Raw genomic sequence first — 43,301 nt, 5'->3', positions numbered from 1 at the left:
CGTCGCCCTTGGCTTTGCGGGCACGCTGGTGGTGATCCGCCCCGGCGCAGGCGTCTTTCACCCGGCGATTTTTCTGGTCCTCGTGACCAGCACCGCCTTTGCGCTGCGCCAGATTCTGTCCCGCCTGCTCAGCGGGGACGAACCGATCCTGACCACCATCGCCTATACCGGGCTGACCGCCAGCCTGCTGCTGACCATCCCCCTGCCCTTCATCTGGACCACGCCAGCCGACTGGCGGGTGGTTCTGCTGATGCTGGGAACCGCTGCCACCGCCGGCATAGCCGAGCTTGCGATCATCCGCGCATTAGAGCTGGCGCAGGCGGTCGTGCTGGCACCGGTCCAGTACACGCTGATGATCTGGAGCACGCTTTGGGGCTTTCTGGTCTTTGGCCAGCTTCCCGACCGCTGGACCGTCGCGGGCGCGGTGATCATTGCGGCATCGGGGGCCTATAGCCTGTGGCGCGAATACCGGCTGGGGCGGCGGTTGCCAGCGGCGCTGCCGGGTTAGCCCGCCATCCGCCATGCTGCACCGCAGCACTTGCATGACAGGGGGCAGTTCCGATAGTTTGCGGCGCAGCCAGCGTCAGGGAGGGCCAGATATGCAGATTTGCCGCGATACGCGGGCAATGCGAGGTTGTGTGGCCGCCTGGCGGGCCGAAGGGCAGCGAATCGCCCTGGTGCCTACCATGGGCGCGCTGCATGAAGGGCATCTGTCGCTGGTTGCCCATGCGCGCGACTGGTTGCAGGCGCGCGGCGGCGGGCGGATCGTGGCCTCGGTCTTTGTGAACCCGACGCAATTCGGCCCGAACGAAGATCTGGACAAATACCCCCGCGACGAGGGAAATGATCTGCGCCTGCTGCGTCAGGCGGGCTGCGACGGGGTGCTGCTGCCCCCGGTCAGCGAGATTTATCCCTCGGGCGCGCAAACCATCGTCGAGGTGACAGATCTGTCACGCATCCTGATGGGTCGGCTGCGCCCGGGTCATTTCCGGGGCGTGGCGACGGTCGTGACCAAACTGTTCAATATCGTCCAGCCCGACGCAGCCGCCTTTGGCGAAAAGGACTACCAGCAACTGACCCTGATCCGGCAGATGGTCGGCGACATGCTGATCCCGGTCGAGATCGTCGCCGTGCCCACCATGCGCGAGGCGGACGGGCTGGCCATGTCCTCGCGCAACCGCCGCCTGTCCCCCGAAGATCGCGCCGCCGCCCCGGTCCTGAACCGCGCGCTGGACCGCGCGCAGGCAATGATCGCCCAAGGGGAAACGGTTGCCGCCATCGGTCGCGCCATCCGCCAGACCCTTCAATCCGAACCGCGCGCCGAGATCCGGTCTATCGACATCCGCGACGCCGCCGATCTGTCGCGCGTCACCCGTATCAGTCACCCGGTCGCAATCCTGCTGGCCGTGCGCTTTGGCGACGTGCTGCTGATCGACCAGCGCGTTGCCCATCCCTGAAGGAACCCGCCATGTCCGCCCAAGCCCCGGTCAAACGCGTCACAGCCCCCCAGATCACCGCACGCAAGGGCGATGTGCCCATCGTCGCGCTGACCGCCTACAGCGCACCCATGGCCGCCGCCATCGACCCGCATGCCGAGGTGATCCTGGTCGGCGACAGCCTGGGCATGGTGGTCCACGGCCTGCCCTCGACCATCGGCGTCACGCTGGAGATGATGATCATGCACGGTCAGGCCGTCATGCGCGGCAGCCAGCGCGCCATGGTGGTGATCGACATGCCCTTTGGCAGTTATGAAGAAAGCCCGCAGCAGGCCTTTCGCAACGCCGCCCGGATCATGTCGGAAACCGGCTGCGGCGCCGTCAAGCTGGAGGGTGGCGCGCGCATGGCCGAAACGGTGGCGTTCCTGACCGAACGCGGTATCCCGGTGATGGGCCATGTTGGCCTGACTCCGCAGGCCACGCTGCGACTGGGGGGGTTCAGGACGCAGGGCCGCGATCAGGAAAGCTGGCCCGCCCATATCGCCGACGCGCAGGCGATCGAACAGGCCGGTGCGTTCAGCATCGTGGTCGAGGGCGTGATGGAGGCGCTGGCCGACCGGATCACCGAAGCGGTGGCGGTCCCCACCATCGGCATCGGCGCGTCGAACCGCTGCGACGGGCAGATCCTCGTCCTGGACGACATGCTGGGCCTGTCGGGCCGGGTGCCGCGCTTTGTGCGCAAATTCGGCGATCTCGGCCCCCGCGCCGATGAGGCCATCGCCGCCTATGCCGCCGCCGTCCGCGACCGCAGCTTTCCAGGCGAGGGCCAGACCTACCGCTGAGGCCGCGACAGCGGGTGCCGCACCGGGATGGCACGCCTGTGCCACACTGCCGGGCATTTAGGTTTGGCGGCACCGCCGCAGATTTGCGTCCCGCGATGGCCGGGGGAGTTGCACCCCCCGGACCCCCTGCAAGCGCCGACGGCGATCCGGGCGCCTGTCGGCGGGGTGCACCATGTTCCCAATGCTCACGTTGCAGACCCTGTCCGCACCGCACGATCAAAACGGCATGACGATAGCTGACGGAAGCCGATTCCTGATGACAAGCACGACAAAGGGCCGGTAAACCCCTGCGGGGGCCGCTGGTATCGGCTTGCAGGATTGGCGGGCCGCGACCAGCACCAGAGCGACCAGCCGCCGGGATCGTGGTAAAGGGGGGGGACGGGCCAGGCAAAGCCCGGCCCGTCGCTACCGCCCGGCCCAAGGCGCGCTTCGCACGCGGTCGCCCAATGAAGCAAGAACGTGTGGCCAAATCCTCGGGCCGCCGCAACGCCAGCAACGACAGGCCGCAATTTGCCAAAGCCGGCCTCGCTTGCGGGCAGCGGGGGGTCCGGGGGGCGCAGCGCCCCCGGCCGTCGCGGGACGCAATCTTGCGGCGGTGCCCTTGCGTAACGGCATCGGGAAATACGCGGCGGCGGGCAGTTGCGTTATAACTGACGGAAGCCAGCCCCCTGGAACCCGAGGGAGAGAGCCCGACCCATCAGTCAGGCCAGCCCTATTATCTATGCTTCGCCGGGGCCGCCGGTATCAAGCGTCACGCCGCTGCTCAATCGCCGGAACTTCAGGCATTGCGTTTGCAGGCAAGGGGGCGGGTCGGCCGAAGGCGCGCGCTTCGCGCACGGTTTGCGCTTTTGGCGATGAATCTGCCAGCATTCAGGGCCGATCATGTCATTTCACAGCGTAATACGCATAGCCCACGACATCCTGAAACCCCAGCGAACGATACAGTGCCACCGCACCTGTGTTCGCCCGGCTGACGGCAAGGGCCAGACGCCCGGCCCCCTGCCCCGCCGCCCAATTCGCGGCCCGGCGCACCAGCCAGCCTCCCATCCCCTTGCGTCGCCAGCCGGGCAGAACCTCAAGCCCGTGCAGCATGGCAACACCGTCATGAACCGCGACAAAGCCCGCGCCGACCGCGCGGTCCTCAAGCCGCCCCAGCAGAGAAACCTTGGGCTGGGGCGCATGCTCCATCACTGCTTGCCGGGCGACCGAGATGTTGCCCTCGGCCCAGATTTCGCGCTGGATCGCCATGGCAGGCCAGACGGTAAAGGCCGTCACCGGAGGAATGGGCCGGTCATCCAGCGCCGCGATCACCGCCGCCATGATCAACGTCGGGTTTTCACGCTGCAACCCACGCGCCAGCAGCGCTTCGGTCAGGCGGGTATCATCGTCCCGCGCGCGAAACAGCGGCCGCTGCCTCCAGCCGCGCTGAACCGCGATGGCCGCATCCATTCCGGCATCGGTCCAGTCCGCCAGCGCGCGGGCCGAACTGACCCGCCCTCCGCCGCCAAACCCGCGCCCCACACGGAACCCGCCCGTATCGGCATATTCAGCCGCAGGCCATGTCGCCTCGAAGGCATTTGCAAGTGGTTGATCCATCACAGTCCCAGCCTCTGCCGCAGTTCCATCATGGCAAGGCGGACTCGCCCCACATCCAGCCCCCGCACGACAAGATGCGTGCCAAAGCCGTCCTTGTCGTGGAACGGATAGGATCCCAGAGACAGATCGGGGAAATCGCCCGCCACGGCCCGTAGATCCTCGGCCACATCGCTTTCGCCGCGACGGACCTCGACCGATTGCGACTGAACGGGCCGCCCGCCCGGCAGGCGCGGCAACAGCCAGTCCACCATGGCGCGGAACACCTCGGGGACGCCGGCCATCACATGCGTGTTGCCTATGGAAAAGCCAGGTGCCGCAGATACGGCATTGTCGATCAGTGTGGCCCCGACCGGAATACGCGCCATGCGCAGGCGGTTGGGCGTCAGTTCCATCCCCATCCGGTCGCAGCGCGCCTGCAGGATGGCGCGGGCCTGCGGGTTGACCTCGACCGTGGTGCCATGCGCGGCGGCCACGGCATCGGCGGTGATGTCGTCATGGGTCGGCCCGATCCCGCCGCTGGTGAACAGCAGGTCAAAGGCCCCGCCAAGGCTGCTGTCCAGCGCCCTGATGGCGGCAACGATCTGGTCCTGATCGTCGGCCACCACGCGGATTTCGCGCAGGTCAAAGCCCGTCGCGGACAGCACCTGTGCCAGATGATGCGCATTTCCCTCGCGCGTGCGGCCCGACAGGATTTCGTCACCGATCACCAGAATGGCTGCTGTTGGGTTGTCTGACTGCATGAAACCGGCCCCTTTTTTGCCTGCTTGTGTTTTATGCCGTCCTGCGGCACTGGAACAAGGGCGCCTTCGGGTCTATCTAATGGCCCAGACGAAAGGATCAGCGATGGACGACGAAAGCCGCATCACCCGCGAGGGTATCCGCATTCATGTGCCGCAGGATTTCGCGGGCATGCGAAAGGCCGGGGCGGTCGCCGCGCAGATCCTGGACGAGGTCGGCCCGCTGGTCGAACCCGGCGCGACCACTGGTATGCTGGACGATTTCATTCGCAACCGGGTCGATGAACTGGGCGCCACCTCGGCCACCATCGGCTATCGCGGATATCAGCACGCAAGCTGCATCAGCGTGAACCATGTGGTCTGCCATGGTATTCCGGGTGACAAGGTTCTGGGCAATGGCGACATCCTGAATATCGACGTGACGGTGATCGTCGATGGCTGGTATGGCGATACCAGCCGGATGTATGTCGCGGGCAAACCCTCGATCAAGGCGCAGCGGCTGATTCAGGTCACACATGATTCGCTGATGAAAGGGATCGAGGTCGTCCGTCCCGGCGCCACCTTCGGCGATATCGCCGCCGCGATCCAGCAATATGCCGAAGGCCACCGCATGTCGGTGGTGCGTGATTTCTGCGGGCACGGTCTTGGCCGCGTGTTCCACGCCCCGCCGAATGTGCTGCATTTCGGTCGTGCGGGCAAAGGCCCCGTGCTGGAGGAAGGAATGTTCTTCACCATCGAGCCGATGATCAATCTTGGCCGCCCGGAAACCAAGGTGCTGGCCGATGACTGGACCGCCGTGACGCGCGACAAGTCGCTGTCGGCGCAGTTCGAACATTCCATCGGTGTCACCGCCGACGGGTTCGAGATCTTCACCCCCTCGAACAGTTTCTTCCCAAGCTTCGACTAAATCCCGGCCAGCGCCCTTGCAGCGCATCAGAGACCGACGGAAAGGCGGATATGCATCCGCTTTCCGGCGATCACTGATGCGTTGCCTTTGCGCCGGATTCCGGTTTATCTTTGCTGTACGGTTACCGCACGTCGCGGTTGTAACCATGGGACAGCGGAACCGGCATGATCAAGCATCTGACCATCCTGCCCGGTCCGCCTTTCCAGCCCCACCTCTTCCCATGAACGACTGACCCATATGCGCCTGAACACCTTCTATGCGGCTCTGCTGTTCGCCCTGTCCGTTCTGACCATGATCCTGCTGCGGCCGCTGTTGCCCATCGACGAGACGCGCTATGTCGCCGCCGCGTGGGAAATTTTCAACGGCTCGTCGCCTTTCGTGCCGCATCTGAACGGCGCGCTTTATACGCACAAGCCGCCCCTGCTGTTCTGGCTGATCGATCTGGTCTGGCTGGCCAATGGCGTCAGTACCTTGGCCGCGCGGCTGGTTGCGCCGGGTTTCGCGGTGGCCTCGGTCATCATGACGGGGATGCTGGCGCGGCGGCTGTGGCACGACGACCCGGACCGGGCGGGACGTGCGGCACTGATCCTAGCGGTGTCGCCGGTTTTTCTGCTGTTCGGATCGTCCACGATGTTCGATTCGATGCTGACGGCGGCGACGATGCTGGCCATGCTGGCCATGTGGTCGGCGATCCGCGATCACAGCAGGCGGCCATGGCTGCTGCTGGGTGCCGCGATGGCCCTTGGCGTTTATGGCAAGGGGCCGGTCATTCTGGTTCACATCATGCCGGTGGCGCTGCTGATGCCGCTTTGGGCGGACCCTGCGGGCCGCCCGGCCCTTGCGCGATGGTACAAGGGGTTGGGGCTGTCGGTTCTGGTGGCGCTGCTGCTGGTCGCGCTGTGGCTGGTTCCGGCGCTGATCCTTGGCGGCGAAGAATACCGGACCGAGGTTCTGTGGCGTCAAAGCGCGGGCCGCGTGGTGTCGTCCTTTGCGCATCAGAGGCCCGCGTGGTTCTTTCTGGCGCAGCTTCCGCTGTTGATCTGGCCCTTCGGCTGGACTTGGGGCGGGCTAAAATCCTTTTCGCCCCGCACCCTTCTGGGCAGCGCGCAATCGCGGATGGTGGCACTTTGGTTCCTGTCGGCGCTGCTGGCCTTTTCGATGATCAGCGGCAAGCAATCCCACTACCTTCTGCCCGAGCTTCCGGCCCTGGCCCTGCTGTTATCGGCTGCGGCACCGCGCAGGCAGGCGAAGCCGCTGGATCTGTGGATGTCGGTGCCCGCCATCGCCTGCGCGCTGGTCATTCTGGCCGCGCTGTTCGGGCAGATCCCGGAACTGGAAAGCATGGGCTTCAGTCAGCCGGTCCTGGCCTCGCTGCTGGGGCTGGCGGTCATCGCCATTGGCATCGCGGGGTTCCTGCGGCTGCGCTCGGGCCTGATCGGACTGGCCGCGCTGCCGCTGGCAATGATGCTGGGGCTGCATTTCGCCGCGCAGCCGCTGTTGTTCGCGCGCTATGACATGACTCCCATCGCCGCCGCCATCAGCCCCTATCGCGACAAGGGCATCGCGGTCGCCGACGGTTCCTATCACGCGCAGTTCAACTATACCGCCCGGCTGACAAACCCCGTCGCCCGGCTGCGCGACGCCGATCAGATCGCCGCCTGGCTGGCACAGCATCCCGGCGGTGTCCTGCTGTCCCAGAAGGACGACATCCCCGCAGGAATGCGCACGGCCGGGGTCTTGCCTTTCCGCAATGACAATTACACCATGTTCGTATCCAGCAAGGCCACTCAATGACTGTTCTGATTACCGGCGCCGCAGGTTTCATCGGTTTTCACCTTGCCAGCCTGCTGCTGGATCAGGGCAGGCAGGTTATCGGCGTGGACAGCCATAACGACTATTACGACCCGGCACTGAAAGCCGCGCGCGAGGCGAAACTGATCACGCGGCCCGGCTATGTCCCGGTGCGCGGCAAGGTCGAGGATCCGGGCCTGATGGCGGGTCTTTTCGCGACCCACCGGCCCCGGATCGTCGTGCATCTGGCCGCGCAGGCGGGCGTGCGCTATTCTATCCAGAACCCGCGCGCCTATATGGAAGCCAACATGATGGGCAGTTTCGAACTGCTGGAGGCCGCGCGCGCCCATCCCCCGCAGCATCTGCTGATGGCCTCCAGCAGTTCGGTCTATGGCGCGAATACGCAAATGCCCTATCGCGAGACGGACAAGGTCGATCTGCAACTGTCGGTCTATGCCTCGACCAAGAAATCGAACGAGGCCATCGCGCATTCCTATTCCCACCTGTTCGGCCTGCCGATCAGCATGTTCCGCTTTTTCACCGTCTACGGACCTTGGGGGCGGCCCGACATGGCCCCCTATCTGTTCACCTCGGCACTGTTCGAAGGCAGGCCGATCAAGGTGTTCAACCACGGCAATATGCGGCGCGATTTCACCTTTGTCGGCGATCTGGTCCGGGCGCTGCGCCTGCTGATGGACGTGGCCCCGCAGCGCCCTGCGGATGGCACCGTGCCCGATGGCGACAGCCTGTCCCCCGTCGCGCCGTGGCGAGTGGTCAATATCGGCAATGGCAATCCGGTCGAGCTGATGGATTTCATCCGCGCGCTGGAATCCGCGTCGGGGCACGAGGCGGTGCTGAACATGATGCCGATGCAGCCGGGCGACGTGCCCGCGACATGGGCCGACACCGCGCTGCTGCGCCGCCTGACGGCTTACGCGCCGCAAACCTCGGTCACGGACGGAACGCGGGCCTATGTGGAATGGTTTCGCGGCTACTATTCTGCTGGCTCGGGGGTGTGACACGGATCGACACAAGGGGCCGCATCGGTCCCGCATTGATCTGGATGAAAAAGCGCTTTACTTGACGGCATTTCTAACGCTGACTCAATGGAAATACGCATCTCAGGAGGTATATCCATGGAGCTTCACGTCTGGCTTGCATTCGCATCGGCTTCGATCGCCCTGCTTCTTGTTCCCGGACCGACCGTATTGCTGATCCTGAGTTATGCCATCAGTCAGGGACGACGGGTTGCATTGGCAACGGTCGCGGGCGTCGCTGCGGGCGATCTGATTGCCATGTCCGCGTCTCTGGCAGGGCTGGGGGCATTGGTGCTGACATCCTCCAAACTGTTCCTTCTGCTGAAATGGGTCGGAGCGGTCTATCTCGTCTATCTTGGTGTCAAACTGTTCCGCAGCGCCCCGGATGCTGCATTGGGAACGCTGGAAGATGCGCCACCCGCGTCACCCGGCAAGGTCTTTGCGCATTCAGCGGCGGTGACGGCGCTGAATCCCAAGTCTATCGTTTTCTTCATCGCTTTCGTGCCCCAGTTCATCAACCCGCACTCTGCATTGGCGCCGCAATTCGGACTGCTCATTGCGACCTTCGTTGGCTTCGCGGCGGTCAACGCGCTCGCCTATGCTTTTCTCGCCGATAAGCTGCGTCAGAAGATCACGCGTCCTTCGGTATTGCCGTTTCTGACCAGATTGGGCGGCGGAGCCCTTGTCGCAATGGGAGTTGCAACCGCCACAATCCGCCGTTCCTGAGATCGGCACCCGCGGCCAGTTGCCGGGCCGACTGTTCATCCGTCGCCCCGACGGGGCAATATCCGCGCCTCCGGCCCTGAGGAACGGTCATTCGTCAGCGTGGCCGGTGCAGGCCATCCGGATAATTTTCAGGACAGGCTTTTGCCGGCCTGCCAGAAAACTTCTGGCCGTCCTTCGGCACGGCAGACCGTGCGGGCGGCGATGAACAGCAGGTCGCTGAGGCGGTTCAGATAGGCCAGACCCGAGCTGCCGGGTTGCGTGTCCGTGGCAAGCGCCGACAGCAGGCGGCGTTCGGCGCGGCGGGCGACGGTCCGGGCGACATGCAGCGCGCCGACCGCCACTGATCCGCCAGGCAGGATAAATTCCCGCAGCGGCGGCAGGCTGGCGTTCATCTGTTCCGCGATGACGTCCAGCCGGTCCACATGGGCCTGACTCAGCAGGACGGCGCCGGGCCGGGACAGCGCGGCACCCAGATCGAACAGGTCGTGCTGTACCAGCGTCAGGGCCTCGCGCAGCGCATCGGTATCCTTACCGGCAGAAACAAGACTTTGCGCCAGCCCGATCTGGCTGCCAAGTTCGTCAAGCGTACCGATAGCCTCGATCCTTGGCGTGTCCTTGTCCACGCGCGAGCCGTCCGACAGCCCCGTCTTTCCCCCGTCGCCGGTGCGGGTCACGATTTTCGACAGCCGGTTTCCCATGTCAGACCTCCGATGGCTGGACCAGATCCTGGTGCAAGGCCGCCCGGAATCGCACTGCGTAATCCCGATAATGCGGCAGGGTGTTGCTGATGATGGCGCGTTTGCGGGCGTCCATGGGGCCAATCGGGCGGGCAGGTCGCCCGGCCCAGACCTGCCCGCCAGTCAGCCTCTGGCCCGGCTCGGTCTGGGTACCGGCGGCCACCAGAACGTCGCTTTCGACAAGCGTTCCGGCGGCGATCAGCGATCCGATCCCGACCAGGCTGCCGGTGCTGATCACGCAATCGGTCAGGGCGACATTGTGCCCGATGGTGACATCCGGCGCGATGATCACATCGGCGGCCTTGCAGGTGATGGTGCTGTTGTCCTGCACGTTCGACCCCTCGCCGATGACGATCCGGTGCGCGCCCGCGTTCAGGCGGCAGCCATACCAGATGCCCACCCCCTTACCCACCGAGACCGCGCCGCGCAGTTGCGCCGACGGGGCGACAAAGCAGTCCAGAGCCCCCCGCGCGCCACCGTCCTTGCGGTCCTTCCGGCTGCCGCCATTGCGGATTTTCTGGTGATAGCCCTCAAGTTCAGGGGCCGGAACCCGCGCGACCGGCTTGGCGGGGCTGCCGGAATACAGCCAGCCGCCCGGCAGGTCGCTGCGCGGATAGACCACGGATCCCGCTGCGATCACCGCCCCCGCTCCGATGCGAGAGCCGTCGAGGATGACGGCCTCGCGTTCGACCACGCATCCATCCTCGACCGTGCAGGCGTGGATGACAGCCCCCTGCCCGACCGTAACCCGGTCGCCGATATGCGTGGGATAAAGATCATGGGCGATATGCACGGTGGCATGGCTGCCCAGACGAAAATCCTCGCCGATATGGATATAGTGACCATCGGCCCGGATCACCGACCAGGGCCCAAGCCAGGCATCCCGGCCAAGGGTCACACGGCCCAGAACGGCCGCGCCCTCGCCGGCAAAGGCCGGATCGCCCTTGATGTCCGGAGAGGTGCCGCCGTAATCAGCGCGCAGGGGTTGAAGGTATTCCGCCATCCGATTTCCTTCTGTTCATATAGCGAAGGGCCTTTTCGGTTTCGTCCGTGGCCATCGCCTCGATTGCGTCGCGCGAAAGGTGATCAAGGATAGCAGCGCAATACAGCCTGTCCGCATCGGAAATCGCGGCACCCATCGCGCGGGCCAGCAAAAAGCGCCGCGCGGCAAGCTTGCCATGACCCAGCCGGACACTGTGCGCCAGCAAGGCCCCCGCCGCCCCGGAATCCCCTGCCCTCACCTGCGCCGACAGGGCCTGCGCCTGTTTGCGAAGCGCCCCCATCGGTCAGAAAACCGGCGTCTCGCGATAGACGCCCCAGATGCCTTTCAGCCTTTCGACGATGTCGCCCATCGTTGCACCTTCCCTGACCAGTTCGATGGTGACGGGCATCATGTTCTGCGTGTCGTCGCCGGCCACCTCGGCCAGCTTGTCCAGCAGCTTGGCGATCCGCGCCTCGTCGCGGTTTTCGCGGACCGAGCGGGTCCGGGCAATCTGACGGTGAGCGGTGGTTTCGTCATAGGGGTGAACCTCGATCTTGACGTTACTTTCGTCCAGAACATAGCGGTTCACCCCGATCACCGGCTTTTCGCCCGACTGCTTGCGCAGCGCAGTTTCATAGGCGAAATCGGCGATGTGTTTCTGGAACCAACCTTCCTCAATCAGCTTGATGGTACCGCCGCGCTGTTCGATCTCGTCCAGAATTTCAAAGATTTTCTTTTCGTAGTCATTGGTCAGGCTTTCGACGAAATAGGAACCGCCAAGCGGATCGACCACCTGCGTGACGCCGGTTTCATCGGCGATCACCTGCTGGGTGCGCAGGGCCAGTTGCATGGCGTGTTCGGTCGGAATGGCGAACGCCTCGTCATAGCCGTTGGTGTGCAGCGACTGCGCGCCGCCCAGAACAGCGGCCAGTGCCTGCGTGGTCGTCCGCATCACATTGACCATGTATTGCGGCTTGGTCAGCGAGGCCGCCGCCGTCTGGCAATGAAAGCGCAGGCGCATGGATTCCGGTTTCGTCGCGCCAAAGCGTTCCTTCATGATCTTGGCGTAACACCGGCGCAGGGCGCGGAACTTGGCGACTTCTTCAAAGAAATCCGCCTGACAGACAAAGAAAAACGCCAGACGCGGGGCGAAATCGTCCACATTGACGCCGGTTTTCAGCACCTCCTCGACATAGACGATCAGATTGGCCAGCGTGAAAGCCGCCTCGTGGATGGGCGAGGATCCCGCCTCGGAAATGTGATAGCCCGAGATGTTGATCGGGTTGTAACGCGCCATCGTCGCGGTGGTATGGCCGATGATGTCGCGCACGATCCGGACCGAGGGCGCGATGGGATAGATATATTCCTTCTGCGCCATATATTCCTTGAGAATATCGGCCTGAACGGTGCCCGACACCTTGTTCAGATCATAGCCGCGTTCCTCGCACAGGGCGATATACATCGCCAGCAGGATCCACGCCGTCGGGTTGATCGTCAGCGAGACCGAAATCTTTTCAAGGTCGATCCCGTCCAGCAGCGCGCGCATGTCGGCCAGCGTGTCGATGGCCACGCCCTCGCGGCCGACCTCGCCGTCGGACATGGGATGATCGCTGTCATAGCCCATCAGCGTCGGCATGTCGAAATCGGTCGAAATGCCGGTCTGGCCCTGTTCGATCAGGAATTTGAAACGTTTGTTCGTATCCTCGCCCGTGCCGAAACCCGCGATCTGGCGCATGGTCCAGTTGCGGCCCCGGTACATGGTCGGATAGGGGCCGCGTGTGAACGGGTACTTGCCCGGCAGGCCGATATCCTCGGCGGGGGTGTCGGCGATGTCGGCGGCGGTGTAGGTCCGTTTCACCGGGAAATCGCCAAGCGTGAAATACTGTTCCTTCGTCTCGGGCGCGCGGGCGACAAAGCTTGCGACCTCGTTTTCCTCCCATGCGCGGGCGCTGGCCGCGATGTCCTGGGGCGTGGATTGGCTGATCGTTCTAGGCATGGGTGCTCTCCGTCGAGAATTGTTGCACGATGGCGCTGGCCGCCGCATAGGGATCGGTCTGGCGCGACGCGACGCGCGCAGCCTGCGCGTTGAATGCGCCCTCGGCGCGCAACCGTTCAAGCATCAGGGTTTCTGCCGCCTTGTGCAGCCGAAAGGCCGAGATCTGCGCGTGGCGCAGAACCCCGGCCTCGCCTTCAAGGCTGGCAAGATGGCGTTCGAAGCTGGCAACCAGTTGTTCAAAGCCCTCATCCGCAACCGACGAGGTGCCGATGACCGGGGGCAGCCAGCCCCGGTTCAGCGCCCCGCCGATGCCATCCTTCAGCATCATCTTCAGATCGGTCAGCGTACGGTTCGCATCGGAACGGTCGCATTTCGAGACGACGTGAATATCGGCAATCTCAAGAATGCCGGCCTTGATGGCCTGAATCTCGTCGCCCAGACCGGGGGCCGAGACCACAACCGTCGTATGCGAGGATTTGGCGATCTCGACCTCGTCCTGACCGACGCCGACGGTCTCGATGATGATCTTGTCAAAGCCCGCAAGGTCAAGAATATCGACCACATCCAGCGCCGCATGCGCCATGCCGCCCACCGCGCCCCGTGTCGCCATCGAACGGATGAAAACATCCGGGTCCAGCACCAGTTCCGACATACGGATCCGGTCGCCAAGGATCGACCCGCCGGAATAGGGGCTAGAGGGGTCAATGGCCACGACCGCGACGCGCAGCCCGTCATCGCGCAGCCGGCGCACCAGCTTGCCGACCAGCGTGGATTTGCCCGATCCGGGTACGCCGGTAATGCCGATGACATGGGCCCGCCCCGCACGGCGATAGATCTGTCCGATCGCGTGGCGCATCTCGGGCAATCCGGCCTCGGCGCGGCTGATCAGCCGCGCGATGGCCCATGTCTCGCCATTGGCGGCAAGTTCGATCAGGTCGGATGACGGGATGTAGGCGCGGGTCATCAGGACGATGCCTCCAGATGGCGGGCCCGCATCTCGGCAAAGGCGCGCCGGTCATCGACCACGCGCTTTGCCTTGAAATCCGTGCGCGGATGGGTGTTCTGCGCGACGATCTCGATCCCCGCGCGCAGCCCCAGCAGGTTGTGCAACTGCGCGGCCACCGTGGCATGAAACGCCTTGCGCACATCCTCGCCGCGCGCCCAATGGTCCTGATCCAGTTCAACCGAGATCAGCATTTCGTCCATCGTGCCCTCGCGGGTGATGAAGATGCGATGCTCGCCGCCATAGCCCGCAAGCTGCGTCAGCGCCGCCTCGATTTCCGACGGATAGACATTCTCGCCCCGTATGGTGATCATGTCGTCGATCCGGCCGATAATCCCCATGGGAAGCTGCGGATAGGTCCGGCCACATGGCGCGGGATCGTCGGACCAGACTGTCAGATCGCCGGATTCCAGCCGGATCATCGGCTGCGAGCAGCGTTCGAGATGGGTATAGACGGGCGTTCCGCGCTGCCCATAGGGCACACGGCAATGCGTGATCGGATCGCAGACCTCGGTATAAACGATGTCCTGCCAACACATCATGCCGTGGGTCTGCCGGGAACCGGCGACGTTCATCCATGGCGTCATCTCGCCCATTGAGCCGCTGTCATAGACGCGCGCGCCATACAGATCCTGAATCCGGTCGCGGATCGAAGGGATCGATGCCCCCGGCTCGCCCGAGAAGAACATGTATTTCAGCCCGAACTTGCGCGGATCGCGCCCGTCCCTGATGGCGGTTTCCGCAAGGTGAATCGCATAGGTCGGCGTGCCGTAGAAGCCCGCCGGTTTCAGAATGTCCAGCCATTGCGCACAGCGCGACGACATGCCCGCAGCCCCCGCCCCGAACGGAAAGGCCTTGGCCCGCAACCGTTCGGCACCCGCCAGCGCCCCCCAGCTTCCCATGTAAAGGCTGAAGATCGCCGCGACGCAGATCGTGTCGCCGGGACGCATGCCCATTGCCCACATGATCCGGGCATGGGCGTTAGCGATGGCCTGCCAGTCCTGCTGCGAAATGCCAAAGGCGGTCGGGCGGCCGGTGGTGCCGCTGGTCCCGTGGACGCGAAAAACCTGATCTTCGGGAATGCACAGGTAATCCCCGAACGGAGGATGCGCCTCTTGCGCGGCCCGCAGTTCGGCCTTTTTCGTCACGGGCACGCGGGATTCGAAATCCTCAAGCGTTTTCAGTTGCGACGGATGAAACCCGGCCTCGTCCCATTTCCGGCGGTAAAAGGGCGCATGTTCATAGGCATAGGCACAGACATCCCGCAGCCGCTGAAGGATCGCCGCCTCGCGGTCGGCGACTGGCATGGTCTCGCGATGCGCAAACCAATAGGGGCTGTCCGCGTCGGGAAAATAGCTATCATCATAGCGCGGCGGCCAGGACCACTGTTCCATGCCAGCCGACATCACCGCGCCCCCCTGGCTTCTACCAGCGCGGTCAGCGTGTCGATAATCTGCTGCGGCGGAGTATCCTGAAGCAGAACCTCGGCCACGCCCATCTTTTTCAGTTCAACGACATCCTCGTCGGGCATCACACCGCCCGCGACAACGATCATGTCCTCGACGTTTCTGTCCTTGAGCAGCGAGAAAATCTTGGGAAAGACGGTCATCTGCACGCCCGACAGCAGGCTGACGCCAAGAATGTCCACGTCCTCCTGCACGGCGGCGGCGACGACCTCTTCGGGGGTGCGGTGAAGCCCGGTATAGACGACATCCATGCCGCCATCCCGCAGCGTTCGCGCCACCACTTTTACGCCGCGATCATGGCCATCAAGGCCAACCTTGGCAAGCAAAACCCGGATCGGTGCGGACATGTCATCCCCCTCCCAATTGACGTGTTCGAAATTTCGTATACGAAACACGAACGCTTGCCGAGTGTCAATCCTGATCTTATGTTAAACGCCGGGAGGGACCGGGGATGCATTGCCAGAGGGGCAGGAAATGGAAGCACTGACACAACGAAAAACGCTTGTCGAACAAGCCTATGATGCCCTGCTTGAGGCAATCTGCAACGGCGACATCCAGCCAGGAGAACGCCTGAATCAGGACGAACTGGCCGAGAAACTGAACGTCTCGCGACAGCCGGTAAACAGCGCGATTGCCATGCTCAAGGCACAGCGATTCGTGCAGGACACCGGCAAGCGCGGCGTCATCGTGGCCCCGATCGACCAGACCCTGTTCGATTCGATCTATCAGTTCCGCACCGCCGTGGAACCCTTGGCGGTGCAACTGGCGACGGTGCGCATGACCAAAGAGGCGGTATCCATGGGCCGCGACATCATCGCGCGCGGCAAAAGCCATGTCCAAAGCGGCGACCACGCCTCGGCCCTGCGCGCGGACATGGATTTCCACAACCTCATCTATATGCTCAGCGGCAATATCATCGTCGCCGACACGATGAACCTGAACTGGCGGCATCTGCAACGATCCATGAGCCAGGTTCTCAGCGTTCCGGGTGCCACGCTGCGCGTCTGGAAGGAACATGACCAGATCTTCATGGCCATGGTGCGCGGCGAGGCGGATCATGCCGCCACGCTGATGCGAGAGCATATGGAACATGCCGCGCCACGATCCCTGAAATTCGCAGCGCCAGAGGACGGGTAACGGGATGGCACGGTCTTTCACAAGCGCGGCGCTGATTGCCCGGATACTGAAGGCCCGAGGCACCGGCCGGGTCTTTGCGCTGTGCGGCGGGCATATCATGCCGATCTGGATGGCGCTGGATGACGAAGGGATCGAAATCGTCGGCGTCCGCGACGAACGCTCGGCGGTGATGATGGCCCATGCCCATGCGGCGGTGACGGGCGGGTTCGGGGTAGCGCTGGTAACGGCAGGACCGGGCGTGACCAATGCCATGACCGGGATCGCCAATGCGCATGTCAGCCGGATGCCCGTGCTTGTCCTGTCAGGCGTGCCGCCCGCTCCGCAGGAAAACCGGGGCGCGTTGCAGGACATGTCGCACACCGCGCTTGTCGCCCCGATCACCCGCCACGCCCGGACGGTTCGTCATGTGAATGCCGTCGCGCGCGAACTGGACGCGGCCATCGCGGCGGCGCTTGGGCATTTCGGCGAACCGGGTCCGGCCTTTGTCGATTTCCCCGTCGATCTGCAACGCGACACCGTGCCCCCCGCGCTATGCTGCGGCGAACATATCGCCGGGGTGGAACGGCCCCGCACCCGCCCGCTTGACCACGACATTGACAAGGCGGCGCGGATGATCGCGGCTGCCGCGCGGCCTCTGGTCATTTCGGGACGCGGGGCCAACGGGGCGGCTGAGCAACTGGCGGGCTTTCTGACCGCATCCGGCGCGGCCTATCTGGACACCGGCGAGACAAGGGGGATCGTTCCCGACGACCACCCCACGCATGTGGGCGCGCTGCGGGCCCGCGCGATGTCCGAGGCCGATCTGGTCGTGACCGTCGGACGCAAGCTGGATTTTCAACTTGCCTATGGATCGCCCGCGATCTTTGGCGCGGCGCGCTTTCTTCGCATCTCGGACCAGCCGCAAGAGCTGTTCGACAACCGGCTTGGCGATGCCGTTCTTGCCGGAGACCCTGGCGAAACCCTGACCGCACTGACCGCGCGGCTGACAACCGCCGCAACCCCGCCCCGTGACTGGGTCGCCACGCTGCATGCCGGGCATATGGCGCGGATCCAGCGGCTTGCATCGGCGCTTGGCTCTGCCCCCGACGATGAAAATGGCCACATGCACCCCAACCGGCTGCTGGGTGCCTTGCGGGAACGGCTTGATCCCGATGCGGTGGTCATCGCCGATGGCGGTGATTTCCTCAGCTTCGCCCGAGTTGCCCTGCCCTGCCGAACCTATCTGGACCCCGGACCGCTTGGCTGTATCGGGGTTGCCACGCCCTTTGCACTGGGTGCCGCCATGGCTGCGCCCGGTCGTCAGGTCGTCGCCGTCACCGGAGACGGCGCATTCGGGTTCACAGCGATGGAACTGGATACCATCGCCCGACACCCGGTTCCGCTGATGATCGTGGTCGGCAATAACGGATCATGGGGCATCGAGGTACGCGACCAGATGCAGCGCTTTGGCAAGGAGGTCGCAACGCGTCTGCAATTCGCCGATCATGCGGCAATGGCCCGCGCCTTCGGTCTGAAAGCCTGGAGGGTCGAAACCGGCGACATGCTTTCGCCCGCCCTTGACGCAGCCTTTGCAGCCATGTCGCTGGGTCAGCCGGTGCTGCTGGACGTGATCGTTTCCGACAAGGCCGCCTCGTCCGACAGCAAGTCTGGCCTGGCATGGGTGCCCGATCATCAGGCGCTGCAAGCCTGGGACAAGGCCGAGCGGAACTGGCTGGGATATTGACCCGGCCAGACCGGCACCGCGCCCGCCCCCATCCTGACATGACCGCAATCAGGCAACGGCAGCATTGACTCCCAATCAAATTTAGTATTTCGTATACGAAATTTGATTGGGGAGGGGAATCATGACAAAAACAAGCATTCTGACGGCGGCCGCAGCCGCCTCGCTGGCTTTTGCGGGAATGGCCAGCGCCGAAAACCTGCGCTGGAAGATGCCGGTCGCATTCGGCACGAACCTTCCCGGTCTTGGATCACCGGCACCATGGGTTGCGGACAAGCTGACCGAGGCCTCTGACGGTTCTATTCAGGTGCGCGTCTATGAGCCGGGCAAACTGGTTCCGGCTTTCGACATCCTGCAAGCCGTCTCGGACGGCAAGATCGAGACGGGCTATACATGGATCGGATATGATCAGGGCAAGGTTCCGGCGGTCCCGCTGTTTGCGGCTGTGCCCTTTGGCATGAAGCCCTGGGCCTTCACCGCATGGTATTATTACGGCGGCGGGCATGACATGCTGCAAGAGGTCTATGCGAATGCGGGCTTCAACGTGCATGCGCAGCTTTGCGGAATCATCGGGCCGGAAACTGCGGGCTGGTACAGAAATCCGATCACCAAACTGGACGATTACAAGGGCATGAAAATCCGCTTTGCCGGGCTGGGGGGCAAGGTGCTGGAAAAGCTGGGCGCGTCGGTGACAGTGCTGCCCTCAAGCGAACTGTTTCAGGCGCTGGAAAAGGGCACCATCGACGCAACCGAGTTTTCGATGCCCACGATTGATCAGGCACTTGGGTTCGATCAGGTTGTCAAATACAATCTGTTCCCCGGCTGGCACCAGACCTTCACGGCGCAATATCTGCTTGTCAGCAATGACGAATGGGCCAAGGCGACAACCGCACAAAAGGCGCTTGTCGAGGCCGTCTGCACCGGGGCCGTCACCCGTGCCCTGGCCGAAGGGGAATATCTGAATGGCGCGGTATTGGCCGGCTTTCAGGAAAAAGGCGTGCAGGCCGACCAGATCCCGGCTGACATCCTTGCGGAACTGAAGGCCGTCACCGACGAGGTTCTGGCCGAAGAGGCCGAAAAGAACGCCGACTTCAAACGCGTTTACGAAAGCCAGCAGGCATTCCTTGAATCCTATGCGATCTGGGACAGCCGGGCCTATCTGCCCGGCAATCCCGAATAAGGGCCGTCACGCCGGGGGCAGCACCCACCCATGCCCGCCCCCGGCGTCAGCGTCTTGTCTGTTCCTTCGGACGCGGATGAAAGGAAAGCTTCGATGACAATCGACAAGGACGGCGCGGGCACGGAAAGGCACCTGTCCCGCGACGATGCCGAGAAGCTGCTGCACCGCCGCACGGGGCTGCCACAAACCTTTGCCAGCCAAAGGATCGATGGCTTCGTCATTGCTTTCGGCAAAGCCGCTTCGTGGCTTTGGCTGGTCGTGATCGGCATCATCATGTGGGCCGTGATCGGCCGCTATGCCTTTGCACGGGGCTCGGTCACGCTTGAGGAATGGCAGTGGCATGTCGCCGGGGCGGCCTGGCTGATCGGCCTCGGCTATACTCTGGCTGCCGACGAGCATGTCCGGGTCGATGTCCTGCACGAACGTTTCAGGCCCGCAACGCAAGCCTGGATCGAGTTCCTGGGCATCACGCTGCTGCTGTTTCCCTTCCTTGCCTTCGCCCTGTACGAGGCGATCCCCATCGCCGTCAGTTCCTTCCATCAGGGCGAACGCAGCCCGGCCCCGGCGGGTCTGGCAAATCGCTGGATCCTCAAGGCCATCATGTCGCTTTCCTTCGCGCTGCTTCTAGCTGCCGGGCTGTCGCGGTTGTTGCGGGTAACGGCATTCCTGTTCGGCTTTCCCAAACCCATCGCCCGAACGGAGGCACGCTGATGCTTCTTGAGGAAATCTGTGTCATCGGGATCTTTGCGACCTTCGGCCTGCTGCTGATGACAGGTTTTCCGGTCGCCTGGGTTCTGGGCGGTACGGCTGTGATCTGGACGCTGATCGGGGTCGTTTCCGTCGAATGGTTCGGCGCGAACCTGTGGTTCGACTATTCCTCGTCGCTGGCGCTGGTACCCGAACGTGTCTGGGGAACCGTCGAAAACGAAACCCTTGTCGCGCTGCCGATGTTCATCTTCATGGGCATCATGCTGGACCAGTCAGGCATCGCCGAACGGCTGATGTCGAACATGGTCAAGCTGTTCGGTGCCCTGCGCGGCGGCTATGCGGTCACGGTGATCGTCATCGGCATGCTGCTGGCCGCGACCACCGGCATCATCGGCGCGTCGGTCGTGCTGCTGGGGATGCTGTCCCTGCCCGTCATGATGGAAAACAACTATTCCCGAAGCTTCGCGGTCGGCACCGCCTGCGCAACCGGCACATTGGGGATCCTGATCCCGCCGTCGATCATGCTGGTGCTGATGGCGGACCGGCTGGCAACGCCGGATGCCTCGGTCGGCCATCTGTTCATGGGCGCGCTTGTGCCCGGCCTGATGCTGGGGGCGATGTATATCGCCTATGCCCTGATCCGGCCCTGGTTGCAGCCAGCCATCGCCCCCGCACCGAAGAATCTGGAACGGATCGACGCACAGGTGCTGTGGAACATCCTGCTGGCGGTGATCCCTACTTCGGTCCTGATCCTGGGCGTCCTGGGCTCGATCTTTGCCGGTATCGCGACCCCGACCGAGGCTTCGGGCGTCGGCGCCTTCGGCGCGACCCTGCTGGCGCTGATCTCGGGGCGGCTGACGCTGCCGGTCCTGTCCTCGTCGCTTTACGCGACCACCCGAACCACCGCCTTCATCTTTGCGATCTTCATCGGCGCGACGGCGTTTTCCGTTGTCCTGCGCGGGCTTGGCGGCGACGAAGTGATCGAAAGCGCGCTGCTTGGCCTGCCCTTCGGCCCGGCGGGCATCGTCGCGGCAATCCTGTTCGCGGTGTTCCTTCTGGGCTTTTTTCTGGACTGGGTCGAGATTACCCTGATCATCCTGCCGCTGGTCGCCCCGGTCGTCGAACAGCTTGGCTTTGATCTGGTCTGGTTCACGATCCTCTTTGCGATCTGCCTGCAAACGTCATTCCTGACGCCTCCGGTCGGCTTTGCGCTGTTCTACATCAAGGGCGTGGCCCCGCCGGAAATCAAGGTGACGGACATCTATCGCGGCGTCATGCCCTATATCCTGCTTCAGCTTCTGGCGCTGGCGCTGGTATTCGCCTTTCCGGCGCTTGCAACCTGGTTGCCGGGCACGGCCTACAGGTGACGCAGCATTCTTTGGTCATGATTCCGCCCCGCTATCCACCTTTTCTGCGCCGGGTCATGCCGTAGGCCGGGTCATAGCCAAGCAATGCCAACCCGAAAAACACGGCAAAGCTGGCTGCAACCCATAACAGCGCCGTACCGTTGAACTGTTCATACAGCGCAAAGCGGATCAGCTCGACTGCGTGGGTAAAGGGGTTCAGCGCCGAAATGTCGCGCAGCAGCCGCGAGCTTTCCGCCATTTTCCACAGCGGATAGAGGGCCGAGGACAGAAAGAACATCGGGAAGATGACGAAATTCATCACCCCGGCAAAATTCTCAAGTTGCCGGATGGTGGATGAAATCAGCAGCCCCAGCGCCCCCAGCATCAGCCCTCCGCAAAACAGCGCGGGCAAAACACAGACATAGCCCGCCAGCGGCACGGTGATCCCGAAACCTGCGGCGATGGCCAGAAAAAAGCAGGTTTGCAGGATCGAGACGGTCACTCCGGCCAACAGCCGCGACAACAGCAGCCACCAGCGCGGCAGGGGCGAGGTCAGCAACAGCCGCATCGCGCCGGTTTCCTGATCATAGACCAGCGACAAAGAGCTTTGCATACCGTTGAACAGCAGGATCATCCCGCAGAGGCCGGGCAGGATATAAACCTCGTAGGTGATATAGGTCTGATAGGGCGGAATGATCGACACGCCAAGCGCGGCACGAAACCCCGCCGCAAAGACCACCAGCCAGACAAGGGGCCGCACCAGCGCCGACAGAAAGCGCCCGCGCTGATGGATAAAGCGCAGCGCCTCGCGGGTGACGATGGCAAGCAGGGCGATCAGACAGGGCCTCATTCCGTCCCCTCGTCGGTCATCTTCATGAACCGCGCTGCCAGCGTCATCTCGCCGCGCAGGGTGGCGGCGGTTTCATGCGCCAGTATGCGGCCCCGATGCAGCACCACCACATCGTCGGCGTCGCGGATTTCATCGACCAGATGCGTGGCCCAGAACACCGTCAGCCCGCCCAAGGCCAGCCGGTGCACATGATCGACGATGGCCTGACGGCTTTTGAAATCCAGCCCGACGGTGGGTTCGTCCAGCAGCAATACCTGGGGATCGTGGATCAGCGCGCGGGCGATCTCCATCCGGCGGCGGTGGCCGCCATTCAGGCTGCGCAGCTTTTCGCCCGCGCGTTCGGCCATGTCCAGCCGCGCCAGCGCGGCATTGATGCGCCCGCCCGCCTCGCGCCCCGACAGCCCGTGCAGCGCCGCGAAATAGCGCATGTTCATGGACACGCTCATGTCCAGATCCAGCGTGGGTTGCTGAAAAACAACACCAATCTTTGACAGCGCCGCGCGCGGCTGTCGGGCAAGGTCGTGACCGGCGACCGCGATATGCCCCTCGCGGCTGACGAACAGCCGGGTCAGCAACGCAAACAGCGTCGATTTTCCCGCACCGTTCGGCCCCAGCAGCGCGGTGAAATGCCCCGGACGCAGGGTCAGACTGATCCCGTCCAGCGCACGGCGAGGGCCATAACTGTAGCCCAGACCCGATATGGACAGCGCAGTCACGCCCGCCATTGCCGTGCCCGCCTTTCCCAGGGTTGCAGAATCAGCCATTCGACCATCAGCATCACCGCGATGAAGGACAGCGCATAGACCAGCACCATCCGCACATCGAAAAGCTGAAAATACAGATGGATCTGAAAGCCGACACCATTGGGGCGACCCAGAAACTCGACCACCAGCACGATTTTCCAGATCACCGCGACGCCGGATCGCGCGGCGGCGGCGATAAAGGGCGCAAGCTGCGGCAACACCACATGGCGCAGCCGCGCGGACCACGGCATGCGATAAACGCTCGCCATGGCATCCAGCGCCGGATCCAGCGCGCGGGCCCCCTCGCGGATAACGGTGGCGGCGTTGGGGATCTTGTTCAGGGCGACGGCGGCGATGGCGGCGGTCTCGGTCAGACCGATCCACAGATAGCACAACACGATCAGCACCAGCGCGGGCAGGTTCAGGAAAATCACCAGCCACGGATCCAGCCAGCGGTTCAATGCCGGGTTCCGCCCCATCAGCAGACCAAGCGTCGCGCCTGCCGCCATGGCCAGCACAAAGGCCCAGATGACCCGCAGCAGCGTTCGACCCAAATGCAAGGGCAGCGCGCCCGACCGCATCTCGGCCACGAAGGGCGCGGCCAGAGACCAGGGCTGCGGCAGGATCAGCGCATCGGCGGTCAGCGCGGCCGCAATGATCCAGATCAGCAGCAGCGCGACCACGGACAGGGCGGTGACGGCAAGCCCGCCCACCCCGCCACCTGACCGGTTGTCACCCTGCACCGGATCGCCTTTCCCGGCGGCGGATGCGTCGTCCCGCCACGCGTACACCTAGTTCTCCACCGAACCCGACATTGGTTCGTGCGGTTTGACCACCTCGGTCGGGTAATCCTGAAGGGCCCAGCCATCGGTGCCCTCGGGCAACCAGTAAACTGTCTGATACCCATATTCCAGCGCACGCTTTGCTGCGTTCCAGCTCATCCAGCAATCGGCAAGGCAGAAGAACAGCAACGGATGACCGGCATCCCCGCCCGTCGCACCCGCCAACCCGTCGCGGAAATAGGAATCCGTCACATCGGCGATCTCACCATAGCCGACATTGGGCAGCCAGATCGCTCCGGGGATCGAGTGGCGCGGTTTATCACGCCAGATCGTGCCTTCGGGCAGGTTGGCGGGTTTGGGGGCCAGCGGCAGCACATCGACAAAGGCGACCCCGCCGCCCTGCCACAGCTCATGCGCCGCGACGGGATCGACAACCACAGCCCCCGCCAGCGTCGCAGGCACCGGCGTTCGGTATTCACCCATGCGATAGCCCGCAGGTTCCGGCACCTCGGCCCAAAGCGGTGCGGGTAACAGCAGCAGCAGCGCGGCCAGGACGCGGCTCACTGTGCAGTCTCCAGCAAGGCATCACCCATATCCGAGACCAGCGGCACCCCCGCCCCGGCCAGCAGCGCGTTGATCTGGTCCTGATTGCGGCGGATCAGCGAATTGAGCTGGCGTTGCCAGACCTTTTCACCCTGCCGCACGCCCATGGTGATGCGATAGAACATGCGCGGCGGGCCTTGTTCCTTCAGCAGCGGGATGACCTTCAACCCCGGATGGTCGCGCCGCGCCAGAGGCCCGGCCAGAGGCCCCCACAACACGCCCGCGTCGATCACGCCCGCGTCCAGGTCGTTCAGCATGGCCTTTGCGGAATTGTCATGGCGGCTGTCCACCACCAGATGATAGGGCCGCGCATCCGCGATCAGCCCATGGCGCGCCATATGCGTCGCCGGGGGCGTTCCCGCCACGACGCCGACGGTCAGCCCTTTCAGGCGCGGATCGGCCAGCGTTTCGACACCCGCCAGAGGGCCATCCACCGGAACCACCAGCGTATAGACCGAGGTCATGTAATGGTTGGTGTTCAGCACCAGTTCGTGCCCTTGCGCATAGCCCATCACCACGTCGCATTTCCCGGCGCGCAGCGTGTTGCGGATAAAGCCCGTGGTCATCGGGTACCAGGTATAGTGCACCGGCAGGTCAAGCTGGCCCGCGATCAGACCGGCCAGATGGTTCTCGTATCCCGACCCGTCCTGCATCGAGACCGGATCGGCCGATGGATCGGCACAGACCCGGAACCCGGTCCCCGACACCAGATCCGAGGTCTGCGCACCCGCCGACCCTGCGGCCAGGGCAATCAGCAAGGCTGCCAGCCGCAGGGGGTCACGAACCCATGCAGTCATTTTCATGCTCGGTGAAGGCGTCGCTCTTGGCTTCCTTTTTGGCGGGGCGACCGCGGTCGATGGCACCGGCACCGCGCGCTTTGAGATAGGTATAGATGTCGTCCAGATAGCACATCACATTCGGATTGGTGCCAAAGGCCGGCATGACCGAATTGTCTGACGCGCCGACTTTCTGACGGCCCTCGACCGCCACCATGATGAAATCGTAGTAATCCATGTTCACCGCCGAGTCCTTCAGCGCGGGCGCATAGGTAGAACCCTCGCCATCGGGGCCATGGCAGACATGGCATTCGGCGTGATAACGGCGAAAGCCCGAAAAGGTCGGCCAGTCCACGGTGCCATCCTCGGCCACCTTGAAGGTCGGCACCTCGTCCGCCGTGTAATAGCGTCCATCCTCTTCATGGTCGATCGCAATATTCGGATCGTCCTTCGGGATTTCTTTCGCCAGACTGCCGCCAGCCACCGGAAAATACAGGGCAGCCGCCGCGATCAGGATCAGGTTTCGGGTCATGGTCTTGATTGTCCTGGATACTAAGGTCGAAGAGGCTGGCGGAACCGTCCGGTTCCGCCAGCCCGCTTTGCATCAGCCCGGCAGGCCAAAGACGGTCAACTGCCCGCCAAGTGCCGTATAATCGCTGAGCGCTGCATAGCCGCCCACCGCGCCAAGCCCGTCATTGGGGTTGGTCAGGCCCGCCGCCAGACCGATCCCGGCCCAGCCACCGACGCCCGACAGGACGCCGATATACTGCTTGCCGCCATGTTCGAAGGTCATCACGTTGCCGATGATCCCCGACGGCGTCTTGAAGCGGTACAGTTCTTCACCGGTTTCGGCGCTGACGGCCTTCAGATAGCCCTCAAGCGTGCCATAAAAGACGATGTCCCCCGCCGTCGCCAGCGCGCCCGACCAGACCGAGAACTGTTCCGGCAGCGACCACTTGATTTCGCCCTTCAGGTTGTCCCAGGCGATGAAATTGCCCATGCCGCCATGGCTTTCGGGCGCCGGATACATGGACAGGGTCGCACCCACATAGGGCTGACCGGCGGTATAGCTGACGCGGAACGGCTCGTAATCCATGCAGACATGGTTCGTGGGCACATAGAATGTCGCCGTCTTGGGCGAATAGGCCGCCGGCTGCTGGTCCTTGGTTCCAAGGGCCGAGGGGCAGACGCCTGTGGTGTTCACATCCTCGCCGTTCTGTTCGGTGGAATACTGCGCCACCACGGCGGGGCGACCATAGGTTTCCGAAGCCGGATCCATGTCCACGCCGGTCGTCCAGTTCACCACGGGATCGAATTTCTCGGCCACCAGCAATTCGCCGGTGAGGCGGTCCATCGTATAGGCAAGCCCGTTCCGGTCGAAATGGGTCAGCAGATGGCGCATCGTTCCGTCGATTTCCTGATCGGTCAGGATCATCTCGTTGACGCCGTCGAAATCCCATTCGTCATGAGGGGTCATCTGATAGACCCATTTTGCCATACCGTCATCGGGATCGCGGGCGAAGATGGTCATCGACCAGCGGTTGTCGCCCGGACGCTGCGAGGGGTTCCAGGTCGAGGGGTTGCCCGACCCGTAATAGATCAGATCGGCCTCGGGGTCATAGGAATACCAGCCCCATGTGGTACCTCCGCCAATCTGCCATTGATCGCCTTCCCAGGTGTTCAGGCCCGAATCCGCGCCCACGGGCTTGCCCAGATGGGTGGTGTTTTCCGGGTCGAACAGAATTTCCGAATCCGGACCGGTGGAATAGGCCCGCCACAGCAGCGAGCCATCGGCGATGCTATAGGCCGTGACCGAGCCGCGCACGCCATATTCACCACCCGAGACGCCGACGATCAGCTTGTCCTTGACCGGCATCACGGTCGCGGTGTTCGTCTCGCCCTTGGTGGGATCGCCGTTCATGACCTCCCAGACCACTTCGCCGGTATTGGCATCCAGAGCCACCAGCTTGGTATCCGCCTGATGCAGGAACACCTTGCCATCGGCATAGGCCAGACCGCGATAAACCGTGTCACAGCACATCACCGCAATGACATCGGCATTCTGCGTCGGCGTGTATTTCCACTTGATCTTGCCATCCTCGTTCAGATCCAGCGCATAGACCACGTTCGGAAACGGCGTATGCACATACATCGTATCGCCGATCACCAGAGGAGAACCCTCGTGCCCGCGCAGAACCCCGGTCGAGAATGTCCAGGCAACCTGCAGGTCGCCCACATTTTCGGCATTGATCTGATCCAGCGTCGAATAGCGCTGGTTGGCGTAATCGCCGGTCTGGATCGCCCATTGCGCCGGATTGGCAATCTGTGTCGCAAGATCGTCATTCGCCAGCGCCGCCGAAGCGATGCAGCAAATGATCCCCGAAGTTGAAAGCATCAGCTTTTTCATGTTCCTCTCCCTATCAATTCTCTTGGAATGCTCCATCAGCGGCGGCGTCCTGAACGGCCTCGCTGCGGCCTGTCCTGTTCCAGCGCCCCATTCAAAGGGCCGAAGCGGGACAAGTTTCTGTGACGTCAGCGTACCTCCCTGTTCAAGGTTGCCGGATGGATCAGGTCGCGGGTCATGGCCTGTTCCTTCCCCCGCCCGCACCGTTCAGCCGTTCCGCATGCCAAGCCACGTGATCCGCCGCAAAGCTGCTGACAAAGAAATAGGAATGGTCATAGCCCTTCTGCATCCGCAGCTTGCCGGGCTGACGCCTGCGGGCCATGGTCGCGGCCAGCATCTCGGGTTTCAGCAGATCCAGAAACTGATCGGCCGCGCCCTGATCCACCAACAGATCCCCCTTCCAGCCATACTCCTCAAGCAGCAGCGTAGCATCATGCGCCGCCCAGCAGCTTTCGTCATCGCCCAGATAAGCGGAAAGCTGCCTGCGCCCCCAGTCGGACTGGGACGGATGGGTGATCGGCGCAAAGGCCGACAGACTGTCATAGATGTCGGGATTGCGGATCGCGATGGTCAGCGCGCCATGCCCGCCCATCGAATGCCCGGTGATGCCGTGCCGGTCGCGCAGATTCATTTGCGACATGACCAGCTCGCGCAATTCCTGCGTGATATAATCGTACATGCGAAAATTCGACCGCCACGGATCGCGGGTCGCGTTCACGTAAAAGCCGGCCCCCTGCCCCAGATCATAGGCTTCGTCATCGGCCACGCCCTCGCCGCGCGGAGAGGTGTCGGGAAACACCACCGCCAGCCCGTGCCGCGAGGCATGTTCCTGAAATCCGCCCTTGGTCATGGCGTTCTCATGCGTGCAGGTCAGCCCGGACAGAAACCACAGCACCGGCACCGGCCCGTCCTCAACCTGGGGCGGCAGATAGACCGCGAAGGTCATGTCACAGGCACAGCTTTCCGACGCGTGCCGACACACGGCCTGCACCCCTCCGAAACTGCGATTTTCGGCTACGATCTCCACGCGCCCGCCTTCCTCCCCGGTCAGGTCGGACAAGTATGGGTGTGGGTCCGGCTGGCCGACAATACAGCCAATGGTGGGTATTGCCCGGCACCGGTTTAGGCCCTTCACTGGCAAGAACGTGGCAACGGGGGGAACCCAGATGCTGGCCCTTGTCCGGCTTGTTCCGGCGATCATCCTGATAAGCTGTGCGGTGCCGCTGGCGGCGGCGGATTTTTCGGATCCAAGCTGGCCCTGCATCCAGCGCAAGGTCGGGGCGCTATCGCCGGGGCTGATGTGGCCCGAACCGCCCGCCCCCGCCGAACTTGCGCCCGAAACACGCGCCGCCGTCACAGAGCTGGCCGAATTGCTGACGCTGCGCCGGGTCTCGCCCGGCGATGCGCAGGCCGCCATTCAGGATTTTGCCCACGCCCATGGCCCCGACCGCGCCCTGATGGCCCAGGTCTTTGCACAGACATTTCACGAGATCTCGGCCCGCCGCACGCGGATCATCGCCGGGATCGGGGAATTTTCGCTGGGTCAGATCACCCTGTCGGACCAGATCGACACGGCGCGCGCCAGAATGGACAGTGAATTGGCGAAAGAGAGTCCGGATTTCGATCTTGTGGACCGGCTGGAGGAACAGATCGACTGGGACCAGCGCATCTTTACCGACCGGCAGCGGACCATCACCTATCTGTGCGAAACCCCGACCCTGCTGGAAAAGCAGCTTTACGCCGTTGCGCAGATGCTGCAACAAGCCGCGCATTGAACGGCCAGCCGCGTACCGGCGGGGTGGATCTGCCGATGAGTTACCGCGCGACCCCAGGGAATCGCGCGGCTGAGTTTGGCAGGATTACAGGATGAAATCTTCTGCGGTCAGATCGACATGTCCCTCGATCCGAATGGTCATTTCGGGCCACCGGTCGGAATCGGTATCGACGCGGACCAGCGTATATTCGTCGAAATTCGCAAAACCGCCAACATGCCGGTAAGCGATTTCGCCTGTGCCCGATCTGGTCAATCCGTCATCGCCGCGGAACTGGAACCCGTCATCCCCTTCGGTCGAGCGGTTCGCGTCAATGGCGCTCAGGTCGATGCGGTCTTCGCCCTGCGTGAAATCCGTGATCCGGTCCCGCGCACCGAACCTGTTGCTGCTGTCGCCGACCGAAGCGAAGGCGAACAGATCCTGTCCCTCGCCGCCGGTCATGGTGTCCCTGCCGCCGCCGCCGACGATGATGTCATTCCCGTCGCCGCCATTCAGGCGATCATTGTTCGCCCTGCCCCGCAGCACGTCATCGCCAGCCCCACCGTTCAGCGTGTCATTCCCGTTACCGCCGTTCAGCGTGTCGTTGCCGCCGCCGCCATTCATCAGGTCATCGCCGCCAAAAGCCAGCGCTTTGTCATCAGTGTCGCCAAAGTTGAAAATGTCATTTCCCGTCAGCTCGCCATTATAGATCCGCAGGTCGTCATCCGCCTGCGGTGAACTGGCGACCGCGATAAAATCTGCTGCCGGCACCGAGATCTGGTCGATCAGATAGATGGGCACCGTCTGGGTTTCCGAGATGGGCGTCACGACCGAAAGCGACCGCACCGTGCCGCCGGTCAGCATACCACTGGCATCCACCTGCAAATCGTCGCCCTGCACATAGAAGATCAGCGGAAGCTCGCCTTGATTGATCTCGGGAAGCGGTCCCCTGATGCCGGTCATGACCCAGGTGTCGTTATAACCCGGCATACCGCCATCAACCTGCTGATTGTCAAAGAACTGATATGTGGTCTGCTCTTCGCCAAGAATGCCGCTGAAGCTTACCAGTTCGGGGGCGAATACAACCCCGGTGCTAATGACTGCCATTTAAAAAACCCATACCAAATGGTTAAAAAATATGCATCCGTTGCGGATTAGTGCAGACTAATGATGCGGCCGTTTCTGCGCAACTGCTTGTTCCTCTGCGTCAATTCTGTCTTTTTTCGTTTCTGGTCAGCGTGATGTGAAATGACTGCACAGGGGTTGCGCGGATATTCGCGCAGGGTCAATATTCTGCGGCGGGGCATTTCTTCGATGAATTGCGCAGATTTCCACGAAAACCGGAAAGGCGGGTCAATGGCGGAAATCCTGGTTCTCGGGGCGGGAATGGTCGGGGTCAGCACGGCGCTGGCGTTGCAGGCGCGGGGGCATGCCGTCACACTTGCCGACCGGACCGAACCTGGGCGCGAAACCAGCTTTGGCAATGCCGGCGTCATTCAGGCCGAAGCGGCCGAGCCCTATGCCTTTCCGCGCGATGCCGGTTCCCTGTTTCGCCATGCGCTTGGTCTGGGTAACGACGTGGTCTGGAACCTCGCTGGTCTGTTGGCGATGGGTCCGGCGCTGTGGCGTTATTTTCGCGCGTCTGCCCCTGTCCGGCATGCTGCCGCTTCGGCTGTGTATGTGCAGATGGTGACGCGGGCGACCGCCGACCACGCACCGCTGATCGCCGCGTCGGGATCGGAAAGCCTGATCACCCGTGACGGTCTGGCGATCGTGTTTCGCCGCATGCGGGCCTTCGAGGTCGAGGCAGCCAGCGCCGCCCGGCTGGCCGACCGATATGGCATCGCGTTTCGCGCGCTCGCGGGCAGCGACTGGCAGCGCGAGGAACCTGCCCTGCGCAAGGCACCCGCTGGCGCGGTCCACTACCCGGATAGCTGGAGCGTGTCGGATCCCGGCGGGCTTGTGACTGCCTATGCGGGGCTGTTCAGCCGTCGCGGCGGCAGGATCATCCGGGCCGACGCCCGCAGTCTAAGCCCGGCACGGACAGGCTGGCGGCTTGGCACGGATGTCACGGCAGAGGCGGTCGTGCTGTGCCTCGGTCCATGGTCAGGGATGTTTCTGCGCCGCTTCGGGATCAAGGTACCAATGGTGCTGAAACGCGGCTATCACCGCCATTACGACGCGCCACGCAGGCCGGGGCGGCCCTTTCTTGACGCCGATAACGGAGTCGTTCTTGCGTCGATGGCCAAAGGGCTGCGCATGACCACTGGCGCGGCCCTTGTGCCTCTGGATGCGCCGGCTGATCCCCGGCAACTGGACTATGCCGCAGCCCGTATCACGGATCTGATCGAACCTGGCCCCGAAATCGGAGAACCTCCGTGGTTTGGCACCCGCCCCTGCCTTCCGGGCATGCTGCCGATGGTTGGCCCGGTCCCCGGCACGCGGGGGCTGTGGGTGAATTTCGGGCATGGCCATCAGGGCTTTACCCTTGGCCCGACCACCGCACGGATACTGGCCGAAGCCATGGCCGGCGAGGACAGCGAACTTTGCCATGCGCTTGCGCCCCGGACGATCCTGCGCTGACCGGGGGCCGGGTTCGGGACATCACAAAACAACCGGCGCGACACTTGCCGTCAGGATCAGCTTTTGCGGCCAGATGATGCGGGTCATGGGGGTTTCCCGGCGCATGCAGCGCAGGATCTGTGCCCCAAGCGCGTGGCCAAGCCCGGCCAGATCAATCTCGAACGCCGTGACCGGAGGGTCGATGAACCGAAGCTGGCGGCTTTTGCGCAGGGTGACGATGGACAGGTCCGGCCCCGGCGTCTTTCCCGCCTCGGCCAGCGCCGCATACGCGCCGATGGCCATGGATTCATAACTGAAAATCACCGCGGTCGGCGGGTCCGGCATGGCAAGAATGTCGCGCGTCGCCGTGCTGCCGCCAAATTCGTTGCTTTCGCAATGCAGCGCAAGTCCGGGATCGAAAGGCAGGCCGTGCCGGGCATGGGCGGCGGCAAAGGCGTTGCGCAACAGATGGCAGATATTCGACTCGCGGATAGAATAGGTCATGGCGATGCGCCGGTGCCCCCGCGCCGCAAGCAGATCAAAGCTGGTGGCGATGAAACCTTCGAAATCCAGGTCTATCCAGGGATGCCGATCCTCTTGCGCAGTGCGCCCAAGGGTCAGGAACGGCAGATGCGATTGCAACAGCAGTTCGATCCGTGGATCCTCGCGCTTGGTCGCGGTCACGACAATAGCCTCGGCGATGCCGCGCGCGATCAGACGGCGCAGAAACTCGGTCGAATCGAGGTTCGAATTGCAGGGCAGGATGATCAGGTCATAGCCTTCGGCGTCAAGATGGGCCTGCATCGCATCAATGACGCGCATGAAAAAGCTGTCTCCCGCGCGCATGTCGGAAATGCCCGTTTCCAGCAGGAAACCAATGGTCTGGGTCGAGCCGCGCCGCAGCGACCGGCCCGACGCATTGGCCGAATAGCCCAGCTTCAACGCCGCATCCAGAACCCGCTTGCGCGTGGCCTCGCTGACATCGGGCTTCTGGTTCAGCGCCCGCGACACCGTGCCGATGGACAGGTCAAGATGGCGGGCAAGGTCTTTGATGTTCACAACTGAAATCCGGTTTTCTCGGGTCCGCTTCAAATATCCCCTTGACACAAACACGTGCCTCTATCTACTTTCGTAAACGTTTACGGAACCCGGCGCGAGTGATGACAGGGTAAGATCGCGCGGGAAATCGGGGGGAAGCATGCAGACTGCTGTTATGGTGGGTTGCGGGGCCATGTCGGAAGGTTGGCTGCGGGCCATCGCGGAAATTGGCGACAAGGTTTCGCTGGTCGGCTTCGTCGATCTGGACCCGGAACTTGCGCGCCGCCGCGCGGAACAGGCAGGGACCGCCGATGCAGTAACGGGAACCGCTCTGGACGCTGTGCTGAAACAAGTACGGCCCGACATGGTCTTTGACATCGTCGTGCCTTCAGCCCGCGCGCAGGTCGTCGAAACGGCCTTTGCCGCCGGTTGCGACGTGCTTTCGGAAAAGCCGATGGCCGGAAGCCTGACCGAGGCGCGGCACCTGCTGGAACTGCGGAACGCGCATGGCCGACTGCATGCCATCGTGCAGAACCGCCGCTTTCTGACCGGGATCCGTCGGGCAAAGGCGTTTCTGGACAGCGGCGCCATCGGCGAGGTGGCCGAGGTGCACTGCGATTTCTTCATCGCCCCCCATTTCGGTGGTTTCCGCGAAGAAATGGCCCATGTCCTGCTGCATGATATGGCCATCCACACCTTTGACGCGGCGCGTTTCGTTGCCGGTGTCCGGCCCCGGCGGGTCGTCTGCCTGGAAAGCAATCCGCGCCATTCCTGGTATCGCAGCGGAGCCAGCGCCGCCGCTTTGTTCGATTGCGAAGGGGGCGTGACGTTCAGCTATCGCGGGTCATGGTGCGCCGAAGGTGCCCCGACAAGCTGGGAAGCAAGCTGGCGCATGGTCGGATCGAAAGGCACGCTGATCTGGGACGGGAACGAGGGGTTCCGGGCCGAGGTTCCGGGCGAACGCGACGGGCTGCTGGCCGCAATGACGCCGGTTGACGTGCCCGCGCTGACAAGTCCGCTGCCATTTCAGGGCCATGCGGGCGTGATCGCCGATTTCCTTGACGCGCGGCTGACCGGACAGGCACCCCTGTCCGACAGCCGCGACAATTTTCACAGCCTCGCCATGACCCTTGCCGCCATCGACAGCGTCCGGCGGGGCACATTCGTTCCCGTCGAATCCTGAAAGGTTCCCTGATGTCCGACCCGGCCAAATCCATTCGCATCGGCACAATGGTCGCCGCGACCGGCACCGATGCCGCCAGCCGTATCGGCGAAATCGCCGATCTGGGCTTTGAAAGCTTTGAACCCTTCTTCTGGCAGACCACGGGCGGTCAGGATCTGGCCGAACTGGGCAGGCGTTGCCGCGAGGCCATCGGCGACCGTGACATCACCATCTCGACGCTTGGGATGTTCGGCAATCCGCTGGAAACCGATGCGCTGGATCTGGAAGCCCTGCAAGGCTGGAAGGACTGCATCGACAACGCCCATCATTTCGGCGCGACCTGCGTGGCCGGGTTCACCGGCCGTCTGCGCGGTCGCCCGCTGCCCGACAGCCTGCCGCGATACCGCGAAATCTGGTCCGAACTGGCGAAACGGGCCGCCGACAAGGGCGTCCGCATCGCGTTCGAGAATTGCGCGATGGACGGCAACTGGCAGACCGGCGACTGGAACATCGCGCATAATCCCGACGCATGGGAGATGATGTTCAACGAAACGCCCGACGACAATCTGGGCCTTGAATGGGAACCCTGCCACCAGCTTGTCTATCTGATCGACCCGCTGCCGCAGATCCGCAAATGGGCGCACAAGATTTTCCACGTCCACGGCAAGGACGCCACCGTCCGCCGCGACGTGATCCGCGAACACGGCATTTTCGGCAAGCACCCTTTCGTCTTTATGCGCACGCCGGGTTTCGGTGACAGCAACTGGACCGACATCATCAGCGAACTGCGCCTTGCCGGGTATCGCGGTGCCATCGACATTGAGGGCTGGCACGACCCCGTTTATCGCGACGAACTGGAAATGACCGGTCAGATCCACGCGCTGAACCATCTGCGGAACTGCCGGGGCGGGGCCTTCATGCCCGTCGCCGGAAAATACGAGGGCGGGGATCCGTCGCTGCTGTAGGCGGATCTCTGAAAAACTGTCCAGGAGGAGGAAAGACAATGACATTCAAAGCTGCCGCGCTTGCGACGACAGGACTTGTCGCACTGACCGCCACCGCCCATGCGGGCGAGTTGAATCTGTGGACCATCGACGATCCGGGCGAATATCACTATGTCATGGCCGCCGAATTCATGGCGCAGCACCCGGACATCAAGATCAATGTCCGGACGGTGCAGTTCAAGGACATGGTCAACGATCTGGCGCGCGGTGTGGCTGCGGGCGACGCGCCCGACATCACCTATATCGACAATCCCGAGGTGGCTCTGTTCGCCTCTCGCGGGTTATTGCTGGACCTGACGCCCTATATCGAGGCGTCCGGCATCGTGCATCCCGACGACATCTTTCCCGGCCCGCGCGCATCCGTGACCTATGACGGCAAGATTTACGGGCTGCCGCGCGGGGCAAATACCATTGCTCTGTATTACAATGCCGACATGTACCGCGCCGCCGGGCTGGACCCGGACAACCCGCCAAAGACCTGGGACGATCTTTACACTGCCGCCAAGGCCCTGACCAATCGCGAGGCCGGGGTCTATGGTCTGGCCTTTTCCGCCGTCGCGACCGAGGAAGGCACGTTCCAGTTCCTGCCCTGGGTGCAGATGACCGGCGGCGATTACGACAACATCAACACCCCTGGCGCGGCGCGTGCGCTGAACCTGTGGAAATCCTTTATCGACGAAGGAATCGCCTCGCCCGACACGCTGATCCGGGGCCAGTGGGATTCGACCGGCACTTTCAACGCGGGTTCCGCCGCCATGTCGATTTCCGGCCCGTGGGAATTGCCCCGGATGAGTTCCGAGGCCAAGTTCGAATTTCGCGCGACGCTGCTGCCGGTGCCGGAAGAAGGGGCCGAACGCGCCTCGGCCCTGGGCGAGGGGGATAATGTGATCCTTGCCAGTTCCGACAACCCGGACGAGGCGTTCATGTTCCTTGAATTCCTGTATCAGAACATGAATCGCGTCTGGAACGAGTTCGGCTATCTTCCTGCCTCGGATGTCGAAGTGGTTGATCCCAAATACCCCGAGATTTACGCCGTCTTTGCGGAATCGATGAAATACGCCCGCAATCGCGGCCCGCATCACGACTGGCCTCGCATCTCTCAGGCGATCCAGACGGCGATCCAAAGCACGCTGACGGGACAGGCCACGGCCGAGGACGCGCTGGCCGCCGCGCAGAACCGGATCGATTCCGTCCTGAAAAAGTGATCCGGCCAGCCGGGGCGTGCACCTGCGCCCCGGCTGGTGAACCCGCTTTGCAATCCTGTGCAACGGAAGGAAACAACCGTGCTGCGCTTCAAGAACACCTTTCGGGATGGTGCGGGCTTCGACACGATGCTCGTGGTGATCGCCCTTGGCTATCTCGTTCTCTTTTCGGCCTTTCCGCTGGCATATAATGTGATCATGTCGTTTCAGTCGGTGGATCTGTTTTCGCTGGCCTCGTTCGACCGCCCCTATGTCGGGCTGGACAATTACCGCGACGTGCTTGGCCGCCCTGCGGCTTGGGGAATTTTTCTCAATACGGTGAAATTCGTCGGCCTGTCGGTCGCCGCGCAACTGGTCATCGGGTTCGGGCTGGCCATGTTCTTTCAGCTTGAATTCCCCGGCAACACCTGGCTGCGCGGCCTGTTCCTGGCGGGCTGGATCATGCCCGCGCTGGTCGTTGGTGCTGTCTGGAGCTGGATCTTCGCTGGTGATTTCGGGGTACTGAACCACGCGCTGATGTCGCTTGGCCTGACCAGCGACAAGATATTCTGGCTGTCTGACCCGGATGTGACGCTGTATTCGGTGATCATCGCGAATATCTGGCTGGGCGTGCCCTTCAACATGATCCTGCTGTCGGTCGGCCTGGCAGGCATCCCCGAAGATGTCTATGAGGCCGCGCAGATGGACGGCGCGACCCGCATCCAGCGGTTTTTCACCATCACCCTGCCGCTGATGCGGGCGCAACTGGGCGCGGTGATTTCGCTGGGGGTCATCTTTACCCTGCAACAGTTCGACCTGTTCGCCGCGCTGACGCAGGGCGGGCCGTCCAACGCCTCGAATGTCTTTCAATACTGGAGCTGGCAGCTGTCGTTCCAATATTACGAAATCGGCGTCGGCTCGGTCATTTCGGTGCTGATGATCTTTTTCGTCATCTTCGTCGCGGCGATCTATGTGCGCTCGACCCGTCATGAGCATGTCGCATGAAAGGGATGACCATGAAACGCTATGGCTTGCTGGCGCTGGCGCTGGTCTTTGTCGCGGTCTACCTGTTTCCGCTGTACTGGATGTATGTCACCGCACTGAAATCGGGGACCGAGATTTTCCAGAACCCGCCAACCCTTTGGCCGCATGATCCGCAATGGACTGTGGTCGAGGTCTGGACGCGGCTGAAGATGGACAGCTTTATCTGGAACTCGGTCGTCATCGCCTTCGGGGTGACGCTGATCGTTGTGGTCATCGGCACGGGCTGCGCCTATGTGCTGGCGCGGATCCGCAACCGCTGGATGGATGCGGTGCTGTTCATCGTGCTGATGATGCAGGTGCTGCCCTCGTCGCTGATGATCACGCCGATCTTTGTGGCCTTCAATCAGGTCGGGCTGAACGAATATCCGCGCCTTGCCGTCATTCTGGCGCAGGCGGCCAAGGTGGTGCCTCTGTATATCGTGCTGTGCCGCGCGACCTTCATTCAGGTTCCAAGGGAACTGGAAGAGGCGGCGCTGGTCGATGGCAATTCGCGGATCGGGGCGTTTCTGACCATCATCGTGCCGCTTGCGCGCAATGGCATTCTGGTCACATCGGTGCTGATCTTTCTGCAATCTTTCGGCGAATACGTCTATTCCCGGTCGCTGATCACCCAACGCGCGCTGCAACCCGCGACTGTGGGGCTGCAAAGCTTCATGGGGCCGAATACCTCGGACTGGTCGGGTGTCATGACCTATTCGGCCATCTACGTGACCCCTATCCTCATCATCTTTGTCCTGCTGCAACGCCAGATCGTCAGCGGCCTGACATCAGGAGCCCTGAAATGACCTTTCAGATCGAACTGGAACATATCGAGAAATATTACGGCACCTATCACGCGCTGCGCGACGTGAGCATCCGGATCCCGCCCGGCGAATTCGTGGCGCTGGTCGGTCCATCGGGCTGCGGCAAGTCCACGCTTTTGCGTACCATCGCCGGGCTTGAGGGAATCAGTTCCGGCACGCTGAAGATCGCGGGCGACGTGGTCAATGACAAGGCACCGCGCGAACGCGATCTGGCGATGGTCTTTCAGTCCTATGCCCTTTATCCGCATCTGACCGTCCGCGCGAACCTGACCTATTCCATGCGGCTGCGACGCGCCTCGCGGGCGGACATGGAAAGCGCGGTCGCCGATATCGCCAAGATCACCGGGTTGGAACAGTTGCTTGACCGTTATCCGCGCGAATTGTCGGGCGGGCAGCGTCAGCGCGTGGCGATGGGCCGGGCGATCATCCGCAACCCGAAGGCGTTCCTGTTCGACGAACCCCTGTCCAACCTGGATGCCGCTCTGCGCGTCCATATGCGGTCCGAGATCAGGCAGCTTCACAACCGGCTTGGCGCAACCTCGGTCTATGTCACCCATGACCAGATCGAGGCGATGACCATGGCTGACAAGGTGGTGGTGATGCGCGCCGGGCTGATCGAACAACAGGGCGCACCGCTGGATCTGTACGACCGGCCCGCGAACCGCTTTGTGGCGGGGTTCATCGGATCGCCCGCGATGAATTTCGTCGACGGGGTGGTGGCCGGGGACGGGCGCTCGGTCACGCTGGACCTGCCGGGGCGTCCGGTGATCGGCTTTCCCGGACAGCGCCAGCCGGGCGAAGATGTCATTGTCGGGCTGCGTCCCGAACATCTGATCGTGACAGACGATTCTGCGGGGAATGTCATTGACTTCGAGGTCGGGTTTGTCGAACGTACCGGCTCGACCAGCTATGTTCTCAGCGCGACCGACCCGGAAATTCTTGTCAGCGCGCCGTTCCGTCTGCCCGATACCGCCGGAGGCCGGGTTCGCGTCAGCATCGACCCGGCCCATGTCCACCTGTTCGCGCGCGATACCGAAGCCGCGCTGCTGCATTGAACGCCGCTGAAAGGACCAGAACCCATGTCAGACTTTTTCGGAAATCTCGGACCGCTGCGCTTTGACCCGGATGGCGAGGGGCTGTGTTTCCACCATTACAACCCGGACCGCGTGGTGATGGGCAAGCGGCTTGAGGATCACCTGCGCTTTGCTGTCGCCTATTGGCACAGCTTTGCATGGCCCGGTGGCGATCCGTTCGGCGGACAGACCTTTGACCGGCCATGGTTCGGCGACAGCATGGATCACGCGCGGCTCAAGGCCGATGTGGCCTTTGACATGTTCGACCTGCTTGGCGCGCCGTTCTTCTGCTTCCACGATGCCGACATCCGCCCCGAGGGCACGAGTTTCGCCGAAAGCCGCCGCAATTTCGAAGAAATCATCGACATTTTCGCCGCACGGATGGAGCGTTCAAAGACCCGGCTTCTATGGGGCACGGCCAACCTGTTCTCGAACCGCCGTTTCATGTCGGGCGCAGCGACGAACCCGGATCCTGACGTATTCGCCTGGTCCGCCGCAACGGTCAGGTTGTGCATGGACGCCACCCACCGGCTGAACGGGGCGAATTACGTGCTGTGGGGCGGCCGCGAGGGGTACGAGACGCTGCTGAACACCGATCTGGGGCAGGAACTGGACCATATGGGCCGCTTTTTGTCGATGGTGGTCGATTACAAACACAAGATCGGCTTCAAGGGCACGATCCTGATCGAACCGAAACCACAGGAACCGGCCAAGCATCAATATGATTACGACGTGGCGACGGTCTTTGGCTTTCTGCAACGTTTTGGCCTTGAAAAAGAGGTCAGGCTGAACATCGAACAGGGCCACGCGGTCCTTGCGGGTCATTCCTTCGAACACGAAATCGCGCTGGCCTCGGCTCTTGGTGTGTTCGGTTCGATCGACATGAACCGCAACGATTACCAGTCCGGCTGGGATACCGACCAGTTCCCCAATAACGTCCCCGAGGTTGCGCTGGCCTATTACGAAATCCTCAAGGCCGGCGGATTTACCACGGGTGGCACGAATTTCGATTCCAAGCTGCGCCGTCAGTCCCTGGACCCGCAGGATTTGCTGGCCGCGCATGCAGGGGCGATGGATGTCTGCGCGCGCGGGCTGATCGCCGCCGCAGCGATGCTGGAGGACGGGCGGCTGGAAAAGATGCGTCAGGACCGCTATTCCGGCTGGCAAAGCCCCGAGGCACAGGCGATGCTGCACAGCGATCTGGCCAGTATTGCCGACCGGGTCGAGGCGAACGGCATCGATCCGCAGCCCCGCTCGGGCCGACAAGAGATGCTGGAGAATATCGTCAACCGCTTTGTCTGACAAAAGCGGGCAAGAGAGGAGGAACCATGAAGACCATCAAGGGACCGGGACTGTTCCTGGCGCAATTCGCTGGCGATGAGGCGCCATTCAATTCCTGGGATTCAATCACCCGTTGGGCCGCAGATTGCGGCTATCTGGGGGTGCAGGTTCCGGTCTGGGACGCGCGGCTGATCGATCTGGACAAGGCGGCAGCGTCAAAGGACTATTGCGACGAATGGGCCGGGCAAGCACGCGCGAATGGCATCGAAGTGACTGAACTTTCGTCCCATGTCATCGGCCAGCTTGTCGCGGTTCATCCGGCCTTTGACGAATGGGTCGATCCGTTTGCCGCGCCCGAGGTGCAGGGCAAACCGCGCGAGCGCGCCGAATGGGCCGCCGGGCAGGTGAAAAAGGCCCTCAGCGCGTCGCGGAACCTTGGCATTGGCGCACATGTGACCTTTTCCGGCGCGCTGTGCTGGCCTTTTCTATATCCCTTCCCGCAGCGCCCCGAGGGGCTGGTGGAACAGGGCTTTGACGAACTGGCGCGGCGCTGGCGTCCGATCCTTGATCACGCCGAGGAATGCGGCGTCGATCTGTGCTATGAGATTCACCCGATGGAGGATCTGCATGACGGCGTCACATTCGAAATGTTCCTGGAACGGCTGAACGGGCATGCGCGCTGCAACATGCTGTACGACCCCTCGCATTACGTTCTGCAATGCCTTGATTATCTTGATCATATCGACATTTATGCCGAACGGATCAAGATGTTCCACGTCAAGGATGCCGAATTCAACCCGACCGGTCGGCAGGGTGTCTATGGCGGCTATCAGTCTTGGGTCAACCGCGCCGGGCGGTTCCGCAGCCTTGGCGACGGTCAGGTCGATTTCGGGGCGATCTTCTCGAAAATGGCGGCAAATGATTTCGACGGTTGGGCGGTCGTCGAATGGGAATGCGCCCTGAAGCACCCCGAGGACGGTGCCCGCGAAGGCGCGCAATTCGTCAAGGATCACATCATCCGCGTCACGCCGCATGCCTTTGACGATTTCGTCGATGGCAGGGCGGATCAGGCACGCAACCGCAGAATGCTGGGGATCGGATAATGGCACGGATCAGGCTGGGAATGGTCGGCGGCGGTGCCGACGCCTTCATCGGCGGCGTGCACCGCATCGCAAGCCGCATCGACGACCGTTTCGAACTGGTGGCGGGGGCGCTGTCCTCGACCCCGGACAAGGCCCGCGACAGCGCGGCCGCGCTTGGGCTGGATCCGGCGCGCAGCTATGGTTCCTTCGCCGAAATGGCCGAGGCCGAGGCCGCGCGCCCGGACGGGATCGAGGCTGTGTCCATCGTCACGCCGAACCATGTCCATTATCCGGCGGCAAGGGCGTTTCTGGAACGCGGCATCCATGTGATCTGCGACAAGCCCCTGACCTCGACATGGGAGGATGCGACAGCGCTGGAACAGACCGTCGCCGCGTCATCCGCGCTGTTCATCCTGACCCATAACTACACCGGATACCCGATGATCCGGCAGGCGCATCAGATGGTGGCAGAAGGTGCTCTTGGCGAAATCCGCGTCGTGCAGGTCGAATATCCGCAGGACTGGCTGACCGAAAACCTTGAGGCGGCGGGGGTGAAACAGGCCGAATGGCGCACCGACCCGGCCCGTTCCGGCGCGGGCGGGGCGACGGGCGACATCGGGACGCATGCCTATAACCTCGCCTGTTTCGTGACCGGGTTGCAGGGGGCCGAACTGGCCGCCGATCTGCAATCCTTTGGCGCGGGCCGTGCACTGGATGATAACGGCCACGTGATGTTGCGTTTTCACGGCGGTGCGCGCGGCATGCTGTGGTGTTCGCAGGTGGCGCCCGGCAATGAAAACGCGCTGCGCCTGCGCGTCTATGGCGACAAGGGCGGGCTGGAATGGGCGCAAGAGGATCCGAACTACCTGCGCCACGCCCCTCTGGGCCAGCCGCCCCGGCTGATCCGCCGGATGGGTGCCGGGGCCAGCGATGCCGCCAACGCCGTCAGCCGCATTCCGGGCGGCCATCCCGAGGGCTATCTGGAGGGCTTCGCCAATCTCTACACCGCCGCCGCCGATGCAATCCGCGCGGTCCAGTCTGGCACCCCTCGCGCCGGGGCCATGGGCGCATTGCCAGGCATCGCCGAGGGCATGGCCGGCATGGCTTTCGTCCGCGCCTGCGTGCAGTCATCGGCGGCGAATGCGGGTTGGGTACAACTGCCGGGTTGACGCGGCCCGACGGAACGACCGCTTTCCTGTCAGCCCGGTTCGAAACCGGGCTGACGTAAACGTAAAGATGCCAAAGGATGCAACGTTGGGTCCACCGCGCTACAGGCGGCCCGCAGACATTCCTGCCGCCAGATGTCGGCAGGCGCGCAGGGTCATGGCGATCAGGGTCAGCGTCGTTCCCGTCACACCACCCCCGACAAAGGCGCTGGCATCGGTGACGATCAGGTTTGGTGCCTCCCAGCACTGGTTCCACGGGTTCAGAACCTAGTTTTCCGGGCTTTTCCCCATGCGAGCGCCACCGCTTTCGTGAATGGCCGCCCCCGTGATCGCCGAGTACCGGACCATCCGCCGGAACAGAAAGCGGTTCAGGGCCCGTTCAGTGTGGCCCTGGCGCGCTCGGCAATGTTAACCCGAATTATGCATGAGGAGTTGGTGAGACTGGCTTAACTACTTGAAGTGTTGTAGTTTTATGGTTCCTACACCCAAAGCCGCAGTTCTTCAGGATGCCGAGCCTCACCATGGATGTTTCTACACCCTCTCGTCTGTGTTTGTCACCGGTCAATGGCAAGCAGGTCCTGCTCGGATTTGAGGGTGCCGACATGAGTTCCGACGCTGGGCTGATGCTGTTGCGGGAGATCGAGCGCCG

General features: G+C 63.0%; 42 protein-coding genes. 23 read left to right on the top strand and 19 right to left on the bottom strand.

Annotated features, from left to right (window positions below):
• The 3 genes from ACK5L9_RS00300 to panB form a co-directional block, all read left to right on the top strand.
• Positions 1–508: DMT family transporter (locus ACK5L9_RS00300; protein WP_416909447.1), on the top strand; the 508-nt coding region annotated here is incomplete at its 5' end.
• A gap of 34 nt (positions 509–542) precedes the next feature.
• Positions 543–1,457, top strand: coding sequence for a pantoate--beta-alanine ligase (panC, locus tag ACK5L9_RS00295; protein WP_416909446.1), 915 nt, complete (start codon positions 543–545; stop codon positions 1,455–1,457).
• A gap of 11 nt (positions 1,458–1,468) precedes the next feature.
• Positions 1,469–2,278, top strand: coding sequence for a 3-methyl-2-oxobutanoate hydroxymethyltransferase (panB, locus tag ACK5L9_RS00290; protein ID WP_416909445.1), 810 nt, complete (start codon positions 1,469–1,471; stop codon positions 2,276–2,278).
• 885 nt (positions 2,279–3,163) lie between these two features.
• Here panB and ACK5L9_RS00285 read toward each other — a convergent pair.
• Entirely contained in the window at positions 3,164–3,874 is a 711-nt protein-coding gene (locus ACK5L9_RS00285) for a GNAT family N-acetyltransferase (protein WP_416909444.1), read from the bottom strand.
• On the bottom strand, positions 3,874–4,614 hold the full coding sequence (locus ACK5L9_RS00280; protein ID WP_416909443.1) for a competence/damage-inducible protein A: 741 nt from the start codon (positions 4,612–4,614) through the stop codon (positions 3,874–3,876). Before ACK5L9_RS00280 ends, ACK5L9_RS00285 begins: the two co-directional genes overlap by 1 nt.
• Before the next feature lie 103 nt (positions 4,615–4,717).
• Here ACK5L9_RS00280 and map point away from each other — a divergent pair, with 103 nt between their 5' ends.
• The 4 genes from map (at position 4,718) to ACK5L9_RS00260 (ending at position 9,072) form a co-directional block, all read left to right on the top strand.
• Complete coding sequence (gene map / locus ACK5L9_RS00275; protein WP_416909442.1) at positions 4,718–5,518, top strand: type I methionyl aminopeptidase; 801 nt, start codon at positions 4,718–4,720, stop codon at positions 5,516–5,518.
• A gap of 237 nt (positions 5,519–5,755) precedes the next feature.
• Entirely contained in the window at positions 5,756–7,312 is a 1,557-nt protein-coding gene (locus tag ACK5L9_RS00270; RefSeq protein WP_416909441.1) for an ArnT family glycosyltransferase, read from the top strand.
• Positions 7,309–8,328: an NAD-dependent epimerase/dehydratase family protein gene (locus ACK5L9_RS00265; protein WP_416909440.1), complete on the top strand. Its 1,020-nt coding sequence runs from the start codon at positions 7,309–7,311 to the stop codon at positions 8,326–8,328. Before ACK5L9_RS00270 ends, ACK5L9_RS00265 begins: the two co-directional genes overlap by 4 nt.
• A 117-nt stretch (positions 8,329–8,445) precedes the next feature.
• Positions 8,446–9,072 (top strand): LysE family translocator, encoded by a 627-nt coding sequence (locus tag ACK5L9_RS00260; RefSeq protein WP_416909439.1) that lies wholly within the window; start codon positions 8,446–8,448, stop codon positions 9,070–9,072.
• Positions 9,073–9,200: 128 nt separating this feature from the next.
• Here the strand turns inward: ACK5L9_RS00260 and ACK5L9_RS00255 are convergent, their stop codons facing one another.
• From ACK5L9_RS00255 to ACK5L9_RS00225, 7 genes are read right to left on the bottom strand one after another with little or no spacing between them, the layout of a single operon-like run.
• Positions 9,201–9,770 (bottom strand): cob(I)yrinic acid a,c-diamide adenosyltransferase, encoded by a 570-nt coding sequence (locus tag ACK5L9_RS00255; RefSeq protein WP_416909438.1) that lies wholly within the window; start codon positions 9,768–9,770, stop codon positions 9,201–9,203.
• Position 9,771: 1 nt separating this feature from the next.
• Positions 9,772–10,812 carry a gamma carbonic anhydrase family protein gene (locus tag ACK5L9_RS00250; RefSeq protein WP_416909437.1) on the bottom strand — a complete coding sequence of 347 codons (1,041 nt, stop codon included), beginning with the start codon at positions 10,810–10,812 and terminating at the stop codon, positions 9,772–9,774.
• Positions 10,781–11,092, bottom strand: a complete 312-nt coding sequence (locus tag ACK5L9_RS00245) for a hypothetical protein (protein WP_416909436.1) — start codon at positions 11,090–11,092, stop codon at positions 10,781–10,783. The genes ACK5L9_RS00250 and ACK5L9_RS00245 overlap by 32 nt, the downstream gene beginning before the upstream one ends.
• 3 nt (positions 11,093–11,095) lie before the next feature.
• Entirely contained in the window at positions 11,096–12,787 is a 1,692-nt protein-coding gene (locus ACK5L9_RS00240) for a methylmalonyl-CoA mutase family protein (RefSeq protein WP_416909435.1), read from the bottom strand.
• The gene (gene meaB / locus ACK5L9_RS00235) at positions 12,780–13,751 is read right to left on the bottom strand and encodes a methylmalonyl Co-A mutase-associated GTPase MeaB (protein WP_416909434.1); all 972 of its coding nucleotides are present in this window, start codon (positions 13,749–13,751) and stop codon (positions 12,780–12,782) included. The genes ACK5L9_RS00240 and meaB overlap by 8 nt, the downstream gene beginning before the upstream one ends.
• Positions 13,751–15,196, bottom strand: a complete 1,446-nt coding sequence (locus ACK5L9_RS00230) for a phenylacetate--CoA ligase family protein (protein ID WP_416909433.1) — start codon at positions 15,194–15,196, stop codon at positions 13,751–13,753. The genes meaB and ACK5L9_RS00230 overlap by 1 nt, the downstream gene beginning before the upstream one ends.
• Positions 15,196–15,603, bottom strand: a complete 408-nt coding sequence (locus ACK5L9_RS00225; RefSeq protein ID WP_416909432.1) for a cobalamin B12-binding domain-containing protein — start codon at positions 15,601–15,603, stop codon at positions 15,196–15,198. Before ACK5L9_RS00225 ends, ACK5L9_RS00230 begins: the two co-directional genes overlap by 1 nt.
• A 127-nt stretch (positions 15,604–15,730) precedes the next feature.
• Here ACK5L9_RS00225 and ACK5L9_RS00220 point away from each other — a divergent pair, with 127 nt between their 5' ends.
• The 5 genes from ACK5L9_RS00220 to ACK5L9_RS00200 all read left to right on the top strand — a co-directional run bounded on the left by ACK5L9_RS00220 (position 15,731) and on the right by ACK5L9_RS00200 (position 21,368).
• Positions 15,731–16,393 carry a GntR family transcriptional regulator gene (locus ACK5L9_RS00220; protein WP_416909431.1) on the top strand — a complete coding sequence of 221 codons (663 nt, stop codon included), beginning with the start codon at positions 15,731–15,733 and terminating at the stop codon, positions 16,391–16,393.
• Positions 16,394–16,397: 4 nt separating this feature from the next.
• Positions 16,398–18,116 carry a thiamine pyrophosphate-binding protein gene (locus ACK5L9_RS00215; RefSeq protein ID WP_416909430.1) on the top strand — a complete coding sequence of 573 codons (1,719 nt, stop codon included), beginning with the start codon at positions 16,398–16,400 and terminating at the stop codon, positions 18,114–18,116.
• A gap of 121 nt (positions 18,117–18,237) precedes the next feature.
• A complete protein-coding gene (locus ACK5L9_RS00210) occupies positions 18,238–19,293 on the top strand; it encodes a TRAP transporter substrate-binding protein (protein WP_416909429.1) in 1,056 nt (351 codons plus the stop codon).
• A gap of 93 nt (positions 19,294–19,386) precedes the next feature.
• A complete protein-coding gene (locus ACK5L9_RS00205; RefSeq protein WP_416909428.1) occupies positions 19,387–20,004 on the top strand; it encodes a TRAP transporter small permease subunit in 618 nt (205 codons plus the stop codon).
• Positions 20,004–21,368, top strand: coding sequence for a TRAP transporter large permease (locus tag ACK5L9_RS00200; protein WP_416909427.1), 1,365 nt, complete (start codon positions 20,004–20,006; stop codon positions 21,366–21,368). Before ACK5L9_RS00205 ends, ACK5L9_RS00200 begins: the two co-directional genes overlap by 1 nt.
• 31 nt (positions 21,369–21,399) lie before the next feature.
• Here ACK5L9_RS00200 and ACK5L9_RS00195 read toward each other — a convergent pair whose 3' ends face one another.
• The 8 genes from ACK5L9_RS00195 to fghA form a co-directional block, all read right to left on the bottom strand.
• Entirely contained in the window at positions 21,400–22,197 is a 798-nt protein-coding gene (locus ACK5L9_RS00195; protein WP_416909426.1) for an ABC transporter permease, read from the bottom strand.
• Entirely contained in the window at positions 22,194–22,913 is a 720-nt protein-coding gene (locus ACK5L9_RS00190) for an ABC transporter ATP-binding protein (protein ID WP_416909449.1), read from the bottom strand. The genes ACK5L9_RS00195 and ACK5L9_RS00190 overlap by 4 nt, the downstream gene beginning before the upstream one ends.
• Positions 22,910–23,653, bottom strand: coding sequence for an ABC transporter permease (locus ACK5L9_RS00185; protein WP_416909448.1), 744 nt, complete (start codon positions 23,651–23,653; stop codon positions 22,910–22,912). Before ACK5L9_RS00185 ends, ACK5L9_RS00190 begins: the two co-directional genes overlap by 4 nt.
• A 78-nt stretch (positions 23,654–23,731) precedes the next feature.
• On the bottom strand, positions 23,732–24,286 hold the full coding sequence (locus tag ACK5L9_RS00180) for a PQQ-dependent catabolism-associated CXXCW motif protein (protein ID WP_416909425.1): 555 nt from the start codon (positions 24,284–24,286) through the stop codon (positions 23,732–23,734).
• The gene (locus ACK5L9_RS00175) at positions 24,283–25,122 is read right to left on the bottom strand and encodes a substrate-binding domain-containing protein (protein ID WP_416909424.1); all 840 of its coding nucleotides are present in this window, start codon (positions 25,120–25,122) and stop codon (positions 24,283–24,285) included. The genes ACK5L9_RS00180 and ACK5L9_RS00175 overlap by 4 nt, the downstream gene beginning before the upstream one ends.
• On the bottom strand, positions 25,103–25,633 hold the full coding sequence (locus ACK5L9_RS00170) for a c-type cytochrome, methanol metabolism-related (RefSeq protein ID WP_416909423.1): 531 nt from the start codon (positions 25,631–25,633) through the stop codon (positions 25,103–25,105). The genes ACK5L9_RS00175 and ACK5L9_RS00170 overlap by 20 nt, the downstream gene beginning before the upstream one ends.
• Before the next feature lie 72 nt (positions 25,634–25,705).
• Positions 25,706–27,508 (bottom strand): methanol/ethanol family PQQ-dependent dehydrogenase, encoded by a 1,803-nt coding sequence (locus ACK5L9_RS00165; protein ID WP_416909422.1) that lies wholly within the window; start codon positions 27,506–27,508, stop codon positions 25,706–25,708.
• A 172-nt stretch (positions 27,509–27,680) separates the two neighbouring features.
• The gene (gene fghA / locus ACK5L9_RS00160) at positions 27,681–28,532 is read right to left on the bottom strand and encodes an S-formylglutathione hydrolase (RefSeq protein WP_416909421.1); all 852 of its coding nucleotides are present in this window, start codon (positions 28,530–28,532) and stop codon (positions 27,681–27,683) included.
• Positions 28,533–28,671: 139 nt separating this feature from the next.
• Here fghA and ACK5L9_RS00155 point away from each other — a divergent pair, with 139 nt between their 5' ends.
• Positions 28,672–29,280, top strand: a complete 609-nt coding sequence (locus ACK5L9_RS00155) for a hypothetical protein (protein ID WP_416909420.1) — start codon at positions 28,672–28,674, stop codon at positions 29,278–29,280.
• A gap of 84 nt (positions 29,281–29,364) precedes the next feature.
• On the opposite strand, the gene ACK5L9_RS00150 is transcribed toward ACK5L9_RS00155, so the two are convergent.
• Positions 29,365–30,363 (bottom strand): M10 family metallopeptidase C-terminal domain-containing protein, encoded by a 999-nt coding sequence (locus tag ACK5L9_RS00150; RefSeq protein ID WP_416909419.1) that lies wholly within the window; start codon positions 30,361–30,363, stop codon positions 29,365–29,367.
• A gap of 249 nt (positions 30,364–30,612) precedes the next feature.
• Between ACK5L9_RS00150 and ACK5L9_RS00145 the strand changes: the two genes are divergently transcribed.
• On the top strand, positions 30,613–31,839 hold the full coding sequence (locus tag ACK5L9_RS00145; RefSeq protein ID WP_416909418.1) for an FAD-dependent oxidoreductase: 1,227 nt from the start codon (positions 30,613–30,615) through the stop codon (positions 31,837–31,839).
• Between the two features lie 21 nt (positions 31,840–31,860).
• Here ACK5L9_RS00145 and ACK5L9_RS00140 read toward each other — a convergent pair whose 3' ends face one another.
• Positions 31,861–32,877 (bottom strand): LacI family DNA-binding transcriptional regulator, encoded by a 1,017-nt coding sequence (locus tag ACK5L9_RS00140; protein ID WP_416909417.1) that lies wholly within the window; start codon positions 32,875–32,877, stop codon positions 31,861–31,863.
• Positions 32,878–33,016: 139 nt separating this feature from the next.
• Here ACK5L9_RS00140 and ACK5L9_RS00135 point away from each other — a divergent pair, with 139 nt between their 5' ends.
• The 9 genes from ACK5L9_RS00135 to ACK5L9_RS00095 all read left to right on the top strand — a co-directional run bounded on the left by ACK5L9_RS00135 (position 33,017) and on the right by ACK5L9_RS00095 (position 42,655).
• The gene (locus tag ACK5L9_RS00135; protein ID WP_416909416.1) at positions 33,017–34,039 is read left to right on the top strand and encodes a Gfo/Idh/MocA family protein; all 1,023 of its coding nucleotides are present in this window, start codon (positions 33,017–33,019) and stop codon (positions 34,037–34,039) included.
• 11 nt (positions 34,040–34,050) lie between these two features.
• Positions 34,051–34,983 (top strand): sugar phosphate isomerase/epimerase family protein, encoded by a 933-nt coding sequence (locus ACK5L9_RS00130; protein ID WP_416909415.1) that lies wholly within the window; start codon positions 34,051–34,053, stop codon positions 34,981–34,983.
• Positions 34,984–35,021: 38 nt separating this feature from the next.
• Entirely contained in the window at positions 35,022–36,227 is a 1,206-nt protein-coding gene (locus ACK5L9_RS00125; RefSeq protein WP_416909414.1) for an ABC transporter substrate-binding protein, read from the top strand.
• A gap of 78 nt (positions 36,228–36,305) precedes the next feature.
• Positions 36,306–37,208 (top strand): carbohydrate ABC transporter permease, encoded by a 903-nt coding sequence (locus ACK5L9_RS00120; RefSeq protein ID WP_416909413.1) that lies wholly within the window; start codon positions 36,306–36,308, stop codon positions 37,206–37,208.
• A gap of 11 nt (positions 37,209–37,219) precedes the next feature.
• Positions 37,220–38,032: a carbohydrate ABC transporter permease gene (locus ACK5L9_RS00115; protein WP_416909412.1), complete on the top strand. Its 813-nt coding sequence runs from the start codon at positions 37,220–37,222 to the stop codon at positions 38,030–38,032.
• Positions 38,029–39,105 (top strand): ABC transporter ATP-binding protein, encoded by a 1,077-nt coding sequence (locus ACK5L9_RS00110; protein WP_416909411.1) that lies wholly within the window; start codon positions 38,029–38,031, stop codon positions 39,103–39,105. Before ACK5L9_RS00115 ends, ACK5L9_RS00110 begins: the two co-directional genes overlap by 4 nt.
• A gap of 24 nt (positions 39,106–39,129) precedes the next feature.
• Positions 39,130–40,425 carry a xylose isomerase gene (gene xylA, locus ACK5L9_RS00105; protein WP_416909410.1) on the top strand — a complete coding sequence of 432 codons (1,296 nt, stop codon included), beginning with the start codon at positions 39,130–39,132 and terminating at the stop codon, positions 40,423–40,425.
• Positions 40,426–40,451: 26 nt separating this feature from the next.
• The gene (locus tag ACK5L9_RS00100) at positions 40,452–41,507 is read left to right on the top strand and encodes a sugar phosphate isomerase/epimerase family protein (RefSeq protein ID WP_416909409.1); all 1,056 of its coding nucleotides are present in this window, start codon (positions 40,452–40,454) and stop codon (positions 41,505–41,507) included.
• The gene (locus ACK5L9_RS00095; protein WP_416909408.1) at positions 41,507–42,655 is read left to right on the top strand and encodes a Gfo/Idh/MocA family protein; all 1,149 of its coding nucleotides are present in this window, start codon (positions 41,507–41,509) and stop codon (positions 42,653–42,655) included. Before ACK5L9_RS00100 ends, ACK5L9_RS00095 begins: the two co-directional genes overlap by 1 nt.
• Positions 42,656–43,301: the final 646 nt, after the last annotated feature.

The sequence above is a fragment of the Paracoccus sp. (in: a-proteobacteria) genome, assembly GCF_047973135.1.
Taxonomy (GTDB): Bacteria; Pseudomonadota; Alphaproteobacteria; order Rhodobacterales; family Rhodobacteraceae; genus Paracoccus.
The sequence above is the reverse complement of the archived record's forward strand: the minus strand, read 5'-3'. Positions and strand labels throughout refer to the sequence as shown.

What these genes read in the sequence shown, in the direction of transcription:
- panB (WP_416909445.1), top strand. Translation starts at nt 1,469, where the DNA reads ATGTCCGCCCAAGCCCCGGTCAAACGCGTCACAGCCCCCCAGATCACC.
- ACK5L9_RS00260 (WP_416909439.1), top strand. Translation starts at nt 8,446, where the DNA reads ATGGAGCTTCACGTCTGGCTTGCATTCGCATCGGCTTCGATCGCCCTG.
- xylA (WP_416909410.1), top strand. Translation starts at nt 39,130, where the DNA reads ATGTCAGACTTTTTCGGAAATCTCGGACCGCTGCGCTTTGACCCGGAT.
- ACK5L9_RS00170 (WP_416909423.1), bottom strand. Translation starts at nt 25,633, where the DNA reads ATGACCCGAAACCTGATCCTGATCGCGGCGGCTGCCCTGTATTTTCCG.
- ACK5L9_RS00145 (WP_416909418.1), top strand. Translation starts at nt 30,613, where the DNA reads ATGGCGGAAATCCTGGTTCTCGGGGCGGGAATGGTCGGGGTCAGCACG.
- ACK5L9_RS00270 (WP_416909441.1), top strand. Translation starts at nt 5,756, where the DNA reads ATGCGCCTGAACACCTTCTATGCGGCTCTGCTGTTCGCCCTGTCCGTT.
- ACK5L9_RS00255 (WP_416909438.1), bottom strand. Translation starts at nt 9,770, where the DNA reads ATGGGAAACCGGCTGTCGAAAATCGTGACCCGCACCGGCGACGGGGGA.
- ACK5L9_RS00095 (WP_416909408.1), top strand. Translation starts at nt 41,507, where the DNA reads ATGGCACGGATCAGGCTGGGAATGGTCGGCGGCGGTGCCGACGCCTTC.
- ACK5L9_RS00210 (WP_416909429.1), top strand. Translation starts at nt 18,238, where the DNA reads ATGACAAAAACAAGCATTCTGACGGCGGCCGCAGCCGCCTCGCTGGCT.
- panC (WP_416909446.1), top strand. Translation starts at nt 543, where the DNA reads ATGACAGGGGGCAGTTCCGATAGTTTGCGGCGCAGCCAGCGTCAGGGA.
- ACK5L9_RS00175 (WP_416909424.1), bottom strand. Translation starts at nt 25,122, where the DNA reads ATGACTGCATGGGTTCGTGACCCCCTGCGGCTGGCAGCCTTGCTGATT.
- ACK5L9_RS00230 (WP_416909433.1), bottom strand. Translation starts at nt 15,196, where the DNA reads ATGTCGGCTGGCATGGAACAGTGGTCCTGGCCGCCGCGCTATGATGAT.
- ACK5L9_RS00285 (WP_416909444.1), bottom strand. Translation starts at nt 3,874, where the DNA reads ATGGATCAACCACTTGCAAATGCCTTCGAGGCGACATGGCCTGCGGCT.
- ACK5L9_RS00280 (WP_416909443.1), bottom strand. Translation starts at nt 4,614, where the DNA reads ATGCAGTCAGACAACCCAACAGCAGCCATTCTGGTGATCGGTGACGAA.
- ACK5L9_RS00135 (WP_416909416.1), top strand. Translation starts at nt 33,017, where the DNA reads ATGCAGACTGCTGTTATGGTGGGTTGCGGGGCCATGTCGGAAGGTTGG.
- ACK5L9_RS00265 (WP_416909440.1), top strand. Translation starts at nt 7,309, where the DNA reads ATGACTGTTCTGATTACCGGCGCCGCAGGTTTCATCGGTTTTCACCTT.
- ACK5L9_RS00130 (WP_416909415.1), top strand. Translation starts at nt 34,051, where the DNA reads ATGTCCGACCCGGCCAAATCCATTCGCATCGGCACAATGGTCGCCGCG.
- meaB (WP_416909434.1), bottom strand. Translation starts at nt 13,751, where the DNA reads ATGACCCGCGCCTACATCCCGTCATCCGACCTGATCGAACTTGCCGCC.
- ACK5L9_RS00240 (WP_416909435.1), bottom strand. Translation starts at nt 12,787, where the DNA reads ATGCCTAGAACGATCAGCCAATCCACGCCCCAGGACATCGCGGCCAGC.
- ACK5L9_RS00200 (WP_416909427.1), top strand. Translation starts at nt 20,004, where the DNA reads ATGCTTCTTGAGGAAATCTGTGTCATCGGGATCTTTGCGACCTTCGGC.
- ACK5L9_RS00100 (WP_416909409.1), top strand. Translation starts at nt 40,452, where the DNA reads ATGAAGACCATCAAGGGACCGGGACTGTTCCTGGCGCAATTCGCTGGC.
- ACK5L9_RS00250 (WP_416909437.1), bottom strand. Translation starts at nt 10,812, where the DNA reads ATGGCGGAATACCTTCAACCCCTGCGCGCTGATTACGGCGGCACCTCT.
- ACK5L9_RS00125 (WP_416909414.1), top strand. Translation starts at nt 35,022, where the DNA reads ATGACATTCAAAGCTGCCGCGCTTGCGACGACAGGACTTGTCGCACTG.
- ACK5L9_RS00150 (WP_416909419.1), bottom strand. Translation starts at nt 30,363, where the DNA reads ATGGCAGTCATTAGCACCGGGGTTGTATTCGCCCCCGAACTGGTAAGC.
- ACK5L9_RS00215 (WP_416909430.1), top strand. Translation starts at nt 16,398, where the DNA reads ATGGCACGGTCTTTCACAAGCGCGGCGCTGATTGCCCGGATACTGAAG.
- ACK5L9_RS00220 (WP_416909431.1), top strand. Translation starts at nt 15,731, where the DNA reads ATGGAAGCACTGACACAACGAAAAACGCTTGTCGAACAAGCCTATGAT.
- ACK5L9_RS00205 (WP_416909428.1), top strand. Translation starts at nt 19,387, where the DNA reads ATGACAATCGACAAGGACGGCGCGGGCACGGAAAGGCACCTGTCCCGC.
- ACK5L9_RS00110 (WP_416909411.1), top strand. Translation starts at nt 38,029, where the DNA reads ATGACCTTTCAGATCGAACTGGAACATATCGAGAAATATTACGGCACC.
- ACK5L9_RS00225 (WP_416909432.1), bottom strand. Translation starts at nt 15,603, where the DNA reads ATGTCCGCACCGATCCGGGTTTTGCTTGCCAAGGTTGGCCTTGATGGC.
- ACK5L9_RS00115 (WP_416909412.1), top strand. Translation starts at nt 37,220, where the DNA reads ATGAAACGCTATGGCTTGCTGGCGCTGGCGCTGGTCTTTGTCGCGGTC.
- ACK5L9_RS00155 (WP_416909420.1), top strand. Translation starts at nt 28,672, where the DNA reads ATGCTGGCCCTTGTCCGGCTTGTTCCGGCGATCATCCTGATAAGCTGT.
- ACK5L9_RS00245 (WP_416909436.1), bottom strand. Translation starts at nt 11,092, where the DNA reads ATGGGGGCGCTTCGCAAACAGGCGCAGGCCCTGTCGGCGCAGGTGAGG.
- map (WP_416909442.1), top strand. Translation starts at nt 4,718, where the DNA reads ATGGACGACGAAAGCCGCATCACCCGCGAGGGTATCCGCATTCATGTG.
- ACK5L9_RS00165 (WP_416909422.1), bottom strand. Translation starts at nt 27,508, where the DNA reads ATGAAAAAGCTGATGCTTTCAACTTCGGGGATCATTTGCTGCATCGCT.
- ACK5L9_RS00195 (WP_416909426.1), bottom strand. Translation starts at nt 22,197, where the DNA reads ATGAGGCCCTGTCTGATCGCCCTGCTTGCCATCGTCACCCGCGAGGCG.